Below are 57,240 nucleotides of genomic sequence, written 5' to 3'. Positions count from 1 at the left end.
GCAGTAGAGAAATTTGAACAAGACTGGCAGGGTGCGTTTGGAACAAACTTGTTGAACTGAGCTGTGTGAAACAAGCAAAGAAAAGGGCGCCATAGCGCCCTGATTATCACAATATACTTTCAACCATTCTCACGAAGAACTATCGGTGACTCCTGCGCTGTAGGCTGATTTGCATTCAGTGCACGGCGTATCACAAAGAAGGCTGAGACCAGCATGGTTACCGCCACCAGCATAAAGAAAGCACAGAGCGCGGCGTTAATCTGGTTGCTGAAAACGATGGTTTCCATATCCTTTAATGTCTTGGCCGGTGCAATCAGTGTCCCTTGTTCAATGCCGTTAGAGAATTTCTTCGCCTGCGCCAGGAAGCCGATACTCGGTTTTTCATGGAAGATCTTCTGCCAGCCGGCGGTCATTGAGGTGATAAACAACCAGACGGTGGGCAGGATAGTCACCCAGGCGTAACGCTGTTTTTTCATTTTGAACAGCACCACAGTACCGAGGATCAAGGCCATTGATGCCAGCATCTGGTTGCCGATGCCGAACAAAGGCCACAGCGTGTTGATGCCACCGAGTGGATCGACCACACCCTGATACACAAAGAACCCCCAGCCAGCGACGGCTACCGTGGTGCCGGCAAGGTTGCCGAACCACGAACGGTTGTTGGCCAGCCTTGGGATCGCAACACCCACCAGATCTTGCACCATGAAACGGCAGGCACGGGTACCGGCATCGACGGCGGTCAGAATAAACAGGGCTTCGAACAGAATGGCGAAGTGGTACCAGAACGCCATCATTGCGCGGCTGTTAAACACTTCCGTAATGATGTGTGCCATCCCCACGGCAAAAGTCGGTGCACCCCCGGCGCGAGACAGGATCGAATGCTCCCCGACGTCTTTGGCAATCAGCGTCAGTGTTTCTGGGGTAATCATAAAGCCCCAGCTATTAATTACCTGTGAGGCATTCTCCACTGTGGTGCCGATCAGCGCAGCTGGGGAGTTCATAGCGAAGTAAACGCCCGGGTCGATTACCGAGGCACAGATCAGTGCCATGATAGCCACGAACGATTCCATCAGCATTGCGCCGTAGCCGATAAAGCGAATATGACTTTCACGCTCAACCAGTTTTGGTGTCGTGCCGCTGGACACCAACGCATGGAACCCAGAGATAGAGCCGCAGGCGATGGTGATAAACAGGAATGGGAACAGTGAACCGGCGAACACAGGGCCACTACCGTCGATAAAGCGCGATACTGCAGGCATTTTCATTTCCGGCATGGCAAAGACGATGCCAATCGCCAGCCCGATAATGACGCCAATTTTCATAAAGGTGGACAAGTAATCACGCGGTGCCAACAGCAACCATACCGGCAGTACCGAGGCGACAAAGCCATAGACCACCAGAACCCAGGTCAGTGTAGTGCCGTGCAGCGTGAAGAACGGACCCCAGTAGGGATCTTGTGCCACATTGCCACCGTAAATAATCGCCAGTAGCATCAGGGCAAAGCCCACCACCGAAATTTCGGCGATTTTACCCGGCCGGATAAAACGCATATACACGCCCATAAACAGCGCGATAGGAATGGTGGCGGCGATAGTGAACAGGCCCCATGGGCTATCGGCCAACGCTTTTACCACCACCAGCGCCAGCGCCGACAGGATAATAATCATTACCCCCAGTGCACCGAGCATGGTGATCACCCCCGCGAAAGCCCCCAATTCCTGTTTGGCCATTTCTCCTAACGAACGGCCATCGCGACGGGTAGAGATAAACAGAACCAGGAAGTCTTGCACGGCACCGGCCAACATTACCCCAACCAGGATCCAGATGGTGCCGGGCAGAAAACCCATTTGCGCTGCCAAAATCGGCCCCACCAAAGGTCCGGCCCCGGCGATAGCAGCAAAGTGGTGACCAAATAACACCCACTTGTTGGTGGGCACGTAGTCCAACCCGTCGTTACGACGTTCCGCCGGCGTCATGCGGCGATCGTCGAGCTCAAATACTTTCTTGGCAATGAACAGGCTGTAGAAGCGGTAAGCGATGCTGTAACAGGCAACCGCCGCTACCACGAGCCAAACCGCATTGACATGTTCCCCACGGCTTAGCGCCAGCATGGCGAAGGCAAATGCACCCACCAACGCCACCGCCAGCCAGATGATCCCGGACTTGACGTTTTTCATGTTCAACAACTCCTTGGTGCGCAGAAACAAAAAGACGTGTTCTTATGGAAAATGCGTACAAATTAAAAGTAGGAGTTTTGCGCGTGAAAAGAAGCAGGTCGGATGAGAAATGTGAAGCAGGTTGAGTAATGGCGTAAAAACAATGTGATGAAGTTGTTGCGTGCATTGACTCTGAAATAAAAAAGGCGACGCCGTAGCATCGCCTGGTAGCTATGCTTGAATTGCCCAATAACTGACACCCAGCACGATGCCATTCATGGCAATATGCAGACTGATGGGCATTAACAGGCCGTTTGACCTGACTCTGGCGGCTATCAGCGTCAATGATATGCAAAACAGAATGAGTAACATGCGCGCATCCGCATATTGTGTATGCAGTATGGCAAAAAGAATCGATGTCACTATCGCCGCCCCGATTTTACCGCCGGCAAACCAGGTTTGAAATGCGCCGTAAAGGCAGCCTCTAAAGACGATTTCTTCATAAATGGGCGCGAGGATAATCAGGGTAAGTTGCACCAGGAAAAACACGTTTCCTTGAAGCGAAACCTGCCCGATGACCCAGCTTTCCGTTTTGGTTATACCAAGTAAAGCCGGGGCGATAAATTGCAATGCTAAAATGATTAACAAGAAACCAAAGAATGTCGCGGGTTTAAAATTACCGGCGCCAAAAGAAGGGCGGTTTTTATAAAATTTCAGGTATAGCGGAACGATAACGACAAATTCAATCACCAATAAGATAGGGACCAGCCATCCCTCTGCCTCTAATTTTTCCCTGTTGGGGAAAAGCAGTGGCAGGAATGTCAGCGCCACCATCAGCAAAAACGTGGAAAAGAACCCTTTGGTCTCCTTGTGACGTGCGATTTCCTTATCCCAGTCGGTCATTTTTATAATCCTTATATTTTAAATAATCATTGCTGTTGTCCATGTGATCTCAGGCACTGTCCGTGCTGGCGGATCTCTTCGATGCCTGTATTCAAATGGTGAAAAAAAACACCGGAGGTTTACCCGCCGGTGTTTGTCTTGTGTGAGGGTCATCTCACGAGGTTATACCGCCGGTCTGGCGATCACGCTGCGGGTTTCCATACGCACTTCGGCGATGGTGACTTGCAGGCTGTCACCTTGTCGATAGACGACTTCACCTTTGATTTGGACCGTGCCGGTTTCCTGGCTGCAGACCATTTCATCACGTACCGCGTGAATAAAGGGTGCTGGGATGAAGGCCACTGCGCCATTGTCCAGCAAACGTACCCGTAGGCCGCCGCGAGTCACGTCGATGATTTCTGCATTGAAGCGTTCATCGGTGCCAGCTTTGTCTTTCAGGTAACGCGCATACAGCCAGTCACCCACGTCACGTTCCGCCATGCGGTTCAGACGACGACGTTCTGCCAATTGGACTGTCACTTCGTCTTGCGGTTTTTCGGCTGCCTGGCCGGTGATAACTGCTTTGAGCAGACGGTGGTTGACCATGTCGCCGTATTTACGGATCGGAGAAGTCCAGGTCGCGTAGGCTTCCAGTCCCAGGCCGAAATGCGGCCCCGGCGTCGTGCTGATTTCGGCATACGTCTGAGAACGGCGGATACGGCTGTCGAGGAATTGGGTCGGCTGTGCATCCAGGTGACGACGCAGTTCACAGAACCCGTCCAGCGTCAGCAGTTTTTCGGCTTCGGCTTCGACCCCGTTGGCCTGCAGTACGGTAACCGCTTGCTCAACCAGCAGCGGATCGAAACCGGTATGCACGTTGTAAATGCCAAAGCCCAAATGGTCGCGCAGCACGATGGCGGCACAGACGTTGGAAGCGATCATGCACTCTTCAACGATACGGTTGGCGCTACGGCGTTGTTCAGTGATGATCTCCAACACTTCGCCTTTCTCGCCCAACACAAAGCGGTAGTCAGGGCGATCTTTAAACACCAGCGCATGCTGGTGGCGCCATGCGTTACGGGCATCGCACACACGCTTGAGCAGAGTGATTTGTTGTGCAATATCGTCACTCGGTGGCTGCCAACCGGCAATGCCTTCCAGCCAGTCAGAGACTTCGTCATAAACCAGCTTGGCTTTAGATTCGATCTCAGCGGCAAAGAAGCGCATGTCAGCCGCCAATGCGCCGTCGGTACCGATGGTAACGCGGCAAGCCAGCACGTGGCGGCGCTGGTTAGGGCGCAGTGAACACAGGTTGTCTGACAGGTCGCGCGGCAACATAGGGATGTTGAAGCCCGGCAGATAGTTGGTGAAGGCGCGCTTGCGGGCGATTTCATCCAGTTCGCTGCCTTGTTCGACGTATGCCGTCGGATCGGCAATGGCGATGGTCAACTGCAGTGTACCGTCACCGTTGTCCTGCACAAACAACGCATCGTCCATATCTTCGGTGCTGGCGCTGTCAATAGTGACAAAATTCAACGCGGTCAGATCTTCACGTGGCAAAGAGGCATCCGGCTCGCTGATAGCGATCATTTCCGGGGCTTCTTTTTCCAGATTGTGGCGGGCGAGAGTAACCCACCACGGCGCCAGGTGATCTTCGCCATCAGTAATGAAACGGGTCAGATCGGCGTTGAAGCCGCGATCGCCTTTCAGCGGGTGGCGGCACATTTCTGCGACAGCCCAATCGCCAGCCTGGAAGTTGTGGTTCAAACCACGCACTGGGCGACACTGAATTGCGTCTTTCAGCAACGGATGATCAGGCACGATGGACAAACGGTCATCGCGCTTTTGCACACGACCGACAAAGCGCGTCAGGAATGGCTCGATCAGGGTTTCTGGCTCGGCGATTTCGCGTTCTTTTTCGGTATGCAGCGTTGCGGTCACTCGGTCACCGTGCATAACTTTTTTCATGTACGGTGGTGGAATGAAATAGCTTTTTTGACCGTCTACTTCAAGAAAGCCAAAGCCTTTCTCAGTCCCTTTTACTACGCCTTCAACACGCGGGGTCTGAGAGTGAAGTTGCTGTTTAAGCTGCGCCAGCAGCGGGTTATCTTGAAACATATCGTCCAGTGAATGGGTTGTGAGTGGCAAGATTTGCGGCTGACAGTTTTACGCGAATCACCCGCTGCGGGCAAGCCTAACGTCACGGTTTTACCGCGTTAGCGCGTGAATTTAGAGAATATCGGGCGTTCACTCGTCGGGAAGAAAAACCCCGGCTCAGAAGGCCGGGGATAAGTGAGGGGAAATCAGTCCTGCAGCGGCGTTGGTTGCAGTATTTCAATCCAGTAGTCATCAGGGTCCTTAATAAAGGCCACGTAATTCATTCGGCCTTCATGCAGACGCTTCTGAAAATTCACACCAAGCTGTTCAAAACGTTCACAGGCGGCGCGTACGTCCGGCACCGTGACACACAGGTGGCCAAAGCCACGCGGCTCGCTGTTGCCGTTGTGGTAGTGGAAATCATCCTGTTGTTCGCTGCCGTGATTATGGGTCAGTTCCAGAATGCCGGGTTGGCCCAGAACCCAGCGTTTGCGCTCGGCGTCATCCTGAGGTATCTGGTCGCGTGGGCTGCGGGTCAGGTAGCAAATGGTAAACGCGGCTTCTTTGAACTCTTCCAGATACACCGGGGTAAAGCCCAGTATGCGAGTATAAAAGTCCAGCGCTTTGGTCAGGTCTTTAACGCGGATCATGGTGTGATTGAACACGTAGCCGTCGGTGACCGTTTCAGGTTGGGCAGTAACGCCTGGCAAAGTCAGTAAATCATTCAGTGGCATAGGGATCCCTCTTAGGTTGTTGGTACGACACTAGGGCATAACAATGCTAATCTAAAGTGATTGTTTTTAACTAAAACACTAATTAAAAGTGAATGCTTTATGAAACTGAGTCAGCTAAGGTTTTTCTGTGCCGTGGTTGAGTATAAGACTATTGCCGCTGCTGCGCGGGAGTTACATTGCGTGCCTTCCAACGTGACCTTGCGTATCAAAGAACTAGAGGACTCACTCGGCGGTGAGTTGTTTTTCCGCGATAAAAACCGACTTTATGTCACGCCCAAAGGACGGCTGTTTTACCAGCAAGCCGGTGAAATCCTGGCGCTGGCGGACCACAGTCAACAGCTGTTCGCAGGTCGGCAGCAACAGGGCTTGCTGAATTTAGGTGCGCTGGATTTTTCACTGGTCAGCCACCTGCCAGCCCGCATTGCTCAATTGCGCCGAAGCCAGCCGCAGATGCAGGTCAATGTACTGAGCCGCGATTCACTGGTACTGGAACGGATGCTGATAGACAGTGAGCTCGATCTGGCGGTAACCGATGGGCCGATTGAACATCCTTTGCTGGCCAGCCGAGCGGCGTTTGATGAGCGTTTGGTGTTGCTGATGCCGGCTTCGGTGCCGCAGTTGGACGCGACAACCCTTGCGCAATTAGAGTTTTATACTTTCAGCCGCGAATGTTCTTTTCGTCTGAAGATCGATCACTGGTTAGCTTCACGCCAGTTAAAACCGCGTATGACGCTAGAGATGGAATCGTACACGGCGATGGCGGCCTGCGTGAAAGCCGGCTGTGGCGTGGCCTGTATTCCAGGGTCATTGTTGCCACTGATCCTGCCGGTATCGGAATTGAAAGTGGTGGAAATGGGGGAGGAAGGGATAAGCAATTTATACTTCGTGTGGCGTCGCCATCAACTCTCTGATGAGTTGCAGACGGCGATCGATATATTAGCGCGCCCGGCGTAAACCGGGCGCAACAGATCAGGCAATACGTAACGTTGGTTGCGCAACGCAACGGCGGATCTCTACAGGTATCGACTTGGAGGTCGGCGTGCCGGTTCCGTCACCAAAACTGGCCAGCGGTACCAGCGGGTTGGTTTCGGGATAGTAGGCGGCCAAATTGCCCCGAGGGATATCGTAGCTCACCAGCTTGAAGCCGCTGACCTTGCGGGTGATGCCGTCATTCCACAGAGTTTCGATCTCCACCAACTCGCCGTCTTGCATATCCAGCGCGGCCAGATCTTCAGGATGAATAAACAACACTTCTCGTTGACCATACACGCCACGGTAGCGGTCATCCAACCCATAGATGGTGGTGTTGTATTGATCGTGTGAGCGCAGAGTTTGCAGCGTGAAGGGCGCCTGACGACCGTCCAGTTGCGGGAACAGGCTGTCTGGTAACGGTGCCGAGCCAAATTCCGCCTTACCACTTGGGGTGGCAAAGCGCAGCTCCGCAGCAGCGTTACCCAGATAGAAACCGCCGGGCTGATCACAGCGACGGTTGAAATCCTCAAAACCAGGAATAGTGGCGGCGATATGATTGCGGATCAACGAATAGTCATCGGCCAGCTCCAGCCAGTCGAGCTGTTGGTTGCCTAATACGGCATCGGCAATACCACAGACTATGGCGGTTTCAGAGCGTTGAGTTTCCGCGAGCGGTTTGCCGACGCCTTCCGATGCATGCACCATGCTGAAGGAGTCCTCTACCGTGATGTATTGCGGGCCGCTGGCCTGCAGGTCCTGTTCGGTACGGCCCAGCGTAGGCAGGATCAGCGCATCTTTACCGGTCACCAGATGACTACGGTTGAGTTTGGTGCTGATATGCACCGTCAGATCACAGCAGCGTAAGGCACGGGCGGTGCGTTCAGTGTCGGGTGCCGCCGCGGCCAGATTGCCGCCTAATGCCAGCAATACCTTCACTTCGCCGCGCAGCATCGCTTCGATAGCTTCAACTGTGTTATGGCCCTGTTCACGTCGTGGCGAGAAGTTAAAGTGTTTTTCCAGACTGTCTAGCAGTGCTTTGGGGGATTTTTCATCGATGCCCATTGTCCGGTTGCCTTGCACATTACTGTGACCGCGCACTGGACACAGGCCCGCGCCAGGTTTGCCCAATTGACCAAACAGCAGTTGCAGGTTGGTGATTTCACGTACCGTTGGTACTGAGTGTTTATGCTGTGTGACGCCCATTGCCCAGGTGCAGATTACGCGCTCTGCACCCTGATAAATGGCTGCTGCCTGACGCAATTGCGCTTCACTGAGGCCGGACTGATGGGTTATTTGATCCCAAGACGTGGCATCCACCTGTGCCAAATAGCGTTCCACACCCACGCTGTGCTGTTCGATAAAGGCCAGATCAAACAAGCCCGGCTCTCCGGCGGCCAGACGTTGGCGGTGGCCTTCCAGCAGGGCTTTCACAATGCCGCGTACCGCCGCCATATCCCCACCGAGGTTAGGCTGGAAGTAGGCTGAACTGATCGGTGATGACTTGGGTGTCAGCATTTGAATCGGGCTTTGTGGGTCAGCAAAGCGTTCCAACCCACGCTCGCGCAGTGTGTTAAAGCTGACGATACGGGCTCCGCGACTGGCGGCGTTTTTCAGACTGTGCAGCATGCGTGGGTGATTGGTGCCGGGGTTCTGACCAAATACGAAAATGGCATCGGCCTTTTCAAAGTCATCCATACGGATGGTGCCTTTACCGACACCGATACTCTGTTTCAGCCCCACGCCGCTGGCTTCGTGGCACATATTGGAGCAGTCAGGGAAATTACTGGTGCCGAGCATGCGACCAAACAATTGATACAGGTACGATGCTTCATTACTGGCACGGCCCGACGTATACAGTTCGATCTGGTTCGGGTTATCCATGCTGTTAATGTGCTGGGCAATGAGCGCCAGCGCATCCGGCCACGAGATTGGCTGATAATGATCGGTTTCGGCGTTATAACGCATCGGGTGGGTGAGTCGGCCCTGATACTCCAGAAAATAGTCACTTTGCTGTAGTAAGGTACTGACGCTATGGGCCGCGAAAAATTCAGGTTCGACCGCATTACGCGTGGCTTCCCAACTGACGGCCTTGGCGCCGTTTTCGCAGAAACTGAAGGTGCTGTGATTGTCGTCGCCCCAAGCGCAGCCTGGACAGTCGAAACCGCGCGCTTTATTCACTCGCATCAGGTTGCGTAGGTTTTTTAACGTTTGTTTGCTGTCGAGCACATAGCGAGTGGTGGCTTCGAGTGAACCCCAGCCGCCCGCCGCGCCGGTATAAGGCTTTATTGACGGTTTGAATTTCATATTGGTCTTCGCAGGTGGTTGTAGCTAAAAAGTGAACGCTTTTTTAAGCGTTTTCAGTGTTTATGTCACAAGTTTAGGAGGGTGAGGCACGGGCGTCTAATCGAATAGGGCTATGGCGGCATAGAGCAAGTCTATCGCGTGAAAATGATTAACATACAAATCGTTGCATAATGACACCCGCTGAAAAAGAGTAATGATTCCGCTTTATCCACAATTAATGCAGTCTATGCCTCAGATTATATTGGTATTTTATTTTGTCCATAGGGCCTGAGGAACAGTGATTGAAGCATTTAACATTGACGGTGATAGCCGGAATTTTACTGCCGTTGACAGCACAGGCGGCAGATGCGCCACTCAACTTTCCCCTTAATACACCGCCAGCGATAGACGCCGCCTCTTATGTATTGATGGATTATACCACGGGTCAAGTGCTGGCAGAGGCAAACGCGAATGAGCGCCGCAATCCGGCCAGTCTGACCAAGCTGATGACTGGGCTGGTGATTGATCATGCACTCGATCAACACAAAATCGGTCTCGACGATGTGGTGACTGTGGGCAAAGATGCCTGGGCGGCGGGGAATCCGGTATTCAAAGGTTCATCATTGATGTTCCTGAAGCCAGGTGACAGGGTCACGGTTCGTGATCTGAGTCGTGGCATTATCATTGACTCTGGCAACGATGCCTGCGTAGCGATGGCGGATTATGTGGCTGGCAGTCAGGCCGCGTTTGTTAAACTGATGAATGAAAAGAGCGCCCAGCTTGGTCTGCAAAATACCCATTTCGAAACCGTCCATGGCTTGGACGCGCCAGGTCAGTTCACTACGGCAGGCGATTTGGCCGTAATTTCACGTGCCATCATCATGAGTGAGCCAGCGGAATACCATATGTACAGCGAGAAATCGCTGACCTGGAACGGTATCACCCAGCAGAACCGCAACGGATTGTTGTGGGACAAAAAACTGCAGGTAGACGGGCTGAAAACCGGCCATACCGAATCTGCCGGGTTTAATATTATTGCTTCAGCGACTGAGGGTGACCGACGGCTGATCGCGGTGGTGATGGGCGGTAAAAGCTCGAAAGGGCGCGAAGAACAGGCGCGCAAATTGCTGACCTGGGGCCTGCGTGACTTTGCCACTGTACATCTTTTCAGCGCGGGACAACGCTTGGGGCAGGAAAAGGTATGGTACGGCGATCACCATGAGGTTGCGGTGGGTAGCGCACAGGATCAATACATCAGTCTGCCGAAAACGGAGGCGGACAAACTGAAGGCGCAATATGTGGTGACTGCGCCGCGCCTGGATGCCCCGCTGGAACAAGGGCAGCCTGTTGGTGAAATTCGTATCAGTAACAATGGTAAGGTGTTAAAGACGTTACCGCTGGTGGCATTGCAACCGGTTAAGCAAGGCGGCGTGTTCTCACGACTGATGGATGCGGTAAAACTGAAGTTCTGACGTATTGGGCGCAGGGTGCTGCGCCCGAAATTCGGTAGCGATGATATACTCAAGCCAGTCGTGATTTACTGAGTCGTTTTATGGATATTAAGCAACTGATCTACCTGTGTAATCTTGAGCGTGAACGCCACTTTGGCCGTGCGGCGGAGGCCAGCTTTGTCAGTCAACCGACGTTATCTATGCGGCTGAAAAATCTGGAAAAAGAGCTGGGTGTGTCGTTGATCAACCGCGGGAACAACTTCGAAGGTTTTACTGCCGAAGGTGAACGCGTCTTGTCCTGGGCGCGTGAGATTGTATCGGTATATCAGGGCTTGAAACTGGAGGTGGAGTCGCTTAAGCATGGCCTTAACGGCACGCTGCGTATCGGCGCTGTACCCCAATGCAGTATTTCGTTGGCGCAAATGCTAAAAGCAGTCAGTGAGCGGTTTCCCCAGTTGGACTACCGGATATCGGTGTTGAGCGCCGATCAGTTACTGGAAGCGCTGACGGCGCATACTGTCGATATCGGTATTGGTTTCTTTGAACTATCCACATTGCAAGAGCTGCATTTTCAGTCGCAACCATTGGCGGACGCAGGCGTGGAGTTGGTTTTCCACCCTGAACACTTTCCCGAATTGGTGGGAGACGCACCACTGACGCTGGAGGACGTTGCTGCATTGCCACTGTGCTTGGCAGAACCGACGCGTTACTTCCGCCGTTACCTCGATCAAAACTTCCGTGAAGCCGGTTTGACGTTGCATGTACGTATGGAAACTACGTCGATATTTCAGTTGCTGCAGGGGATTTTTGTCGGGTTGGGTTGTGGATTATTCCCGCCTGGCAACCTGTTGCCGACCATGATGCCTGGGTTACACCACCGGCAGATCGCCATCGCCGCAATGCCGCGTCATGCTGCCGTGGTTGTTGCTGAACCTGGGCGCGCATCGCCTTTGGCGCAGCACTTTTTTGATGCTGCGCGCGGCTGGTTGTTACGATAACTATTCCATCAGGCTTTCGCCGACACCTTGTGTGTCACCAAGGGTTTGGCGTAAACGGTTTTCCCAGGCGTAGAGTGCGCCAGTCAGGATCACGTCCAACGCCTGCGCCTGGTTCAGGCCGCTGTTAAACAATGGCTGTACGCTGCGCGGAGTGAATTTTTCCGGTGTGCGAGTCAGGTCTGTGACAACAGTGATCACCGCATGAGATACCGGATTATTCGCACTTTCCAGTCCGTGGTGAATATTGGCAAATAGCGCGCTTGTTAGCGTGTCATTCTGAATATCCTGTGCCACGGTTGATGCGCAGTAACGACTGCCGTTAATACGGGAAACTACCAGTGTTGCCAACGCTTTCAACCGCGCGGATAAGCCGTAGCCATCAGCATTGATGCTGTTGAAGACGCCATTGCGCTCACGTAGCGCTGGGGCATCATGGGCCAGCAACAGATAATATGTTTCGCTACGGGCATCGGGGTGGCTCTGATCAAGCACGTCGAGTTGTTCCGCGCGCGCGCCTTCCAACGCCACAACCGATAACCGGGATTGCCAGATCAATTCTTCTTCCGTGAATTCTATTCCTGCCGCATCGTCTATCTTCGGGAAACCCGGTACCACGCCCGCAGGCCGCCCGGCTAATGCCGCTACGCCAGCGACCACTCTTGCCTGGTAACTGACAAAACCGATGATTTGCGAAAATGTCACTATGTCCGCCGGACTCAGTCCCACATCGTTCAACTGTTGCAATGCTTTACGGCAAATCAAAGTGGGTTGGCTGGCTAGTTGGCGCGCATATTGGGTGATTTGTGCGAGGCGGATATTGCTTTCACGTGAGGCGTCGGGGCTGTATAGCGGGGCGAGGCGGGCAGCGTAATGACTACAAAGTGACTGCACACCGGTGACCTGGGCTACGGTCAACGCGGTACTGAGGCGATCGTATGGTGACAGTGTCACTGTCCGTGTTAACTCGACCCTATCTGGAAACAATACGTGGTAGCTGGCAAGCGAGGCGTTAAATACACCGGCGCGGGCAGTGAGTGCGGTGTTCAGCGCTTCGTCGGCAAAGGCACCCAGCCCGAGTAAGAACCGATCACGAATACCTGCCGCCTGTGGCTCCAGCGGCTGATCACCGCGTACGCTGCTTTGTGTTTCGTGATACCACTGGGCATTATGTTGTCGACGTAGTAGTTCCATAGGGGATAATCCTTAATCAAGAGCAACAGCCACCGGTGCGCTAAGCAACGGCGGCAGGACAAAAGGCAACATGCCCGCAGGCGGGCATGAAATAACAGGATTAGCACTGACCATCGCAACACAGTGCGTGACCATAAACAGAGAAACCTGCGGCTAAAGCGAGCATAAACTGCGCGAGTTGGCGATGGCGGGGGCTGTTCATCAGTGCGATATCCTGTCGTTTAATAAGCTCAACGTAGGGGATATCCTCACCGATTCGATTGGCGAGATAAAATAATGTTACGTGCTAATCAATAACTGAATGGAATAAAATATAATGATATATAACAAAATTGTAATTTGTATTTGAGGATTTTGGCTAAACCACCGTGAGATTCTGGTAATAAAAAATCGATCGGGAGTTAATGCCGTTAAGTTAAAGTCCTTTTGGCGAGTTCAAGGTTATTTCGGTCGATAAACGAGCGAAGCACCCTGAGGCTCTTAGGCTCCGACCGAGCAAGGGGCCGTAAGCGCGGCCCCTTGCAACCCGCGCCTTTGCCCTATCAGACGGTTGGCTGCGCCAACGGCTTTCACTTATTCACGTCGCATCACGGCCGGCTATGACAGGCGTCCCTGCCTGTCTCGCCTGAAACCGCCGTCCATGGCGGTTTCGCCTATGCGTCGTTCCTGCGTTCGACGTCTTCAAGGGCGCCCAACACCGCGCTCATCTCATCATTTTCACTGTCTTTCATTACGCAACGTCAAACTGAGGGCATATGTTGCCCGGTGGTAGCCAATGTGGGTGTTGACCTTGGCGCGCATCACCGGCTGCCGAGCAAGGCGGCGTTGTCAGGGGCAACAGGCCAGGGAAGGCCGGTTGAGGCGAGACAAACAGGGACGTTTGTCGTAGCCGACCCGCCCGACAACGCAGGTGCAGCGAGGGTATCCGCGCAGCGGACAGAAGGTGTTAAGCGAAGGCGCGGGTGGAGGGGCCGCGCCTTCGGCCCCTTCAATTGCCGGGCATTGTGGATACATAGAAATGGAGGATATTTATGGCAATTCCCACTGCTCTGAGTCTACAGGGATCGAAAAAAAAAGCAGCCAGGCTTAACTGACAGGCATTCCGCTTGGGAGCAGATTTCCTTCATAACTTGATGATCAGAACCTGCCGCCATCACGCCGCCAGGCGTCAGCAGTAAGTGCTTCCCCGAAGTGACTGGCAATCAAACGTTTAGTCAGATCATGTAACGGTGAAGCCAATACCTCGGCAGTACTGCCGCGTTCAACGATTTCTCCTTCATGCATCACCATGACCTGATCGCTGATGTGTTTCATCATCCCCAGATGCTGAGTCACATAGATATAAGAGATGCCATGCTTCTCTTGTAGCTCAAGCATCAGATTGATGATTTGCGAGCGCATCGACATATCCAATGAGGCCAATGCCTCATCAGCCACAATCACTTTCGGCTGTAAGATCAGCGCACGGGCCAGCGCTACCCGCTGTTTTTGACCGGAGGCCAGCATGTGCGGGTAATAATTGGCGTGATCCGGCAGCATCCCCACTTGGCGCAACGTCTGGTTGATGTGCTGTTCACGCTCGGAAGCTGCCATGTCCGTATTCAGACGCAGCGGGGCATCCAGCAGTTGGCCGATACGCTGACGCGGATTGAGCGATGTGCTCGGATCCTGAAATATCATGCGGATACGCTGGCTACGATAGCGGTAATCGCCATAATTGAGTCGATGGTCATCGATCAGCAGCTCGCCGGACGAAGGCTCAACCATGCCGGACAACATCTTGGCTAACGTCGATTTACCTGAACCGTTCTCACCGATGATTGCCAGTGTTTGCCGTTCGCGCAGGGTAAAGCTAACTGATTTCACCGCTTCAACATGCTGACGGCGAAATAGCCCGGTGCGGTAACGGTAGGTTTTGCTCAAATTACGCACTTCCAACAGCGTTTCCATGTTATTGCTCCTCCATGTTCAGCGGGAAGTGGCAGGCGAACAGGTGGTTTTTAACCGGACGCAGACGCGGTGTTTCAATGCACTTTTTCTGCGCATAAGGGCAGCGAGGCCCCAAACGGCAGCCGATCGGCAAATGCTCGAGCGATGGTATGGCGCCCGGTAGCGTATTGAGTCGGCTTTTATGCGGCAATGCACGGCCAAAGTCCGGCATTGAGCGGATCAGCGCCTGTGTATAAGGGTGGTGTGGCACAGCCAACAAATCTTCACACTGGGCGCTTTCCACGGTTTGACCGCAGTACAGCACGTTAACCCGATCGGCCCATTTGCTCATCATTTGCAAATCGTGACTGATCAGCAAAATGGTGGTGTTGTTGTTTTGATTCAGGCGCGCCAGCAAGCGGAAAATCTGCGCCTGGGTAGTGGGTTCCATCGCGTTGGTGGGCTCATCGGCAATCAGCAGACGCGGCTGATTAGCCAGAGCGATGGCGATCATCACTTTCTGGCATTCGCCGTCGGTCAGCTCGTAGGGGAAGCTGCCCATAATGTCCTTGTGATCTTTGATACCCACGCGGTGCAGTAGCTCAATCGCGCGGCGTTTACGCCAGTTAAAACGTTGCCACCAACGGCCCTTATAGGTCCAGCCAGGGATCGCCTGCGCCAACTGGCGACCAATGCTTTCAGATGGGTCCAGACAAGACTGCGGCTCCTGGAAAATCATCGAGACGTTGTGGCCAACCAACTTGCGGCGCTCACGCGGAGTTAGCTGCAACAGGTCAATATCATCAAAGCGGAAGCGGTCGGCGGTGACGCGCCAGTTGTCCTTAGTGACGCCGCAGATGGCTTTGGCGATCAGGCTTTTGCCTGAGCCGGACTCGCCCACCAAACCACGGACTTCACCTTCGCTCAGCGTCATGCTGACACGATCAACCGCTTTGACCGGCCCTTCGGCAGTCATAAATTCAATCGTCAGGTTGCGGATATCAAGTAATGGCATTATTCCACCCCTGTATTGATTGCACGGCGCATACCATCGCCCAACAGGTTAACCAGCAACACACTGATCAGGATTGCTGCACCTGGCAGCATCACCGTCCAGGGGGCTACGTACACCAATTCCAACGAATCACCGAGCATGGCTCCCCATTCCGGAGACGGAAGCTGTGCGCCAAGATCGAGGAAGCCGAGGGCGGCAATGTCCAGAATGGCCATCGATAATGCACGAGTGAACTCCGTTACCAGCACCGCGACAATATTCGGCATTACGGCGTACCACAGGATTTGCAATGTAGAGGCACCGTCGAGACGTACTGCCACCACATATTCTTTTTCCAACTCATCGTGCACTGCGCTGTAGATAGTACGCACCATACGTGGCAACAACGCCAGCCAGACGGCCAACATTGCATGCTCAAGCTTTGGCCCAAGGAAGGCGACGACTACAATCGCCAGCAGCAATGAAGGAATGGAGAGCAGGGTGTCGAGGATATGATTCAGCACCGCAGAGCGCAGGCCACGCGTTACACCGGCAAATACCCCGAGGATCACCCCGACGACGGCAGCGGCCACGGTCACCAACAACGCCGCGCCGTAAGTGGCGGCAGTGCCGGTCAGCAGGCGGCTAAGGATGTCGCGACCGAGATCATCAGTGCCAAGGAAGAAGGATACGTTGCCGTACCGTGACCAGGATGGCGGCAATAACTGATAGCCGAGGAATTGTTGATCAAGCGCATAAGGCGCCAGCAGACTGCCGAACAGGGAAAGCAGCAATAGCGCTATCACGCCATAGAAGCCAATCATTGCCAATGCATCACCGTAGAAAATCCGCCAGGTATAGAGTAGCGGGCTCGGCATTTTCTTTTCGCGGTATACGTTATCTAAGGGCATACCATTCCTTATGCTTCAGTGGGTTGGTGGCAGCACCTAAAATATCAGCCAATACGTTAATGGTGATCACCAGCGTACCGACCACCATGACGCCGGCGGAGATCGCCGCATAATCTTGTTGGCGGATAGCGTTAATCATCCAGCGCCCGAGGCCTGGCCAACTGAACACCACTTCGGTGATCATCGCCAGCGTCAGCATCGTGGAGAACTGTAGCCCCAGTTTGGGAATGATCGGTGGCAGGGCATTATGCAGCACGTGGCGGCGAATAATGGTGAACCGGGATAATCCCCGAGTGGCCGCGGCCTTGATGTAGTTTTGGCTGAGCACATCGTCGGTGCTGATACGCATAAGGCGCACCACCTCGGTGGTTGGTGCTACCGCCAGCGCGGCAATCGGCAAGATCATATGGCGCAGCGCGCTGCCGATCATTTCAGTGCGATAAGGTGAGTCGGACAGCCAGGCGTCAATCAGGGCGAAACCGGTGATTGGTTTAACCTGATACAGCAGATCAAAGCGGCCGGAAACCGGCAACCAGCCAAGGTGCAATGAGAAAAACAGCATCAACAGCAGCGCCAGCCAAAACACGGGCATCGAAAAGCCGAGCAGTGCAAAGGTGCTGATGGCGGTGTCTTGCCATTTGCCACGCATCACGCCGGCAATAATGCCAAGGGGAATACCGATAAACAGCGCCAGGGTGAAAGCGAGAAGGCACAGTTCCATGGTTGCCGGGAACACCTCTCGCAACTGTTCACTGATCGCCTGGCCGTTAATACTGGAAACGCCAAAATCCCAATGCAGCAGGCTGACAAAGTAAAACTGATAGGCATCCAGTAGCGCGGCGCCGTTCAGTGGTGCGCGTGGTGTGAAATAGCTCAGGCTAAAGCTGACCAACGTCAGGAAAAACAGCGTGATAAGCAGCAGCAAGAAACGGCGTAAGGTAAATATAATCACTTTTTCGGCCCCTCCGCAGATTCACGGTACACCCCGGCGAATGACGCATTGCCGAACGGGCTCAATACCAGTCCTTTGATGTCGTAACGGTAGGCCTGCAGACGCAATGAAGACGCCAGCGGCAGCACCGGCAGTTGCTGTTCAAGTATTTTCTGCGCCTTCTGATAGTTTTCGATTCGTTGTGCCAATTGCTGCGACAGCAGGGCATTTTGCAGCACTTCATCAAACCCTGGATCACACCAGTGAGCATAGTTGGTTTGCGAGCGGATTGCTGCGCAGCTCAACAGTGGTCGGAAGAAACTGTCCGGGTCGTTACTGTCAGTGGCCCAGCCGGTGAGGGTCAGATCGTGGTTCATTTCCATTAACCGCGCTTCCTGGAAACGGCCTTCGACAGGCACGATGGTGACTTTAATACCGACCTGAGCTAAATCCGCCTGGATCAATTCTGCGGTCTTTAACGGGCTGGGGTTATAGGATTGCGATGCCGTTGGCACCCACAAGCGCAGGTTCAGCGACTCAATACCCGCCTGTTTCAGTATTTCACGTGATTTGGCTGGGTCAAATTCGGTGACATGCGCTTCGTTATCGTAGGCCCACGAGGCGCGCGGCAGAATTGAGGCGGCGGTTTCCGCCGTGCCGTAGTAAATCGACTGCATCAGGCGTTGGTTGTTTATCGCCAGTGAAATTGCCTGACGGACTTTCAAATCATTAAGCGGTGGTTTACGGGTGTTGAAAGCCAGATAGGCGATATTCATGCCCGGTCTTAGCGTCAGTCGCAGACGCGGATCATCGCGCAGAATCGAAAGCTGACTGGCTGCAGGATAGGCCAACACATCACATTCGCCGGTCAACAACTTGGACAGCCGACCGGTGCCGCCGGCACCCAGATCGATAACCACCTGTGGCATGCGTGGTTTGCCTTTCCAGTAAACATCGTTGCGCGCCAGACGAATATATTGTCCGGAACGGTATTCATTTAACAGGAACGGCCCGGTGCCAACCGGTTCACGGTCGATCATTTCTTGGTGACCTACACGCGTCAGGTCATCAGCGTATTCTGCCGACAGTACCGGCGCATAATGGGTAGCGATATGCCACAAGAAGGAGGCGTCGGGCGCTTGCAGGCGGATCTCTACCGTGTAGTCGTCGAGCTTCTTCACGCTTTGTACCGAATCACCAAACTGCAAGCTATCGAAGTACGGATATTCGCCGCCATTGACGTCGTGATACGGGTGTTTCTGATTAAACACGCGCTCAAAGCTGAACACAACATCGTCAGCATTCAGTTTACGCGTTGGTGTGAACCAGGCTGTCGTCTGGAATGGCACATCTTTGCGCAAGTGGAAACGGTAAGTGGCGCCGTTATCCAGGACTTCCCAGCTTTGTGCCAGTTCGGGGATCAACCGATAGGTGTACGGGTCGACATCCAACAGGCGATCGTACAGCTGCGCAGCCAAAGTATCGACTGTCAGGCCACTACTGGCCATCTGCGGGTTAAAAGTATTGAGTATACCGCTGACACAATAGACAAAACCGCTCTGGCGGATATCCGGCAACGGCTGCGCCGCAGCGGGCGAAGGGGGTGTCGACGCCAGAGCAGAGCTCGTAAGGCACAACGACAAGATCCAAAGGGGTAAACCACGCATAGAGGCTTCATGGGTTAATAAGCAATAGCATTAGTGTATCGCACTCTGGCGAACAGCCCAATCCATTGAGCAAAATGGCTGAGTTTTCTGCTACTTGATTGGACAATTCATGGTCGCCGACAAAAAAGTTATATTTGTTATGTTATAACATAACAAATTCATGTTACCGTTCCCTGGCAATGTACCAATAATCGCAAGGGGATGTATGAACAAGGTTGCACTTCCACCATGCCAGCCGCTGCCGGATGCTCAGGCATGGCAGGGCGCAATGAGTGATGTCGGGCTCGATTGGGTCGGGATGCAAGGGATTGCACTGCCGCTGGAATTGGCAGGTAAGCCGCTGATGGCAAAAGTGAATGCTGGGATCAATCTGCGAGCCAGTCGCCAAGGTGCACGTGGGATACATATGTCGCGCCTGTATCTGGCGTTGGATGAATTAACTCAAGGTGAACTGACGCCGCAACGCATTGCCGACCAGCTACGGGCTTTTTTGGCGTCACAGCCGGAGAACAGCGACCGCGCAAATCTGAGTATCAGCGGCGAACTGTTGTTGTCACGTCCGGCGTTGTTGTCACCACACCGTGGCTGGAAAGCCTATCCGTTGAAAATTGACGCCACGCTGACAAGCGCGCTGACGCTGTCGTTGACGGTCGGTGTGCCATATTCATCTACTTGCCCAAGTTCGGCAGCGCTGAGTCGCCAACTGGCACAGCAGCAGTTTCAGTTTGATTTCGAACACGCGCCGGACGTGGTTGACCAACAGCAGGTTATCGACTGGCTGGGAGAACAGGGCATGCCTGCCACACCTCACAGCCAGCGCAGTTGGGCTTGGGTGACGATCACATTGAATGACAGCGAAACGACCTTGCCGGTAGTCAATTTAATTGATCGTATCGAGCATGCGTTGGGGACACCGTTGCAGACAATGGTGAAACGCCGGGATGAGCAGGCATTTGCCCTGGCCAACGGGCAGAACCTGATGTTCTGTGAGGACGCCGCGCGCCGTTTGTACCGAACATTGCGCAGTCAGTGCAGTCACCGCGCCTTTTCGCTACGTGTGGAGCATCAAGAGAGCCTGCACGCACACAATGCGGTGGCGGAATTGAGCTGGGGAGAGAATCAGGATGTTACGTAAAAACCCCAGTGGTCATCTGCCGCAGGTTTCGCCGAAAGCCTATATCGACCCTACCGCCATTATCTGCGGTCGGGTGATTGTCGAAGATTTTGTCTACGTTGGGCCGTACGCGGTGATCCGCGCGGATGAACTGAACGCAGCTGGCGATATGGATCCGATCATTATCGGTTCCCATTCCAATATACAGGACGGCGTGGTGATCCATTCGAAAAGTGGTGCCGCGGTCACTATCGGCAGTTTTAGCTCTATCGCCCATCGCGCCATCGTTCACGGCCCGTGCCGTATCGACGATCGGGTGTTTATCGGTTTTAACAGCGTGCTGTTCAATTGCCATATCGGCTCCGGTTGTGTGGTGCGTTACAACGCGGTGGTGGACGGCGTGACGTTACCGGAAAACCTGTATATCCCATCAACCGAACGTGTCGGCGCTGACAGCGATCTGTCGTTGTATCCGCAGGTTGACCGCAACGCACTGCAATTTTCTGAAGAGGTAGCTGCCACCAACGTCGAATTGGTTCGCGGCTACCAGGCATTACGCAACGAGTTTTGAGTGAGGAATCCCATGAATCCATTACCCGTAACTGTGCTTTCCGGCTTTCTCGGCGCCGGTAAGACCACAGTATTGAACCATATCCTTAATAATCGACAGGGCATGCGTGTGGCGGTGATCGTCAACGACATGAGCGAAGTGAACATCGATGCCGCATTGGTAGAGAATGAAGTTCAGCTTGATCGCCAACAGGAAAAATTGGTGGAGATGAGCAATGGGTGTATCTGCTGCACATTGCGTGAAGATTTGCTGATTTCGGTGCGTGATCTGGCACAGGCTGGTCGCTTTGATTATCTGTTGATCGAATCCAGTGGCATTTCCGAACCCTTACCTGTGGCAGAAACCTTCACCTTTGAGGACGAACAAGGGGAAAGTCTGTCGCAATTCGCCAGGCTGGACACGTTGGTCACCGTGGTGGACGGGGTGAATTTTATCCAGCAGTACCAGCAGGCTCAAACGCTGCAAGAGGCGGGCCAAAGCCTGGGAGAGGACGATTTACGCAGCGTGGCGGATCTGCTGATAGAACAAATTGAGTTCTGCGATGTGATGCTGGTCAGTAAGACCGATCTGCTGACGCCAGAACAGCAGGGTGAAGTGATGGCGTTGCTCGCCAGCCTGAACCCGGATGCCACCATTATCGCCATCTCTCCCGGCAAGGTGCCATTGGAAGCGGTATTGAACACGGGCAGCTTCAGCTTTGATAAAGCACAGCAAGCGCCGGGCTGGCTTAAAGAGTTGCGTGGTGAGCACCTGCCTGAAACTGAAAACTATGGCATCAGCAGTTTTGTCTACCGCGCTAGACGGCCCTTTGCGCCGGATAAGTTTTACCGAGTGATCAATGGCGATTGGGGCGGTGGCAAGCTGCTACGTTCCAAAGGGTTCTACTGGTTGGCGACACGCCCGCGCCAGGCTGGGCAGTGGAGTCAGGCCGGGGGCATCGCTCATTATGGGCTGGCAGGCACTTTCTGGCGCGCCATTGCTCAAGAGAACTGGCCACAGGATGAAGAGACACGGGCGCATATTATGGATAAATGGGTGGAGCCCTTTGGCGATATGCGCCAGGAATTGGTGTTTATTGGGCAGAACCTGCAGGAGGCTGAAATAACGCGTTTACTTGACGCCTGCCTGCTGAGTGATGAGGAAATGGCAGCGGGGATAGATTATTGGCATGAGATGGCCGATCCCTTCCCTGAGTGGTAATTGCACAATGACAGTGTGGTAATGAGAAAAATTCTCAACAAAGTACTTTACAGATGATACTGATAACTATTATCATAATTTGGCAGTTCACGGAAGGCCACGCACACGGTGGTTCAGCTGTGAAAGGCACGACATTGCTCACATTGCTTCCAGTGTTTTTTAAGCCAGCTCGGGTGCTGGCTTTTTTTTTGCCTGTTATTCTTCGTCCGCCTCACCATTTTGCAATAACGCGTGCTTTTTAAGCATACCGCGTAACTGGTGATAGGTCAGACCCAGCAGTTCAGCCGCCTTGCGTTGGTTAAATCTTCCCTGCTGGAGCGCCGCTTCGATTAACGCCTTTTCCTGTGCCAACTGCCATGTTTTTAAATCCATCGGTAAGGAGGGGCGATCGTCACGTGTTTCGTGCGCGGAAGGCAATGGGATACTTGCCCTTTGGGCAAAAGGATTGATCACTATCTCGTCCAGTTCGCTGGCGCTGGTACCGTGTCGGTACACTGACCGTTCCACCACGTTCTTCAACTCACGCACGTTGCCAGGCCAGTGATAGCCAAGCAAGGTGTCTTTGGCTCGTTCGGTAAAGCCAGGAAATAACGACAGCGACAGCTCGCGGCACATTTGAATCGCAAAATGTTCGGCCAGCAACATGATGTCTTGTTGTCGCTGACGCAACGGTGGCAACTGGACTACGTCGAATGCCAGCCGGTCTAGCAAATCGGCGCGGAATTTGCCCGCCGCTGCCAGTGCAGGCAGATCATCATTAGTCGCGCACACCAGCCGCACATCAACCTGCAACGGTTGGCTGCCGCCGACGCGCTCAAGATGACCGTATTCAATCACTCTCAACAGTTTTTCTTGTACCAACATGGGGGCTGTGGCCAGTTCGTCAAGAAACAGGGTACCGCCGTCGGCACGTTCAAAGCGACCCAGATGGCGTTTCTGCGCACCGGTAAAGGCTCCCGCCTCGTGGCCGAACAGCTCTGAATCCAGTAGGTTTTCATTCAATGCTGCGCAATTAAGTGAAATAAATGGCCCCTGCCAACGGTTGGAAAGGTAATGTAATCGGTGGGCAATCAACTCTTTACCGGTCCCGCGCTCACCGATCACCAACACCGGTTTGTTCAGCTTTGCCAGTTTCGAGACTTGCTCCAATACTTCGACAAAGGCGTTTGCCTCGCCCAGCAGGTTTTCTAACTGTTCGCTCATGATGAGATTCGCCAATGTTTGGTGAAAATAATCACTCTACAGTATGTGAGTAGAGAGTCAAAAATAAATAATCGTTGTTATTCAATTGGATAAAAGTTGGCACGGGTTTTGATTAGGTATTAGGGAAATCTGTATGACCTAACGCGGCGCTTCAGACGCCATCAGAACCAAGAGGAAGTGAATTATGGGTATTTTTTCTCGTTTTGCCGACATCGTGAACGCCAACATCAATACGCTGCTGGATAAGGCGGAAGATCCGCAAAAGCTCGTGCGCTTGATGATCCAAGAGATGGAAGACACGCTGGTTGAAGTTCGCTCTACCTCAGCGCGCGCGCTGGCGGAGAAAAAACAATTGCTGCGTCGCATTGAGCAGGGTGAGAACCAGCTTAGTGACTGGCAGGACAAAGCTGAACTGGCACTGCGTAAAGATAAAGAAGATCTGGCGCGTGCGGCACTGATCGAAAAACAAAAAGTGGCTGACCTGATCGCTACGTTGACTCATGAAGTCTCTACCGTAGAAGAAACGTTGGCTCGTATGAAAAGCGAAATCGGCGAGCTGGAAAACAAGCTAACCGAAACGCGTGCTCGTCAGCAGGCGTTGACCTTGCGCCATCAGGCAGCCTCGTCTTCTCGCGACGTACGTCGCCAACTCGACAGCGGCAAGCTGGATGAAGCAATGGCGCGTTTCGAACAGTTCGAACGCCGTATTGATCACATGGAAGCCGAAGCTGAAAGCGTCATCATCGGTAAAAAGAAGTCTCTGGATCAAGAATTTGCCGAGTTAAAAGCTGATGACGCGATCAGTGAACAACTGGCGGCGTTGAAAGCTAAAATGAACCGCTCTGAGTAAGGCGGCAGCGGCCACGGTGGTGTGGCCGCCAACCCAAGACGCATTAAGAAGGAAAAGAAATGAGTGCTCTATTACTTGCCATTCCGTTGACAATCTTTGTGTTGTTTGTCGCACCGATTTGGCTTTGGCTGCATTACAGCAATCGGCAACAAAACGGTATTCAACTGAGCCATCAGGAAATGCAGCGTCTGGCGCAGTTGGCTGAAGATGCCAAGCGTATGCGTGAACGTATCCAGGCTCTGGAAGAGATCCTTGATGCAGAACACCCGAACTGGAGACAGTCTTGATGAACAATACTCTGGGCAGCAAAAAGCTTTATCGCGTTCCCGAAGAAGGGATGCTGAAAGGGGTCTGCGCCGGTTTAGCCCATTATTTTGACGTGCCGGTGCGATTGATCCGCGTGATCGTGGTGTTATCGATGTTCTTCGGGCTGTTTTTCTTTACCTTGATCGCGTATTTCGCTTTGGTGTTTGTGTTGGACGAAGCACCGGCCAGCCGCTTTGAAGGCGAACAGCAAAAATCACCGCGCCAGTTGCTTGACCAGCTTGAATATGAATTGGGCAGTGGCGAACAGCAATTGCGGCAGGTTGAACGCTATGTGACGTCAGATACTTTTGGCGTGCAGAGCCGTTTCCGCAAGTTATAACCCCACCTTGCGTGCGAAGGCCTGCGCTTGGCGCAGGTCAGGCATTGCACCCGTTACATCCTTTTGAACCCAATTGTGCCGGAGGGCATTGATAATGAACAAAACCTATGCCGCAAACACGGTTAAATCCGGTGGATTTAAACAAGGAGCAGGTGCAATGTTGAAGACATTGTCTAAAGTCATCATCATAGCGTTACTGAATTACGGTCCTGCGGGCGCGGCCGGCTGGCTGTTGCGGACCGTCGGCCGCAAACCGATTCGCTTTGTCCTGGCGCTGGTGCTGGAACCGCTGTTCCGCAAAGGCCTGAACAAAGTATTTGGGCGTTATGCCAAGGAGAACAATGAAACGACTGCAAAATGAGTTAACGTCGCTGGTCAACCGCGGAATGGATCGTCATCTGCGTCTGGCGGTAACCGGCCTAAGCCGCAGCGGGAAAACCGCCTTTATTACTGCTTTCGTCAACCAATTGCTGCACGTTCACAGTGGCGCACGTATGCCGCTGTTTTCGCCTGTGCGCGAAGAGCGGCTGCTGGGCGTGAAGCGCATTCCACAGCGCGATCTCGGTATCCAGCGTTTTACCTATGATGAAGGGTTGGCACAGCTTTATGGCACACCGCCGAGTTGGCCAACCCCGACCCGTGGCGTCAGCGAAATTCGTCTGGCGCTGCGTTACCGTTCCAATGATTCACTGCTGCGTCATTTCAAAGACACCTCAACGCTGTATCTGGAGATCGTTGATTATCCAGGAGAGTGGTTGTTGGACTTGCCGATGCTGGAACAGGACTATCTGGCTTGGTCGCGGCAAATGGCTGGTTTGCTGCAGGGCGATCGCGCCGAGTGGGCCAAACCTTGGCTGGACCTGTGTAAAAGTTGTGATCCGTTAGCCCCTGCTGATGAAAACAAGCTTGCGGCGATAGCTCAGGCCTATACCGACTACCTATTGCGCTGCAAAAGCGAAGGGCTGCATTTTATTCAGCCGGGCCGCTTTGTACTGCCGGGTGATCTGGCAGGTGCACCGGCATTGCAGTTCTTCCCGTGGCCGAATGTGGACAGTCTCGGCGAATCGAAACTTGCACAGGCAGATAAACACAGCAATATCGGCATGCTGCGAGCGCGTTTCAACTATTACTGTCAGACCATCGTCAAAAACTTTTATAAAGAACATTTTGTCCGTTTTGATCGTCAGATTGTGCTGGTGGACTGTCTGCAACCGCTCAACAGCGGCCCACAGGCATTCAACGATATGCGGCTGGCTCTGACCCAATTGATGCAGAGCTTTCACTATGGGAAGCGCACGCTGTTCCGCCGGTTATTTTCACCAACCATCGATAAACTGATGTTCGCAGCTACTAAAGCCGATCATATCACCGCCGACCAGCACGCCAATTTGGTGTCGTTGTTGCAACAGTTGGTGCAAGAGGCATGGCAGAATGCCGCGTTTGAGGGCATCAGTATGGATTGCGTCGGGCTAGCCTCGGTGCAGGCCACTGAGAGTGGCATTGTTGACCATCAAGGACAGCGGATCCCGGCGCTAAAGGGCAACCGTCTGAACGACGGCGCACCGCTGACGGTATTCCCCGGCGAAGTTCCCGCGCGTTTGCCGGGGCCAGCATTTTGGCAGAATCAGGGCTTCCATTTCGATGAGTTTCGTCCACGTGCTATGAGTGTGGACAGCCCATTGCCACATATTCGTCTGGACGCGGTGATGGAATTTCTACTGGGAGATAAATTGCGATGAGTGAGCCGATAAAACCGCGTATCGATTTTGAAGAACCGTTACAAGCGCCGCAGGAACCGGTGTTGCGCGCCAATGTGGCCTTTGATGAGCAACAGGCTGAGCACTTTTTCCCTGCCGCGCCGGAGTTACAGCAAGAAGAGGAAGAAGGGCGCGCCGAAGGCATTATCAACGCGGCACTAAAACCCAAACGCAGCCTGTGGCGCAAAATGGTTACCGCTGGGCTGGGGTTGTTCGGCATTAGCGTGGTGGCTCAGGGTATCCAGTGGGTGCATACCGCCTGGGTCCAGCAAGATTGGATCGCCATGGGGGGGGGTGTGGCGGGCGGCTTGATCGTCTTTGCTGGCGTGGGGTCGGTCGTAACCGAATGGCGCCGTTTATACCGTTTGCGCCAGCGTGCAGAAGAGCGAGATGTTGCGCGTGAGCTGTTACATAGCCACGGGTTGGGTAAAGGCCGTGAGTTTTGTGAAAAACTGGCACGCCAGGCAGGTCTTGATCAGGGGCACCCCGCGCTGCAACGTTGGCAGGCGTCGCTGCATGAAACTCAAAACGATCGAGAAGTGGTCGCGCTATACGCCAAGTTAGTGCAGCCGGTATTGGATAATCAGGCGCGGCGTGAAATTAGCCGCTCGGCCGCCGAGTCTACATTAATGATCGCTGTCAGTCCGCTGGCTGTGGTGGATATGGCATTTATCGCGTGGCGTAATATTCGTCTTATAAATCGTATTGCGGCGTTGTATGGCATTGAACTGGGTTACTTCAGTCGTTTGCGGTTGTTCCGTTTAGTGTTGTTGAATATTGCCTTTGCCGGCGCGTCTGAACTGGTGCGTGAGGTGGGTATGGACTGGATGTCGCAAGATTTGGCCGCCCGACTGTCAGCCCGTGCAGCGCAGGGTATCGGTGCCGGTTTACTGACTGCCAGACTCGGTATTAAGGCGATGGAGTTGTGCCGTCCGTTGCCTTGGCTGGAAGGGGAAAAACCAAAACTGGGTGATTTCCGCAGCCAATTGGTTGGTCAATTGAAAGACACCCTGAAAAAAAGCGACAACAAAGCCAAATAATCGGCCAACGGCGTCCATTTGGGCGCCGTTACTTTATTCTGCCCTCGAGCCTTCTTCTATAACACCAATACGTAACCCTCGCTTGACGAAAGACGATCTCCCTGCAAATGCATTATATTTATCTGAAAATTTATTGATGATTGTGATAACACTCTACATATAAGCTAAAATGACGCCGATGGTGTTATTCACTTGCGTTTAAAATCATCAACAACAGCGATAAATCAGAGTTCTGTCAACTTTTGCTGACAGATTGCTTCTACCGCTTGGGGTGAGAGAGTATCATCATCGCCAGTCATCCCCGCACCTGCAGAGATAAGGCCAATACTGATGCGTTTGGAAGTTTTTTGCGAAGACCGTCTCGGTCTGACTCGAGAGTTACTCGATCTTTTGGTATTGCGCAGCATCGATTTACGTGGCATCGAAATCGATCCCATCGGCCGCATTTACCTCAATTTTTCCCAGTTGGATTTTGACACCTTCCGTGCGCTGATGGCGGAGATCCGCCGCATTGCCGGCGTGACAGATGTTCGTACTGTGAATTTCATGCCATCTGAGCGTGAACACCGTGCGTTGCGTGCACTGTTGGAGTCAATGCCGGAACCGGTATTTTCAATTGATATGAAAGGCAAGGTTGAACTGGCTAACCCGGCAGCGCAGGCACTGTTTGGTTTCAGCGAAGACAAGATCCGTAATCAGACGGCCACCGCATTGATTGGTGGTTATAACTTCAACCGCTGGTTGGAGAGCGAGCAGACGACGCCGCAATCTGAACGTGTTGTGATTCGCAGCCAGGATTTCCTGATGGATATCACTCCAATCTATCTGGAAGACGAAAACCAGCAAAATGCCGCCGTAGGCGCGGTTGTGATGCTGAAATCCACGGCACGTATGGGACGTCAGCTACAGAATTTGTCGGTGAATGACGATACCGAGTTTGATCATATTGTCGCCGCCAGCCCCAAAATGCGTCACGTGCTGGACCAGGCCCGCAAGTTAGCGATGCTGGATGCGCCGCTGCTGATTGTGGGCGACACCGGTACCGGTAAAGACATTTTGGCCCGTGCTTGCCACTTGCGTAGCCCGCGGGGCAAACAACCCTTCCTGGCACTGAACTGTGCTGCACTGCCGGATGATGTCGCGGAAAGTGAGCTGTTCGGCCATGCAGCTGGCGCGTATCCAAACGCGCTTGAAGGCAAAAAAGGTTTCTTCGAGCAGGCGCACGGCGGTTCGGTGTTGCTGGATGAAATCGGTGAAATGTCTCCGCGCATGCAGACAAAACTCCTGCGTTTTATTAACGATGGTACTTTCCGCCGGGTAGGTGAAGAACACGAAGTGCATGTGGATGTGCGCGTGATCTGCGCGACGCAGAAAAACCTGACTGAGTTAGTGCAGCGTGGTGAGTTCCGTGAAGATCTCTATTATCGTCTTAACGTACTGACCATCACTATTCCGCCGTTACGTGAACGCCCGCAGGACATTATGCCGCTGACCGAGCTGTTTGTTGCACGCTTTGCCGATGAGCAGGGTGTGGCACGACCAAAGCTGGCGAACGATCTGGGTAGTTTCCTCAGTAAATACGGCTGGCCGGGCAACGTACGGCAGTTAAAAAACGCTATCTACCGTGCGCTGACACAAACGGAAGGCTTCGAATTACGTCCACAAGATATTGTATTGCCTGAGTTTGAGGTTGAGATGTCACTGGGTGACGAAGTGCTGGACGGCTCACTTGACGACATCAGCAAACGGTTTGAACGCTCAGTGCTGACACGGTTGTACCGTACTTACCCCAGTACGCGAAAACTGGCGAAGCGTTTAGGGGTTTCGCATACCGCGATCGCTAATAAACTGCGGGAATATGGCTTAAGTAGCCGTAAGCCGACAGGGGAAAGCGAAGAATAAAAAAAACGGGCGCCATAAGCGCCCGTTTCAATGTAAAAAGGCCGGCATTCGCCGGCCTTTTCTATTAGTTCAGCGCGGCCAGCGCTGCATCGTAGTCCGGCTCGTTGGTGATTTCATTCACCAGTTCGCTGTACAGTACGTTGTCCTGGCCATCCAACACCACAACCGCGCGTGCAGTCAGACCCGCCAATGGACCTTCAGCGATTTCAACACCGTAAGCCTGTTTGAACTCTGCACCACGCAGGGTAGACAAAGTAACAACGTTGCTCAGGCCTTCTGCGCCACAGAAACGTGATTGTGCAAATGGCAGATCAGACGAAATGCACAGCACAACGGTATTATCCAGACCGCTGGCCAGTTGGTTGAATTTGCGTACTGACGCCGCGCAAACGCCGGTATCAATACTTGGGAAAATGTTCAGGACTTTACGTTGCCCTGCGAAGCTGCTCAGCGCTACGTCTGACAGGTCTTTGGCAACCAGTGAGAAGGCTTTGGCTTGTTCGCCTGATTGTGGCAGGTGGCCTGCAACGCTTACCGGGTTACCTTGAAAATGTACTGTCTGAGTCATTAGCTTGATTCCTTTATTTTGGGTACGTACAAAGGGCATGAGCCTAATAGACGTGCCTTCCGGCCCGTGTTTAACATTAGGTTCACACCCTGGCCTCAGTTTATGTCAACAATTGTGGGTTGGATATATAAAGTTTGCTAAATAGTTGTATATATTAGAGTGTGTCGAAAAAACCGCCCGCGCATCTGTCCGACTTTATGCGCTATTTCCGCCCAGGAGCCGCTATGAGAAGCATGCGTTTTTACCCAGAAGCCTGGCCGTTGCATACTGCCTTTGTTATTGCCCGCGGCAGCCGTACTGAAGCCAAAGTGGTGGTGGTCGAAATTGAACAGCAGGGCGTGCGTGGCATTGGTGAATGTACGCCATATCCCCGTTACGGTGAAAGTGAAACTTCGGTGATGGCACAGCTTGCTGAAGTGGCAGTGGCTGTCGAACAAGGTGTGACACGTGAGCACTTGCAGGCCCTAATGCCGGCTGGTGCTGCGCGTAATGCAGTCGACTCCGCATTGTGGGATTTGGAATGCCGATTGAATGGTCAGAACCTTTGGCAACGCAGTGGTATTACAGAACCGGAGCGCATTTTGATGGCGCAAACCGTCAGTATCGGTTCGCCGGAAGCGATGGCTTTTGCCGCACGTGAACTCGAGCAGCAAGGTGCTCGATTGCTGAAGATCAAACTAGACAACCATTTGATCAGCGAACGATTGGTGGCGATCCGTGCGGCGGTGCCAGATGTGACATTGATTGTCGACGCCAATGAGTCGTGGCAAGTGGAAGGTCTGGCGTCCCGTTGCCAACTGCTGGCGGATTTGGGTGTGGCGATGCTGGAACAACCGCTGCCGGCGACGGATGACAGCGCGCTAGAAAACTTTATTCATCCGTTGCCTATTTGTGCTGATGAGAGCTGCCATACCCGCAGTGATCTAGCCAAATTGGCTGGCCGCTATCAAATGGTCAATATCAAGCTGGACAAAACCGGTGGCTTGACGGAAGGGTTGGCGCTGGCCGAGCAAGCGCGGGAAGAGGGCTTTGCCATTATGCTGGGCTGCATGCTGTGCACCTCGCGGGCGATCAAGGCTGCGTTGCCGCTGGCCCCGGGGGCACGTTTTGTCGATTTGGACGGGCCGACCTGGTTGGCGAAGGATGTTGAACCTGGGCTGGATTTTGAATGTGGGGCGATTAATCTCGCCCCATAGCCGGTATTAGCCCGGGTAAGTCAGCAATTCAACCATGGCGTCGAGATATTTCTCACTGGCGGCATCGGCTGATATTGGCGGGAACTCTGCGGTAATACAGGGCAGTGACAGGTCGGCGCACCAACTGCCGAATGATCCTGGCGTCTCGTAGCCAACGCTGGTTACCAGCGGTAAGGCAAACTTATGCGAAAGCCAAACGCCAAGCCGCGAGCTGGCTGGGTCTTCAATACAGGCTAAAGGTTCGTGGAACGACACTACCCAGTGTGGCTTCAGCCGATGGATCAGATGGCAGAGTGCCTGAGTTTCCGGTTCGGAGCCTGGGCGCCCTCCGGTAGAGAGTTTGACATCCCGCGCTTCTGCCGCGCTGTTCCAGCGATAAACCGTATCGCCGGAACGCCAGTTGGCCGCGGGGAAATTACGGTTGAGATCCACTCCGTTGGCATTGGCGCGTAGCCCAAGTTGACAACCGTCGGGATTGACCGCCAGCACAACATGATGGCGCAATTGATTTGGCGCGATGCTGCGTAGTGCACACGACAACGTAACAATAGCGGCACCTTCATCACCGTGGGTGCCCGCGATAATCAGCCCGGTTTCCGGGCCGCTGACGGCCGCCGGGAAATAGAGGAGCGGCGCGCCCAACAACGAACTGCCGTAATTCTCTCCTGCAACGGCCAATTGGCCACGTTCACTGCGCGGTCGATGCTGGATCATGGTGTGGTCCCTGATTTAAAGGTCGAGAGTGATTATCATTTTATTCAGTGTATTACGCTTTAGCTTAACTTTCCCAGAGCAATTTCTCACCAGTGATAAAAATCAATTGTCCTAAATACTCGAACAGTGAATCTGATTATTGCTGACTGTTGGACGACATTGTCTTCGCTACACTGGTTCTATCGTGAATAGATAAACGGGAGTACATCATGAAAGCCATTGCAGTTAAGCAGCTCGGCACTTCGCCAGAACAGGTAGAGATCGCCAAACCGGTACCACAACCCGGGCAGATACTGGTCAAGTTGGCCGCTGCCGGGTTGAATCCGTTTGATTGGCGAGTCGCTGAAGGTATTTTGCAGGGGAAATTACCGCACGTTTTCCCTCTGGTACTCGGTACCGATGGTGCTGGCGTGGTTGAGGCGATCGCTGATGATGTCACTCGATTCAGCGTGAATGACCGGGTGGCCGGGAAATTTTTGTTTGGCATTGTGGGGGCCGGTAGCTATGCACAATATGCGGTTATCGATCAGCGTGCGGTACTGGCGCGGGTACCCGATGACGTGAGCTTGACCCAAGCCGCAGCACTGCCTACTGCGGCCGGAACAGCATTAAAACTGGTTGAAAAACTGCAATTGGCGGCCGGTGCGATATTGCTGGTGGTGGGCGCGACCGGTGGCGTTGGGCGTTTTGTCATTCAACTGGCTAAACGACAGGGACTGAAAGTTATCGCTACTGGTGGCGCTGATGCCGAAGCCGCGTTACGTGAATTGGGGGCCGAAGAGGTAATTGATCATCACCGAGCACCGTTGCAGCAGCAGTTACACCAACAGTATCCACTGGGAGTAGACGGTTTGATTGATCTGGTCAGCAATGCCGAGGCTTTCAGCGCCTTGCTGGTTATTTTGAAAAAAGGCGGCGTGGCTTTAAGCACCATTTGGTCGACTGCGCCTGAACAACTGCATCAACAGGGCCTGCGGGGCGGTAACATTGAGGCACAGATCAACGCGGATGAACTGGAACAGCTGTTACAAAGTGTCGCGCGTGGTGAGTTGCAGGTGCCGGTTGAGCGTTTGGTCTCTATTCAACAGGCGCCGGAAATGCTGGCGCAAAGCAAAGCAGGTGGCTCTCGTGGTAAAACTGTGTTGAATATTGATTGGTGATGCCATAAAGCACGCCCGCTATTTCTCCCGCTGTTGTTATACTATCGGCAAAGCTAACCCAATAACCAAACAGGGGATTTAACATGCCAGTAGCCAGAATAGTAGCCAGCTATAGCGAAAATGATAAGGATACCATTACGCTGCTGTGCGGCGTGGACGAGGAAAACCAAATCCGTCAGGGGGAATGGTTTGGCGTGGTGAAGAACGACGACGGGCGTGGCGATGAGTCAAACTATCCGTTTACCCTGCACGTCGACTACCAGAAAAACAGCTTCTATCTCGATTATGGCTATGACGATGCCGAATCGCGCCAGATGCAGAAAACCGATATTTATGCCAAGCCTTTGGCTGAAAAAGGTTTCTTCACCATTTTTGATGAAGAAGAAGGTGAAGAGTTCAGCTACCGTATCAACAGCATTCATCTTTACGAATAAAAACGGCTGAAACAAAAATGCCCGTATCGACATTGTCGTGCGGGCATTTTTTATTGCCTGGCCCCCAGTTTTTGCATCTTGTCCGTCTTGAACTCTAGGTGAGTCTAATCTTGTGCTATAAGATAAAAAATTCAGATGGTTAACTGGGGATGAATCAGAATGACGAGAAAAAAAATTCAACAGGGTTTTCGTTTGGCATTGTGTGCAGTGGCGATTGGCGCAGGATTGAACAGCGCAATGGCCGCGCAGGTTCCCCCAGGTACCCTTCTGGCGGAAAAGCAGGAAATTGTTCGTCATATTAAAGATGAACCCGCCTCACTGGATCCGATCAAAGCGGTAGGGTTGCCGGAAGCGCAGCTAGCGCGCGATTTGTTCGAAGGATTGGTGAATCAGGACGCCAACGGTAAGGTGATCCCTGGTGTGGCTACGCGTTGGCAAACAACGGATAACCAAACCTATATCTTCACGCTGCGCAAAGATGCACGCTGGTCCAATGGTGACCCTGTCACGGCAAAGGATTTCGTTTATAGCTGGCAACGGCTGGTCGAGCCAAAAAACCTGTCCCCCTTTGCCTGGTTTGCTCAACTGGCGGGTATCCAGAATGCGGATGAGATCATTGCCGGTAAATTACCTGCCGACAAACTGGGCGTAACGGCGCTGGATGATTACACCTTTAAAGTGCAGTTGAACAAGCCGGTGCCTTATTTTGTCAGCCTGACCGCCAACTTCAGTTTATTCCCGGTGAACAAGACCGTTGTGGAGAAATTTGGCAACGATTGGACCAAGGTCGGTAATCTGGTGGGGAACGGTGCGTTTAAACTGCAAGAGCGGGTGGTCAACGAGAAGCTGGTGTTAGCGCCAAATGAACACTATTGGGATCACGCGCATACCGTATTGACCAAAGTGACTTTTGTGCCGATCAACCAGGAATCCAACGCCACCAAACGTTATCTGGCCGGCGATATCGATATCACCGAGTCTTTCCCGAAGAATATGTATCAAAAGCTACTGAAAGACATTCCGGACCAGGTCTATACCCCGGATCAGCTCGGCACCTACTATTATGCTTTTAACACCCAACGTGCGCCGACTAACGATGTGCGGGTGCGTAAGGCATTGTCTTACGCTATCGATCGCAAAATTATCGCCGAGAAAGTGTTGGGTACCGGTGAGAAACCGGCTTATCACTTCACACCGGACGTCACCGCCGGCTTTAAACCGGAAGTGAGCCTGTTACAGCAACAACCGCAGGCGGAGCTGGATGCCCAAGCCAAGGCATTGATGCAGGCGGCCGGTTATGGCCCGAACAATCCGCTGAAGCTGACGCTGTTGTATAACACGTCGGAAAGCCACCAGAAGATAGCGATAGCTGTAGCGTCAATGTGGAAGAAAACACTGGGTATTGACGTCAAGTTGCAAAACCAGGAATGGAAAACCTATATCGATAGTCGCAATACCGGTAATTTCGACGTAGTGCGTGCTTCTTGGGTGGGGGATTACAACGAGGCATCGACATTCCTGTCGCTGTTGAGTTCTACTCACAGTGGCAATATCGCCAAATTTAAAAGTGCGGATTACGACAAACTGTTGGCGCAGGCCAGCCGTGAAACGAACCCTGCGGCCCTGACCACAGATTACAACAAATTGGAGCAGATCATCGCTGAACAAGCACCGATTGCGCCGATTTACCAGTACACCAATGGCCGGTTAATTAAACCTTGGGTGAAAGGTTACCCGATCACCAATCCGGAAGACGTGGCCTATAGCCAGACGATGTATATTACCAAGCACTGATCATATTTAATCCGGCCCCGTTAATCGGGGTCGGATTATGTTTATTTGCCGAAGGATGAAATAAGTTCCCTGGGATTTATGTTAACCATGGCAACGACCCCTGTAAAAGTAAACAGGTGATGTCTTTATTTGGGTAATTAATAGTTGTACGGCGCTTGGCGTTATTTATAGGTTATAAGCTGTCTCGCATGGCATCGACCAGTACGCGACCTGCCATATCTGTTTGGGTAATGCGATAGCTGGTTGGATAGGAGCGACGAGTGCTCAGATGGTCATGGACTGAGACGTTGCCAACCTGTGCCCCATGGGCGTTCTTGACGATAAACTCACTGATTTCTTCTTGGCCCTGATTTTGCAAACTGACACTGCGGATTTTTTCCAGCGTATCGCTGTCATCTAATTTTAAATGGTCACGTAACATAACTACCTCCTCGTAGTTAGGGAAGTATATGCCTCTGAAATTTGAGCTGGAACAGCTTTGTGTTAATTTTTTATTGTTAATTTGAATTAAAATTGCTGTGAATATGTTAAGTCATAATAATGACGTCTTAGCCAGCGCTTTATTCACTATATTCGCTGAGATTGGCACTGGTTTTATTTCATCACGGTTATTATTAGTCTGCATCTTGCTTAAATAATGCCTTGCGACCAAGAGAAGATGGAAACACACAGGCCACGTCATGCGCACAACCAGGAATAATCAGCAAATCACGTTTGGCGTGCGGGGCAATAAATCGCCGATCGTAAGCGGCATAGGCAATACCGCGTTGTAGTCGATAGGGGCCTTGGGCCTCTGCTGCGCAGGACTTGTCGAGTATTTTGTAGAACGAACCTGGGGCATTACCGGTATCTTTCTCGCCTTCCATATAGATGATCTCCGCTGCTGCATAGCGCTGACGCACGGACTCAGGGTTTTGATCGAGGAAGGGAGGCGTAGAATCAATGCCGTATTTCCATCGATTGACGTTCGGGCAGGTGTCCGTATTACCTTCAACCCACTCAAAGCTACAGCGTCCTTTTTGGTTACAGTCCTGCCAGTCGATAGGGTGTGCGTTTTTAATCGGTTGCGGTCGATGACGATCAAAATAGAGCCAACTGCCCGGATCGGATATGACATAACGCAGGGTCACGCCGGCAGGTGGTTTGGCGAACCCAACATAGTGCTGCACAAACTGCGCACCAGCAGAAAACCCAGCGACAGTGACCGATTGTATTTGCGGCCATTTTATTTTCAGTTCTGTAACCAGACGATCTAGTGCAGCAAATGAGTTGGTTTGACCGAGAGAGTCCAGGCCACCCTCAATCCAGGAATTGCAGCTCCACAGCGCATCACCTGCCTGTGCGGGGGGGACACCCGGTGAATGGCAGTGCGCGGCCTGGCTGTCGCTGACGGGGAACAGTGGGGCGACCAGCAATGTGTCATCAGTTCTGGCAGACAGTTGGGCGGCCTTAATTGCGGCCTGTAGGGTTTTACCGGCATCTCGCGGGTGGCCATGAATGACGACCAACGCCGAGTGTGGTGAGCTAGCCTGCGGTTTAGCCACAAAGTACGGCAGTTGGCCTGATCCCGCCAGTTGTAGTTGGTAAGTGTCGGCATAGTGGTTCAGGGGCGGGCTGGCGTGCAGGTAGAAAGCGCACAAGAGCCCAACCAGGCTCAGCGGACGGCAGAGTAACGTAATTGCTTTCATTGTCATCATCCTGCCGCGGTACCTAAAAATTCGCGTAATTGCTTCAGCAACTCACGGGCCTTACTTGCTTCCAGCGCTTGTTGATAATAGCGAAAGAAGCGCGTTTCGGCACCGGTGTTACCGGCTTGCGATAGCTGCTTGAACGTCATGTATAACAACCATCCCATGGTCATAAGGAATAACAAGACCGGGAAGAGCAATTGCCCGTAGTTGGCTATTTTAGCCCCTGGCAAGAATGAAACCGATGATGGCGTAATGATCACGCCCAACCGCTGCATACCTAACTGTGCCAGAGCAGGTAACAGGACCAGCAGGCTAACAAAAAATAGATACTGCACGAAATATCGGCATGACAGCAAAAAACGTTTAAAGCCATTATCTGCCCGCGCGCTCAACATGAAGCCATTAGGCGTCACCCGCAGTATCTGTTGTTGAGAGTGGGTAAAGCGATACAGTTCCAGCGCCCGAATAGCATCTGGCAGCGCCAGCAGTTGTTGGAGCTCAAGCAGGCTGGCGTTTTTGCTACGCATATAATCCCTGAACAGTAGCAGTTGGATACGTTCACCTTTGTTAGATTCCACTGCTTCGATCAAGGCGCGTAATTTGCCGTGGTTTTCTTGCCTGATGCGAAACGGCGTTTTGACGATGGCGATGAACAGGGTAATGAGAGGGAGAAATACGCCCTTCAAAATATCCGCAGCACTAATATCAAACATGATTTTCTCCTGTTGGGTATTCAGTCACTCCTTTGCATGCACAAGTATAGTGAGTTCTGGCCCGAGCGAGAAACCAACCCTTACAGCTTGGTCTTTGATCTGCATACCAATAACGCTAGACTCTCGGATAACTGAAAAGCAGAGGGGATGAGGAATGGAAGTCATTGAGGGGCGCGAGTTACAGGTTCCTGACGCAGTGTATGCTTACCAGCTTGACGGCAAGGGCGGCGTAACACCGATTGATTACGAAGATAAAGTCACCTGCGACGAACCTTGCTGGTTGCATCTCGATTATGCACACTCAGCCAGCGCCGAGTGGCTGACCACCACGCCACTGTTGCCGGATGCGGTAAGAGAGGCGTTATCTGGAGAAAGTTCACGACCGCGTGTCAGTCGGGTTGGCGACGGCACTATGATCACGCTGCGCAGTATCAATTTTAACACCAACTCGCGGCCGGATCAGTTGGTGACTATCCGTGTTTATATGACTGACAAACTGATCGTGTCTACCCGTCACCGTAAGGTGTACTCCATTGATCAGGTAGTGAACGATCTGCAAAATGGCAGCGGGCCGACAAACAGCGGTAATTGGCTGGTGGAAATATCCGATGCGCTGACAGACCATGCCAGTGAATTTATCGAAGACTTGCACGATAAGATCATCGATCTGGAAGATTCGTTGTTAGAGCAGCAAATCCCTGAACGTGGGCAACTGGCGTTGATCCGCAAACAATTGATTGTACTGCGTCGCTATATGGCGCCGCAGCGTGACGTATTTTCCCGCTTGGCAAGCGATCGCTTGCCCTGGATGAACGATGATGATCGTCGCCGTATGCAGGATATCGCCGACCGGTTGGGGCGAGGCCTGGATGACCTTGACGGCAGCATTGCACGTACCGCGATCCTGTCCGACGAAATCACCACCGTAATGGCCGACGCCATGAATCGTCGTACCTACACGATGTCTTTGTTGGCGATGGTGTTTTTACCAACCACCTTTTTGACCGGACTGTTTGGCGTCAACCTTGGTGGTATCCCTGGCAATACAGCCCCCTTTGGTTTTGGGACGTTTTGCCTGATGCTGCTCGCATTGGTGTTCGGTGTGGGCTGGTGGCTGAAGCGACGTCGTTGGCTGTAGCCAAAAAGCCCTGAAAACCCGGCTAACATTGAGCGATATCAACTTTTCCGGGGGGGAAATGGGGCATGATCTCTCTCGCAGGTGAATGCAACGTCAAGCGATGGGCGTTGTGCTCCATAATTGTCTTACTTTCTTATATTTAGAATTACTGCATAGCACATTGATTCATACGATGCCGGTTTAATCACCGGCATTTTTTTGTCTGCAATTTGCTCCGTCAGGCGGCGCTCTCATCCCAAAAACTGGCCTCGATCTTATGCCCGTCCAGATCGCGCACAAAGCAGCCATAATAGGCTTCACCATAATGTGGTCGTGAGCCGGGAGCCCCTTCATCTTTCGCACCAGCCTGCAGTGCCTGACGGTAGAAATCATCAACCTGTTGTTTACTGGTAGCGAAAAACCCTACATGTAGACCGTTACCGGTTGTAGCCGGTTTTCCGTCGATAGGGATCTGCAACCAGAATTCCGGGTAATCGCGTCCATAGCCAATAGCGCCAGGATGTTCTAACACCCGCCGGCAGCCTAATGCGGCAAGTGTGCGATCGTAAAAATCAGCTGCGGCGTCAAAATTATTGCTGCCAAGAGAAACGTGGGATAAGCAGGGGGTGATGTTCATCGGTAATCTCCAGGTGACTGTATAAAAACACAGTATAGGATAAAAACGGCACTGTCCGATGAATTCTGCTGAAATTGCGAGCGGGATCGACAACTGGAGAAGGAAAATAGCCGCCCGCAGCATGCGGGCGGAATACGGGCTTACTTGATTTCGAGAACGTCTAAACGCACCGGGACGGCGTCATCCGCATCTTCCGGTTGCCAGCCGATCGGCTGCATGGGGATGTCTTCGCGGTCGAAGGCCAGATCGCCACCGTCAACAACGTCACTACCGTGATGGATGCCTTTGAAATCAAACAGGTTAAAGTCACTTAAGTGCGAGGTGACCACGTTCTGCGTTGCGCTGAACATGGTTTCCAGACGCCCAGGGTAACGTTTATCCCAGTCACGCAACATATCGCCAATCACCTGGCGTTGCAGGTTAGGCTGCGAACCGCACAGGTTGCACGGGATAATCGGGAAACCTTTGGCAACCGAGAAACGCTCAATGTCTTTTTCACGGCAATAAGCCAGCGGGCGAATGACTACGTGCTTGCCATCGTCGCTCATCAGTTTAGGTGGCATGCCTTTCAGCTTACCGCCATAGAACATGTTGAGGAACAGCGTTTGCAGAATGTCGTCACGGTGGTGGCCAAGGGCAATTTTGGTCGCACCCAGTTCGGTAGCGGTACGGTAAAGGATCCCGCGACGCAGGCGTGAGCACAGTGAACAGGTGGTTTTGCCTTCAGGAATTTTGTCTTTGACGATGCTGTAGGTATTTTCCTCAACAATCTTGTATTCCACCCCCAGGCTTTCCAGATAGGCCGGCAGAATATGCTCGGGGAAGCCTGGCTGCTTCTGATCGAGGTTGACCGCAATCAGCGAAAAGTTGACCGGTGCGCTCTGCTGCAGATTACGCAGGATCTCCAGCATGGTGTAGCTGTCTTTGCCGCCGGACAGGCAGACCATGATACGGTCACCTTCTTCAATCATGTTGAAATCGGCGATCGCTTGGCCCACGTTACGACGCAGACGCTTTTGCAATTTGTTCAGATTGTACTGTTCTTTTTGACTAACTGTTTGTTGTTCTGACATTTAAATCGTGCTCGTTCTCAATTGGGGGCACTATGGGCATAAAGTTTTAGGCAGCGAGTTTAGCATTCTATGGGCTGCTTGGGTATTTCATCCATACACCCCGCTGATTGCCGATTCTCAATACACGCGAGCACGCGGCAAATCGGCCACCCGTGTGGTGTAAGCGGGAGAGAGAAACTCACGCTTCATCGACCATGTCTGTTGGTTTCCTTGTCCAGCAAACCAGATCCCGGCATGGCCGGACTGATTGATTTTATCCAAAGCGGCCATCAAGCGTTCGCTGTTGGGGCGCGGCTGATATTCATCGAACAGGTCTAACTGAGCAACGCCTTGCGAGTAAAAGTCCTGTAGCATAACGCCGGCTTTTAGATAGCGGTGGCCGGGTTGCCAGATCTTGTCAAGGCATCGAATCGCGGCGGCGATGATGTCGCGTGTATCCTGCGTTGGCGTATTGAGCCTGATGCTCGCGGTGTTGCCGTAATACTTTTCATTGGTCGAGAAGGGGCTGGTTTTAACCCATGCATTGATATTCCGGCAATATTGGTGTTCTGCGCGCAGTTTCTCTGCCGCGCGGGAAGCGTGCATACAGATCGCCTGATGCATATCCTGGTATTCAGTGACGCGTTCGCCAAATGATCTGCTGCAAATGATCTGCTGTTTGGTTGGGGCAAACTCCTCGAGTGACAAACAGGGTTCACCGCGCAGTTCACGCACCGTGCGTTCAACCACCACGCTGAAATGCTTGCGGATCATTGTGGTGCTTGCATCCGCCAGCTGCAGGGCGGTTTTGATCCCCATATTTTGCAGCTCTTTGGTTAAGCGGCGTCCGATCCCCCAGACTTCCGCAACCGGTACCTGTACCATCAATTTTCGTTGTCGTTCCAGGTTGGAAAGATCAACCACGCCTTGGGTCTGACTCCATTTTTTCGCCGCGTAGTTCGCCAGTTTTGCCAGCGTCTTGGTCTGGGCAATACCGACGCCGACGGTGAGGCCGGTGCATTGCAGAACGCGGGTGCGTACCTGGTGTCCAAACGTGGCCAAATCGACACAATGTTGTACTCCGGCAAGATCAAGGAAGCTTTCGTCGATAGAGTACATTTCGGTCCGCGGCGCCATTTCTTCGAGCACGGCCATCACTCGCATCGACATATCGGCGTACAGCTCGTAGTTGCTGCTGAATGCGATGCCGCCGGCACGCTCAAAATCATGCTTTATCTTGAAATAGGGCGCGCCTGTTTTCAGGCCCAGGAGCTTTGCCTCTTTGCTCTGTGCCACCACGCAGCCGTCGTTGTTCGACAGCACAACAATCGGTCGGCCACGCAAGTCTGGACGCCACAGCGTTTCACAACTCGCATAGAAGTTGTTTACATCGGCCAGGGCGTACATTATTTCAGCCTGGTGATGGTTGAAACCACCACGCCGACGATGCTCAAATCGTCGCTGTCCTCGCGCAGCGGTATTGGCCGGAATTTCGAATTCATTGGCTCAAGCTGTTTAACAGGATGCAGGCACAGACGCTTAACCGTAAACTCACCTGCGATACTGGCGATCACGATATCGCCGTGGCAGGCACTAATGCTTCGATCGACAACCAACATGGATCCGTCGGTGATCCCGGCTTCGATCATGCTTTCTCCTGAGGCGATCAGAAAGTAAGTCGCCGAAGGGTGGCTAATACAGTACTCGTTGAGGTCAATCCGCGCGTGTATGTAGTCTTGCGCGGGGCTAGGAAAGCCCGCAGGGACCTTATCGGCGTAAAGCGGAATGAACTGTTTCTCTGGGGTTGGTGTGGGGAAAAAGTGTTTCATAATGCATTTCTCTATACTGTTTTTATATACAGTATAAGCGTATTTTAGCCATTACAACCATAAAGAAAGTCAGGGGCGAGACAATCCTCAGCTATCCCCTTGTTGGGCAAGATGATCCTCTCGGAAAATTTTTAGAGTGTGGATCACTGGGCCGAATATCAAAGAGGCTTACGCTTGGAAAGGTTGGTCTGGCAGAGTACCTTGCTGGGGTTAATCTAATTCGCATCGTGAAAAATAATGCCCATGGAATATCGCTCCCCCCGAGAGATCCGGCAGACACCATGCCGCAGATTCACCCGATAATACCCCCTGGATGAACGAACCGGGCGATGATTTACGGCCAGCACGATGGCATCCCCCAGTTGTAGAGGGACAACCTCTGCCTGGCCGGGTTTTTTGGGGTTACTTTCAGTCAGTAAAAGTTCTCCCCCGTCAAAATCCTGTCCGGGCTGGCTCAATAACACGATCACCTGGAAGGGGAAAACATGTTCACCATACAAATCCTGATGCAGGCAGCAGTAATCATCAGCCTCATACCGCAACAATAACGGAGTAGGGCGGCGCTGACCCGCATCATGGCATCGTTGCTGAAAGTCCTGATAATTGACTGGAAACCGGGCGGGTATGCGCATTGCCGCATGCCAACGATTCGCGACAGGTGCCAGAACAGGATACAAAGATTGTCGTAACTCTCCGACGAGATCGGGAAGCGGATTACTGAAATATTTATAATCCCCTTTCCCAAACGCATAGCGTTCCATAACGATATGACTCCGGAATCGCTCGTCACTGAAAAAAAGTCCTGCCATCTGTTGGCATTCTGCTGGCGTCAATAATGAAGGCAATACGGCGTATCCGTCCTGACCCAGTGATGTTTCGACGGCCAGCCAGTCATATCGCTGGTATCGGTTTTTATTCATATCCGTCGTGACCCTAAGCAGTGAGGTGTTGGCAGAAACCGGAAATAAGCTGTTCATAGGGATACCTTCTGCTGATTTTTTTTGGTTTCAGGCGCTAGCGCTGACTTCCAGGCTGCATACTCTTCTGGCATGCAGACGGCACAGGGACGGTATCCTGCCGCAATCGCCGTGGCCTTATTGGCAAAGAATACTCTGTGACGGACATATCCCCCGCGTGCGATAGCTTGCAGAGCAGCCCGACAATCCAGCCTGCCATATAGCCTATTTCGCCTATGTCCGCCCAGCGTGCCTGGAAGGGGACTTTCCTGCACATGTCCTGTTTCATCCGTCAGAAGATATCTTTTGTTGTCACTGGCCATCGGTTGTGGCCTCCAGTCAAGCCTTGCAGTGGAAAGACATTTCCAGCCCGACCCGCAATCCGGAACGCACACGGCTGATGGCATGCCGGCTGGTTACCCGGTAATAACCTTTCGTTCCGCGAAAGGGCCTTTCAGCCGTCGCGATAATGGCCATGTCTCCGGGTCTGAGTGGGACTACCAGGGGCCGTGACTGCATCCGGGGGCGTTGTTCTGTCATGACAAACTCGCCGCCAGTAAATTCATTGTCGGGCTCCGGCAGTACGGCCACAATCTGGAGAGGGAACAGGTACTCCCCCTCGTTCTGCTGGGTAAGACAGGCATAATCCCCTGCATTCAGCAGGTTCAGATGGGTCAGTTCGTGGACTTGCCCGGCATCCTGATTGATTTTCCGAAACGTTTCCCACTTTCCGGGATAACGAAACCCGACATCGAGGACCTCATTCCAGCGGTTAGCCGTGGGTACCAGATAGCGATACAGGCTTTCCCGCCACGCCGCGAGCGAGGAAGGCAAACCAGAAGAATAGCAATGCAGTGTCCCGCAACCTGAATCACGTTGCTCCAGTGTTTCGACCCTATGGTCAGCAGCGGTCAACTCGTGATAGTTGCTGGCATCCAGCATCCCGGACAGCAGAGCATATCCTTCAGCATCCAATTGATTGTTAATGTTGTTCCAGTCAATCTCTTTCAGCCGGGTCAACGTATTCAGCATGGTGAGGCTCTCCATCAGATATCTGTAGCCGTTTCCCGGCGCAGCAATTCACGTTTGCGCTCAATACCCCAGCGGTATCCAGCCAGATCACCGTTCTGCCTTACGACACGGTGACAGGGAATGGCAACCGCAATGTGGTTAGTGGCACAGGCACGAGCAACGGCCCGAACCGCTTTGGGCGAACCGATCTGTCGGGCAATGTCTGCATAGCTGACGGTGGTGCCGGGTGGAATATCCCGCAGGGCTAGCCAGACACGCTCCTGGAACGCGGTCCCCTGAACATCCAGAGGAAGTTGCAGCCCAAGAGACGGGGCTTCAATGAAGCCCACCACCTGTGCAATAAGTGATTCAAACTCACTGTCACAGCCAATGAGCTCAGCCTTCGGAAATTGATCCTGAAGATCACGAAGTAATGTTTCCGGGTCATCGCCCAGCAGAATGGCGCAAATTCCCCGTTGGCTTTGCGCGACCAGAATGGCGCCCAGCGAGCATTGCCCAACGGCGAACCGGATAATCGCTCCGATCCCTCCTGCCCGATAATCACGAGCGCGCATGCCAAGTAACTTATCCGATTCTTCATAGAAACGGCTGTTTGAGTTATACCCTGCATCATAGATGGCATCGGTAATTGAAGCGCCCGGCTGGGTCAGCTCCTCACGCAGCTTACGGGCCCGGTAAGCTGAACTGTATTCTTTGGGGGTCAGTCCGGTTTCAGACTTGAATAGTCGGTGAAAATGGAACGGGCTCATTCCGATTTCTTGCGCAATATCTTCCAGACGCGGAGGTGTCTCGGCAGCTTCGACCATGCGGCATGCTTGGGCGATCAATTTTGCACGACCTTCTGCTGCACTGGTTTTGTCCGCAACCGCCCGGCGGCTGCTCCGGTAACCTGCAGCCACGGCGTCTTCCTGTGTGCGGAAAAAGACTACATTCTCACGTTTTGGCAGGCGGGCGGTCGAGCTGGGGTGACAATAAACACCGGTGGTACGCACAGCGTACACAAAATGTCCGTCCGCACCTGCATCACGCAACTGAACGGCCATCCAGCGTTCGTCATCGGTCTGATATGCCGTGGTTTTGCTCATAATAAATGTCCCATCATTAGAGTAACGGAGACAGGGTAGAATTTAATTCGACCGCAAACACTCCGATTCTTGCTGGCATTATTCCGATTTTGGTAAACGCCAGAGATACCATGCTGCCACGGTTCTGAAAGGCCTCCAGGCCAGTCCAATATCCCGCATCTGACGTGGCGTTGGTGAGCTTTCCAATTTTTTTAATCTCCGAAAACCGTCCCTGACCCCCAGGTCGTCTACGGGCAAAATGTCAGCACGCTCCAGGGAGTAAATCAGGAACATTTCTACCGTCCAGCGTCCTACTCCACGTAAGGAGGTAAGCCTGTTGATAAGCTCGTCATCGGGCATAGCAAGCGCAGTAGAAAGGTCAGGTACGATCCCTTCCTGTTGTGCATGGGCAATCCCCAGAATGCTGGTGAGTTTGGCGGCAGAGAAGCCACATTGACGCAAACATTCCGGGTCGCAGGCCAGCAGTTGTTCTGACGTAGGAAAGCGCTGTGATGGAAACAGTGACAGCATGCGTCCCAGAATGGCATCACCGGCTTTTGCATGCAGCTGCTGATAAGCAATTGCCCTGATTAGCGCTTCATAAGGCTCTCTTTCCGGTCGGGTCTCATGCCGGCAATGCCCAGTCTTTCTGATATGCTCTGCCCAGTCACTGTCGAGTGATGACAAAAACAATTCAGCATCACGGCAGACGTCCCGGGTCAGAACCGTGGCGGTGGTTGTATTATTCACTGTTGTATCCTGAAATCGTCTGGCAAGTTGTCGTAAGGGCCTTATTCAGGCCAGGCAGGTTACGCCGCTTTGTTCCAACAGGTATACCCCGCCATCATTGAGATGTAATTCCCGCAACCCTTCATGAGTAATCGCCCAGCGGGCCTGGTCAGCGGCGACCAGACTGTCAAAATAAGCGATGACAAGCTGCCTGGCGAGGTCCTTTGGGGGGAGATCATGATAGGGGGGCTGGAGGTTCATTTTCAGTATTGTTCCCGTCTGTTATCTGGAGGGGCAGCATTTTATGGTTCCCGGCTTACCGTCAGTCACCATCAATCATCCTGCCCTGCGGAAGGTGAAATTAATCCGTCGCGATCCTAATAAAGGGTGCGGATTATCTTTGAGTGGCATGACGCCGTGGTAACGAAGCCGGTCAACGCCTCCCCACACCATGACATCACCGTGCTGAAGGAACACTCTTTGTGTTGGATCGCTGCGGGCATTCCCTCCGAACAAAAATATTGCAGGCATGCCGAGAGAGACCGAAACGATAGGAAAACGAAAATCGCGTTCGTTTTTGTCCTGATGCAATGACAGTTTACTGCCAGGCAGATACTGATTTATCAAACAGGCATCCGGAATAAACGCATTGAAGCCCGCCTCTCTGGCCGCTTCAGTCGCAAGTCGGGTAAAAACCAGAGGCATCGGCGGCCAGGCGTTACCGGAGTCCGGATCCTGTGTGGTGTATTGATATCCTCGCCGATGGGTGGTCCAGCCCAGGGCACCACAGTTTGTCAGGCCGACTGACATGGCATACCCGCCGGGAGTCACCATGTTTCGGAAGGGAGAGAGCTTGCACACCTGTTCTATCTCCGGGATCAACTGAGAGATATAAGGCAATGCGAAACCTCCCAGTAAATATGCCTGCTCTCCCAGTAGGATCCGGCGAGGAGGTGCTGTTTCTTCAAGCATTTCAGGAAACTGCATCTTCACCTCGCATCATGAAATATAATACCCATCGTATACCGGTGGCCCCGGGTGATCCGGCTGACACCGTGTCGCATCGCGACTTTCCCCGGCTTGCGTCCGCCAAATACTGGCCTCTGGTTAACCGTAAACACAACGGCATCACCTTTGTTCAGCGCTACAACTTCAGCCCGCCGACTGCGCGATGCCTGTTCTGTCATCACAAACTCGCCTCCGTCAAAATCAATACCCGGCTCAGACAATAAAATAGCAACCTGTATCGGGAAGACATGCTCGCCGTACAAATCTTGATGCAGGCAGTTGTAATCACCAACACCGTACTGCAAAAGTAGCGGGGTGGGTCGGGTTTGCCCGGCTGAATGACAGTGTCGAATATAGTCATCCAGTTCCGCAGGATATGCGTTCTCGATGCCCAGATAGCGGTTCCATCGGTTTGCCAGTGGTGCAATACAGGCATACAGGGAATGGCGTAGTTCATCGAGCAGGCTCGGTAAAGGGTAAGAAAAATACTGGTATTCGCCACGACCAAAGCCGTGACGGGACATAATGATCCGGGCCCGGAAACCTTCTTTCTGTCCGTATAACGCAGAAAGTGCATCACACTGTTCGGGGGATAACAGCGTCGGTAACACCGCGTTGCCGAAGTCGTCAAGTGAACGGGCTGCCGCCTCCCAGTTATAGCGTTGTGCCAGAGATGTGCAGGGAGAATGATTGATGTTCATTGCCGCGCCCCCGGGGCGCTGTGAGCAGCCTCAAATGCCAGCAGCGCGCGTTTTCGCTCCACGCCCCAACGGTATCCAGACAGGGAACCGTCCTGCCGGACCACACGGTGACAGGGGATCGCTACCGCCAAAATGTTTGCCGCACAGGCTCCGGCAACCGCGCGGGCGGCATCAGGCGAGCCTATAATGGCAGCAATCCGGCTGTAGCTCCGGGTCGCGCCGACAGGAATGTCACAGAGTGCTTTCCAGACCTGCTGTTCAAACACCGCTCCACCAATATCGAGGGTCATTTCTCCCTCGACTACGTTATTTTCAATCAGATCCTTAACCTGTTGAACCTGACGAGTCAGCGTTGCAGGAGATTCCGCCGTCTCCGCGCCTGGGAACGCCTGTCTGAGTTGCGTAATGAGATTAGATTTGTCATCGGCCAGAAAAATGGCACAAATCCCGCGTGTAGTACATCCGACCAGAACCAAACCAAACAGACTGGTTGTCACGGCATAAAGTATGGGCTCGCTAATGACGTCGTTTTTGGCTCGGAACAGATACTGTATTGTGGTATTCGCTTCAGGTTTCATTTTTCACCTCAATGTCTGATTGACACTTTCAGCATAACGATGGCCCCTGGTGTTAAATATCCGCTTATTGCGATCAAATTTTTTACTATCAAAAAGCGGTAAGGAACTCGATGAAGCCAGACCAGCCACGACCAGACAATGGTCGTACAATGCCCTGTTGATGAAAAAAGCCCGCTATGCGGGCTTTTTTCATCAACAGGGTAACGACTCAGGAAATATCGCGTGTTGGAACAATTAAACTGAGCTGAGTCAGGGCTGCAACCCCGTCGTCCAGTCCCCGTTCTTCAACAATTTTGCCATCGATGATTTTCAGAATAGTGATCCCGGTAAAATGCATTTTACGACCGGTCGCTGGAGGTAACCCGCCCACAAGAAAATCATTATGTGCCGGTCCGGTGTGGGTACCGCCGCCTTCCCATTGGCCCACTACGTAGTCACCTTCAGCGATAAGATCTGCTGTTCCCCAAAAGTTCAGATCGGGAAATGCTTTGCGAAAATCCGTCATGAACGCTTTGATATCGGCATGACCGTGTCGTGGCTCATGCAATGAGTAGTGCAGTACCATATCAGGAGAAGCTAATTCATCCACCACAGACAGGTCCGGGGTTTCTCCCCAGAATTCAGTAAACCAACGCCCGACGATAGCTTTGTTTTGCTCTTGTTTCGAACTCATTTTGGATCCCTCTGTTAATGTTTTGATTCATCACCGGTGTATTTAACCGGCTTATTTATAAATTAATGCTCAGGCTATTAAATAAAACTCTGTTTCTTGCTTCTTAATTGATTAAGTTACGCACAAGCCGGGTGAGCCTTTCTAGATGACTATCACGAATGCCATTAGCCTGAAGCCCTTCATGGGTCCTGAAAAGATAATCTGCGGCGCTTCCAAGTCCACCTGAAGCTACAGATAAATGTTGCGCAATCGCGTTTTCAACAAGATCTCCAACGTACCTTGGGTGTTCAGAGTCAATGGTGAAAGCCAGCGCCCAGCCAAAGGGTATGTCATTGTGATCCGTTATCTGTACCCAGCGCGGTATATAACCGCTACATATCATTTCTCTGCGCCAGAGCAGCGATAACTCCTGATAAATATTGCCTTCTGAGATCCGGTATGCGGTACCATCACAAAATCCGGCCTTATCAAGGGCCAGCATTAATCCCGGCTGCTGGGCCGTTGCCCGTAGTGCAGTAATTGACAGGCAAAATTTGCGATGCCATCCATTAATTCTGGCAAACTTCCTTTCTGCATACTGAATCGCTGGATTCCAGACCAGAGAGCCATAGCCAAAAATCCATAAATCACCATCGGGCCTGGACTTCATCAGCTCGTCAATGGACTGCTGTTGTTTTGCTTCTGGTATCAACTCCTGTTCTGGGTCGTCTTTTATTACCAGCTCATTGATAAGGCTGAACTGTAAAACCTCTCTTTTCAGTACGGGGTCTGAAACGCGGGTATTGCTAAATTTTTTCTCGCGGAGCTGAAGGGTATTGAAAATCATATTAACCTCATCGTCACTCATATCCTGATAAGGTTAATAATGGTCGTTAATAATAATAAAATATCTCCGTTCCTTGCTAGAAAACTAAATTATGAGCATTCAGATATAAGCAGAAGATAACCATGAAAACGTTAAGATCAGGAAGGGGTGACGGTAATTCCTGAGTGGAATTCATCTCATTGCTAAATTATTCCGCCAATAAATACATTTGAATATATGCCCAGGTTCCGGCCTGAAACATCGAACATAGATACTGAACCGACTCACATCAATGCGCTGTTTTTAAATACAACACAAGCGCATTTTAGTCATCACAACCATGAAGAAAGTCCGGGGTGAGACGTTCCTTCCGGAAAATTTTTAGGGTGTGGATGATGACGTCAGATGTTCGCAGGTTTTTACGCCCAGAAACGTTTTTTATCTGCCGGGACACACAAAACCGGGCAGGATACTCACTGTCGCATCTGCTCATAACGGAGAACCTGCCTGATGATACGTACCTGCCTGCGGGCAGCTCTCTTGCTTTGCCTGACGCCGTTTGCCGCCAACGCCACTGAGTGCTGTATTTTCTTGCAGCAGCCACAGTTGTCACAGGTAAAAACACAGACTCAGGGGGATGCCAACTATCAACGTTTGATACGTGATGCCGACAGTGCATTGCAAAAGCCGTTGCTCAGCGTCACTGATAAAGGCCTGACGCCGCCGAGCGGAGACAAGCATGACTATCTGAGTCTGGGGGCTTATTGGTGGCCAGATGCGAATAAACCGAACGGGTTACCCTGGGTTCGTCGCGATGGGCAGGTGAACCCGGCCAGTAAAAATGCGCAAAGTGATGGGGTACGCTTAGCAGAGTTCACGCAGCGCGTACAGACGCTAGCACTGGCGGGGTATTTCTCCGGCCAACAACGTTACAGCGATCGGGCGATTGCCCTGATTCGTACCTGGTTCATCGATCCATCAACACGGATGAACCCAAATCTCAATTATGCCCAGGGTATTCCGGGCCGTGACAGTGGGCGCGGTAATGGCATTCTCGATGGGCGCTATTTTGCCACCCGCATTATCGACAGCCTGTTATTACTGCAACAGACGCCGGGGTGGACGGCGCAAGATGAAAGCCAGATGCAACAATGGTTTGATCGTTACCTCGATTGGTTGTTACACAGCCCTGCCGGTAAGCAGGAGGCTGCCGCAAAGAATAATCACGGCAGTTGGTATACCGTACAGGTAGCAGGCATTGCTGCCTGGCTCGGGCGTGATGATGTCGTGCGTGATATGACCGAGTTGATGCAGCATAAGTTGGATTTGCAGCTTGCCGTCAATGGTTCCCAGCCTCAGGAGTTGCTGCGCACTCGCTCTTTCCATTACAGCTATTTTAACCTACAGGCGTTGGTGTTGATGGCGGTGGTGGCACAGCGGCAAGGCATTGATCTCTGGCATTACCGTACGGAACAGGGCAGTTCATTATTAGCCGCTCTGGATTTTATGGCTCCGTATGTTGACGCGGCGCATCCGTGGCCTTACCCGAGTCTGGATCGAGTCGGGGTTCGTATCGTTCCGTTGCTGATCCAAACCGACAGCATGCTGAAAACTACGCGCTATCAAGCGGTGATTGAAAAGGCGCAATTTGATGCTGCGCAATGGCAAGGGAAAGAAAGCTACGTGCGGGGGGCGGTGAAAGAAGCGATGCAACAAAGCTGGTTGGAAGCGGGGCGCGAACCGGTCGCGCCCCAATAGTTTACTCGGTGGAGGATGTTTCCCCCTTGCCAGCCAGTAGACTGAGGAAGTCGTACTTTTCCTTCAACTCTTTCTCTGCGGCCTGATACAGCGCACTGGCGACCTCCGGCTGTTGTGAGTTCAGGCGACGGAAGCGCTGCTCTTTTAGCAGGGTTTCGGTCAGGTTGCTGTTTGGCGGCCGGGAGTCCAGCGCCAGCGCAGGTTTGCCCTCATCGGCGCGGCGCGGGTCGAAGCGATACAGTGGCCAGAAACCGGTGGCGGTCAGTTGTTTCATCTGATCGTGGCTGAGTGCCAGATCGTAACCGTGCTCTTCACAGGGGCTGTAGGCGATAATCAGTGACGGGCCTGGATAGGCCTCAGCTTCCTGAATCGCCTTCACCGTTTGGTTGAGCTGTGCACCCAACGAGATTTGTGCCACATACACATGACCGTACATCATCATGCTGACACCTAAGTCCTTACGTGCCTTGCGCTTGCCGTGCTCACCGAATTTGGTGACTGCGCCCAACGGAGTGGCTTTCGACTGTTGGCCACCGGTGTTGGAATAGCATTGGGTATCCAGCACCAGTACGTTGATGTTCTCGGTCAGGCTGAGGACGTGATCCAACCCCCCAAACCCAATGTCATAAGCCCAGCCATCGCCGCCAATCAGCCAGATAGACTTATCCACCAGATAATCGGCGTCGGTTGCCAGTTGGCGTGCGTCGTTACCTTCGATTTTCGCCAACAGGCCGCGCAGTTCAGCGATCTGTTTACGACGTGGTTCTGGTGCGATATCCACCATTTGCAAGGCATTAACCAACTGTGTCGGCAACTGCGGCGCCAGTGTGTTCAACAGGCGCAACACGCGGCTGCGGTGCTGGTCGACGGTCAGGCGGAAGCCCAGACCAAATTCTGCGTTATCCTCGAACAACGAGTTGGCCCAGGCTGGTCCACGGCCTTCGGCATTGGTGGTGTAAGGCGTGGTGGGCAGGTTACCGCCGTAAATAGATGAGCAGCCGGTGGCGTTGGCAATCAATAGCCGATCGCCATAAAGTTGGGTCAAAAGCTTGATGTACGGTGTTTCGCCACAGCCGGAACAGGCACCTGAATATTCGAACAGCGGAGAGATCAGCTGCGACGTGCGAATGTCGATCCGTTCGAGCTGCGCAGGATCGATCTCTGGCAGTTGCAAGAAGAAGTCGTAATGTGCTTTTTCCTCAGCCAGATGCTCCAGGCGTGGCGCCATGTTGATCGCTTTAATGTCCGGATTCTGGCGATCTTTCGCCGGACAGACTTCAACGCACAGGTTGCAACCGGTACAGTCTTCCGGTGCCACCTGCAGCACGTATTTCTGGCCGCGCATATCACGTGCTTTCACATCCAATGATTGCAGTGAGGCAGGGGCATGTTCCATCGCTTCCGGTTGAACCACTTTAGCGCGAATCGCGGAGTGCGGGCAGGCGGCCACGCAGTGGTTACATTGGGTGCACAGATCCGGCTGCCAAATGGGGATATCTTCGGCGATGTTGCGTTTTTCCCACTGAGTGGTGCCAACCGGCCAGGTACCGTCAGGCGGGAAGGCCGATACCGGCAGTGCATCACCGAGTCCGGCCAGCATCGCAGCAGTCACGGTTTTGACAAAGTCAGGTGCAGCGTCGGAGACCACCGGAGGGCGCATTGGGCTGTTGTCGTTAACCGGCTGCAATGGGATCTCAACCAGAGCGTCGAGTGTGGCGGCCAGCGCCTGCCAGTTACGTTCGACAATGTCCTGACCTTTGCTGCTGTAACTGCGGGCGATAGCGTCCTGCAATTGCTGCAACGCGACGTCGCTCGGCAGGATCTGGGTCAGGTGGAAGAACGCCATCTGCATCACGGTATTGATACGTGCCCCGAGCCGGCATTCACGTGCCAGTTTCGCCGCATTGATGATGTAAAAACGCGCCTGACGTTGCAGCAGCACTGCCTGCACTTCCTGCGGTAGACGTGACCATGCTTCTTCGGCACCGTACGGGGTATTGAGCAGGAAGATACCGCCTGGCTTCAAGCGTTCCGCCATCTGGTAGGTGTCGATAAATTGCAACTGGTGGCAGCCCACAAAGTCGGCGCGGTTGACCAGATAGGCCGAGTTGATCGGCCGCTCGCTGACGCGCAGGTGTGACACTGTCAGGCCGCCGGCCTTTTTCGAGTCGTAAACAAAGTAACCCTGTGCGTACATCGGTGTGCTGTTACCGATGATTTTGATGTTGTTCTTGGTGGCGGATACGGAACCATCGCTGCCCAAACCGTAGAACAGCGCCTCCAGCGAAGCACGCTGCGGTAGGGTGTCTTCACTGAGAGGTAAAGAAAGGCCGGTTACATCATCGAAAATGCCGACGGTAAAGCGCGGGCGCGGTTTATCCAATGCCAGTTCGTTAAATACTGCCAATGCGCAGTCTGGTCCGAACTCTTTTGAGGACAACCCGTAACGGCCGCCGATCACCACCGGCATACTGGCACGCTCACCACGGCTGAATGCTTCGGCCAGCGCGGTCATCACGTCCAGATATAGCGGTTCCGCCAACGCCCCCGGTTCTTTGGTGCGGTCCAGTACGGCAATTTTTTTTGCAGTCTCCGGCAGAACGCTGAGCAGGTGTTGTGCGGAAAATGGCCGGAACAGCCGGACTTTCAGCACACCAACTTTTTCACCGCGGGTCAGCAGGGCGTCGATCGCTTCTTCACAGGTACCGATAGCGGACCCCATCAGAATCACCACGCGTTCAGCCTGCGGATGGCCATAATACTCAAAAGGCTGGTATGTCCGACCGGTAATTTGGGCGAATTTATCCATGGCATCAATCACATGCTGGCAAGCTGCGTTGTACCACGGGTTGGTGGCCTCACGTGACTGAAAATAAGTGTCCGGATTGGCAGAGGTACCGCGCACCACGGGGTGGTCTGGCGACAGCGCGCGGCTGCGATGTGCATCAATCGCATCCTGCGGCAGCATTTGGCGCAGAACGTCGTCATTCAGCGGTATGATCTTGTTGATTTCATGCGAGGTACGGAAACCATCAAAAAAGTGAATAAATGGCAGGCGACTGTTGAGGGTCGCGGTTTGAGAAATTAACGCAAAGTCTTGCGCTTCCTGCACATTGCTGGCGCACAGCATAGCGCAGCCCGTCTGGCGTACGGCCATGACGTCGGAATGGTCACCGAAAATTGACAGCGCGTGAGTCGCGATGGTCCGGGCGGCGACATGCAGTACAAACGGCGTCAGTTCACCGGCCAATTTGTACAGCGTCGGGATCATCAACAGCAGGCCCTGTGATGAGGTAAATGAGGTCGACAGCGCCCCGGTTTGTAACGCTCCGTGTACCGTCGCGATCGCACCGCCTTCGGACTGCATTTCCACCACTCGTGGTACGTCTCCCCAGATATTCTGGCGACCGTCACCGGACCAGGCATCCGCTTGCTCTGCCATGGTCGAACTGGGGGTGATGGGGTAGATGGCAATCACTTCGCTGGTGCGATAGGCGACGGAAGCGACTGCATTATTACCATCTGTAGTAATCATCGACTTTACCTTTCATTGCTCAAAAAGCTGCAAAAGTCACCTCTTGCAGTAATTAACAAAGTCTAGCAGAGGGATATATTGGCTCTTTATCGCGTTTGTGTGGCGGATGATAAATCGACAAAAATCGCTGTAAACGGATATTTCTTGAATTAAGATCATGCTGTGATGGAGAATTGTCATCGTTGTTTAACGACAATTTATTTCCGGCACGTCATACTGGTAAACAGGCAAACTTACAGAAGAAAAAACGATGAGTGGATTTATGTATTTGGCCATGGCAATTGTTGCGGAAGTGATCGCGACAACCATGCTGAAAGCCTCTGAGGGCTTTACTCGCCTGTGGCCGTCACTGGTAGTCGTGGTTGGCTACGGTGTGGCTTTCTGGGGGCTGTCGATGGTGGTGAAAACCATGCCTCTGGGTATTGTCTACGCTATCTGGTCTGGTATGGGCATTGTTCTGGTGTCGATTGCTGCAGTATTTGTTTATCAGCAAAAACTGGATCTACCGGCAGTTTTCGGGATGGGATTAATTATTGCCGGTGTACTGGTGATTAATTTACTGTCGAAAACGGCGGCGCACTAATTGTTATTTTAAAGTGAAACACGCCAGCGTGACATTCAGTGACGCTGGCTGAAAGCTTCAGTAATAATAACTGAAAATAACGTATTGATTATACTCACTGCCTTTCACACGGCAGGGTTGTTATTGCAATTTTTATCCTCTGCCTGGCAGCCAACATAAGCACTGTTTTCCTGTCTATGCCCCGAGCCACTCGGCACACCTCAGATCGCCTGTATGCCATCAATCGCCCCTGAATTCGGCTAAGGCCAACCTGCTCTCGGGCCGCGCCCTGGCTGTTCGATATCTGTGCTGCCGACAAGATGGAAAAACCCGGTAACCATAATAATCACTGCGCTGTTCAAATAAACGCCAAATAATTGCAGGAATATATTTTCATTATTTATATATCAGGCTAGATTAAATAGGTTTGCATCAAAGATAACAAAACGCGTCCGCAATAGTGATGCGAGTTATCAGCAATGGCGATTTTACACAGCGAAGTTCCGGGTTCAGGAGTGGAATAATGACAACATCTAAATGGGTGCTGGCCGGCGCCGTACTGCTTTTGGCCGCCTGTAGCAGCAAGAATGAAGAACCAGTCCAGCAGGGCAACAGCGCAAGAATCAATAGCTTACAGACAAGCGCAAACTGCGCCATCGTGGGTGGCGTCACTACCGTGACCCATAATTTGAACGGCGAGGCGATCAGAATGTGCCAGATGCCGAATGGCAAACAGTGCGAAGAATCCACGTTGGGCCAGGGCGCCTGCGCGAGCGCCGGCTAACGGAAAAGAACACCAGGCCGCCGGGCAGCCTGGTGAACAGGGATCACTGCACCCAATCACGCAGTTTATAAACCAGGGTATGGTCACTGCCGCTCAGCGTTAACTGCTGTGCGCTGAGGGTAACTTTTGCCCCATTACCCAGCACATCGCCGATCATGGCATCCCACTGATTGAGCTGCGCATCGGGACACAACATGCGGGTAGAGGCCAGGCCTTTCACCGTCAGTATGCCGTCTCGCAATTGGCCATTGCCGAAGAAGCGGTTACACATGGCACCGGAAACATGCATTGTTTCACCGAACTCAATGTTGGGTCCGTTGCCGCGGTGTGGCTTTACCGCCTCGCCGTCGACGCTCTGCAGCGCAAAATTATGATGTAACAGATCACTTTCTGTGACTGGTTTACCGTTTTTGCTCATTCCACATCCTGCTAACAAGAGCGTTGTTAACGCCACAGCAATGGGCTTCATCATCATCTGTCTTCCTTGCTAAAAACATCAGGCATTGAGCAGATTAGGGCAGTTCTCGCCGCGATCCAGTTGGTTCACGTTTTGCAGCGTGGTTTCCGATATGCTGGTTAGCGCCTCTTCCGTCAGGAAAGCCTGATGACCGGTGAACAACACGTTGTGGCAAGCTGACAGGCGACGGAAAATATCGTCCTGAATCACGTCA

56 protein-coding genes (2 of these 56 cut by a window edge) are annotated in these 57,240 nt (G+C 52.8%); 22 read left to right on the top strand and 34 right to left on the bottom strand.

The window, feature by feature from the left end; all coding sequences use genetic code 11:
- Window positions 1–60, top strand: partial view of a fructose-6-phosphate aldolase gene (gene fsa / locus SGR01S_RS01990; RefSeq protein WP_037415767.1) — the end only. 606 nt of this gene lie to the left of the window's left edge; 60 of the gene's 666 nt are visible here — the last part of the coding sequence; its start codon lies off the left edge, out of view; the stop codon is at window positions 58–60.
- A 59-nt stretch (window positions 61–119) separates the two neighbouring features.
- On the opposite strand, the gene SGR01S_RS01985 is transcribed toward fsa, so the two are convergent.
- From SGR01S_RS01985 to gloA, 4 genes are all read right to left on the bottom strand, one after another.
- Window positions 120–2,177, bottom strand: coding sequence for a carbon starvation CstA family protein (locus tag SGR01S_RS01985; RefSeq protein WP_037415765.1), 2,058 nt, complete (start codon window positions 2,175–2,177; stop codon window positions 120–122).
- 210 nt (window positions 2,178–2,387) lie between these two features.
- Complete coding sequence (locus tag SGR01S_RS01980; RefSeq protein WP_061806376.1) at window positions 2,388–3,059, bottom strand: CPBP family intramembrane glutamic endopeptidase; 672 nt, start codon at window positions 3,057–3,059, stop codon at window positions 2,388–2,390.
- 162 nt (window positions 3,060–3,221) lie between these two features.
- Window positions 3,222–5,156 carry an exoribonuclease II gene (locus tag SGR01S_RS01975; RefSeq protein WP_061806375.1) on the bottom strand — a complete coding sequence of 645 codons (1,935 nt, stop codon included), beginning with the start codon at window positions 5,154–5,156 and terminating at the stop codon, window positions 3,222–3,224.
- A 185-nt stretch (window positions 5,157–5,341) separates the two neighbouring features.
- The gene (gloA, locus tag SGR01S_RS01970; protein WP_037415761.1) at window positions 5,342–5,869 is read right to left on the bottom strand and encodes a lactoylglutathione lyase; all 528 of its coding nucleotides are present in this window, start codon (window positions 5,867–5,869) and stop codon (window positions 5,342–5,344) included.
- A 99-nt stretch (window positions 5,870–5,968) separates the two neighbouring features.
- Between gloA and SGR01S_RS01965 the strand changes: the two genes are divergently transcribed.
- A complete protein-coding gene (locus SGR01S_RS01965) occupies window positions 5,969–6,823 on the top strand; it encodes a LysR family transcriptional regulator (RefSeq protein ID WP_061806374.1) in 855 nt (284 codons plus the stop codon).
- Window positions 6,824–6,838: 15 nt separating this feature from the next.
- Here SGR01S_RS01965 and SGR01S_RS01960 read toward each other — a convergent pair whose 3' ends face one another.
- Entirely contained in the window at window positions 6,839–9,145 is a 2,307-nt protein-coding gene (locus SGR01S_RS01960; protein ID WP_061806373.1) for an FdhF/YdeP family oxidoreductase, read from the bottom strand.
- 281 nt (window positions 9,146–9,426) lie between these two features.
- On the opposite strand from SGR01S_RS01960, the gene dacD reads away from it, so the two are divergent.
- Window positions 9,427–10,596, top strand: a complete 1,170-nt coding sequence (dacD, locus tag SGR01S_RS01955; protein WP_061806372.1) for a serine-type D-Ala-D-Ala carboxypeptidase DacD — start codon at window positions 9,427–9,429, stop codon at window positions 10,594–10,596.
- Window positions 10,597–10,676: 80 nt separating this feature from the next.
- Entirely contained in the window at window positions 10,677–11,573 is an 897-nt protein-coding gene (locus SGR01S_RS01950) for a LysR family transcriptional regulator (protein ID WP_061806371.1), read from the top strand.
- On the opposite strand, the gene SGR01S_RS01945 is transcribed toward SGR01S_RS01950, so the two are convergent.
- The 6 genes from SGR01S_RS01945 to sapA form a co-directional block, all read right to left on the bottom strand.
- Window positions 11,574–12,764: a CMD domain-containing protein gene (locus SGR01S_RS01945; protein ID WP_061806370.1), complete on the bottom strand. Its 1,191-nt coding sequence runs from the start codon at window positions 12,762–12,764 to the stop codon at window positions 11,574–11,576.
- Between the two features lie 1,137 nt (window positions 12,765–13,901).
- Window positions 13,902–14,714 (bottom strand): putrescine export ABC transporter ATP-binding protein SapF, encoded by an 813-nt coding sequence (sapF, locus tag SGR01S_RS01940; protein ID WP_037415744.1) that lies wholly within the window; start codon window positions 14,712–14,714, stop codon window positions 13,902–13,904.
- Between the two features lies 1 nt (window position 14,715).
- Window positions 14,716–15,708: a putrescine export ABC transporter ATP-binding protein SapD gene (sapD, locus tag SGR01S_RS01935; protein ID WP_061806369.1), complete on the bottom strand. Its 993-nt coding sequence runs from the start codon at window positions 15,706–15,708 to the stop codon at window positions 14,716–14,718.
- A complete protein-coding gene (sapC, locus tag SGR01S_RS01930; RefSeq protein ID WP_037415741.1) occupies window positions 15,708–16,598 on the bottom strand; it encodes a putrescine export ABC transporter permease SapC in 891 nt (296 codons plus the stop codon). Before sapC ends, sapD begins: the two co-directional genes overlap by 1 nt.
- Window positions 16,585–17,550, bottom strand: coding sequence for a putrescine export ABC transporter permease SapB (gene sapB / locus SGR01S_RS01925; protein WP_037415737.1), 966 nt, complete (start codon window positions 17,548–17,550; stop codon window positions 16,585–16,587). The genes sapC and sapB overlap by 14 nt, the downstream gene beginning before the upstream one ends.
- Window positions 17,547–19,196: an ABC transporter substrate-binding protein SapA gene (sapA, locus tag SGR01S_RS01920; RefSeq protein ID WP_037415734.1), complete on the bottom strand. Its 1,650-nt coding sequence runs from the start codon at window positions 19,194–19,196 to the stop codon at window positions 17,547–17,549. The genes sapB and sapA overlap by 4 nt, the downstream gene beginning before the upstream one ends.
- A 205-nt stretch (window positions 19,197–19,401) precedes the next feature.
- On the opposite strand from sapA, the gene folE2 reads away from it, so the two are divergent.
- The 3 genes from folE2 to zigA are packed head-to-tail and all read left to right on the top strand — an operon-like array spanning window position 19,402 to window position 22,081.
- On the top strand, window positions 19,402–20,331 hold the full coding sequence (folE2, locus tag SGR01S_RS01915) for a GTP cyclohydrolase FolE2 (RefSeq protein ID WP_061806368.1): 930 nt from the start codon (window positions 19,402–19,404) through the stop codon (window positions 20,329–20,331).
- Window positions 20,321–20,881, top strand: coding sequence for an LbetaH domain-containing protein (locus SGR01S_RS01910; RefSeq protein ID WP_037415730.1), 561 nt, complete (start codon window positions 20,321–20,323; stop codon window positions 20,879–20,881). The genes folE2 and SGR01S_RS01910 overlap by 11 nt, the downstream gene beginning before the upstream one ends.
- Before the next feature lie 12 nt (window positions 20,882–20,893).
- A complete protein-coding gene (gene zigA / locus SGR01S_RS01905) occupies window positions 20,894–22,081 on the top strand; it encodes a zinc metallochaperone GTPase ZigA (protein WP_061806367.1) in 1,188 nt (395 codons plus the stop codon).
- Between the two features lie 195 nt (window positions 22,082–22,276).
- On the opposite strand, the gene pspF is transcribed toward zigA, so the two are convergent.
- Window positions 22,277–23,284 carry a phage shock protein operon transcriptional activator gene (gene pspF / locus SGR01S_RS01900; protein ID WP_061806366.1) on the bottom strand — a complete coding sequence of 336 codons (1,008 nt, stop codon included), beginning with the start codon at window positions 23,282–23,284 and terminating at the stop codon, window positions 22,277–22,279.
- 184 nt (window positions 23,285–23,468) lie between these two features.
- On the opposite strand from pspF, the gene pspA reads away from it, so the two are divergent.
- The 7 genes from pspA (at window position 23,469) to tyrR (ending at window position 29,479) form a co-directional block, all read left to right on the top strand.
- The gene (pspA, locus tag SGR01S_RS01895) at window positions 23,469–24,134 is read left to right on the top strand and encodes a phage shock protein PspA (protein ID WP_037415723.1); all 666 of its coding nucleotides are present in this window, start codon (window positions 23,469–23,471) and stop codon (window positions 24,132–24,134) included.
- A 59-nt stretch (window positions 24,135–24,193) separates the two neighbouring features.
- Window positions 24,194–24,421 carry an envelope stress response membrane protein PspB gene (gene pspB / locus SGR01S_RS01890; RefSeq protein ID WP_012145351.1) on the top strand — a complete coding sequence of 76 codons (228 nt, stop codon included), beginning with the start codon at window positions 24,194–24,196 and terminating at the stop codon, window positions 24,419–24,421.
- Entirely contained in the window at window positions 24,421–24,780 is a 360-nt protein-coding gene (gene pspC, locus SGR01S_RS01885; protein ID WP_037415720.1) for an envelope stress response membrane protein PspC, read from the top strand. Before pspB ends, pspC begins: the two co-directional genes overlap by 1 nt.
- Before the next feature lie 94 nt (window positions 24,781–24,874).
- The gene (gene pspD, locus SGR01S_RS01880; RefSeq protein ID WP_061806365.1) at window positions 24,875–25,141 is read left to right on the top strand and encodes a phage shock protein PspD; all 267 of its coding nucleotides are present in this window, start codon (window positions 24,875–24,877) and stop codon (window positions 25,139–25,141) included.
- Window positions 25,122–26,519 carry a YcjX family GTP-binding protein gene (locus SGR01S_RS01875; protein ID WP_061806364.1) on the top strand — a complete coding sequence of 466 codons (1,398 nt, stop codon included), beginning with the start codon at window positions 25,122–25,124 and terminating at the stop codon, window positions 26,517–26,519. The genes pspD and SGR01S_RS01875 overlap by 20 nt, the downstream gene beginning before the upstream one ends.
- Window positions 26,516–27,577 carry a YcjF family protein gene (locus SGR01S_RS01870; RefSeq protein ID WP_037415708.1) on the top strand — a complete coding sequence of 354 codons (1,062 nt, stop codon included), beginning with the start codon at window positions 26,516–26,518 and terminating at the stop codon, window positions 27,575–27,577. The genes SGR01S_RS01875 and SGR01S_RS01870 overlap by 4 nt, the downstream gene beginning before the upstream one ends.
- Window positions 27,578–27,907: 330 nt before the next feature.
- Window positions 27,908–29,479: a transcriptional regulator TyrR gene (tyrR, locus tag SGR01S_RS01865; protein ID WP_037415707.1), complete on the top strand. Its 1,572-nt coding sequence runs from the start codon at window positions 27,908–27,910 to the stop codon at window positions 29,477–29,479.
- A gap of 64 nt (window positions 29,480–29,543) precedes the next feature.
- On the opposite strand, the gene tpx is transcribed toward tyrR, so the two are convergent.
- Entirely contained in the window at window positions 29,544–30,047 is a 504-nt protein-coding gene (gene tpx / locus SGR01S_RS01860) for a thiol peroxidase (RefSeq protein WP_037415704.1), read from the bottom strand.
- 224 nt (window positions 30,048–30,271) lie between these two features.
- Here tpx and ycjG point away from each other — a divergent pair, with 224 nt between their 5' ends.
- Window positions 30,272–31,243, top strand: a complete 972-nt coding sequence (ycjG, locus tag SGR01S_RS01855; RefSeq protein WP_061806363.1) for an L-Ala-D/L-Glu epimerase — start codon at window positions 30,272–30,274, stop codon at window positions 31,241–31,243.
- A gap of 6 nt (window positions 31,244–31,249) precedes the next feature.
- Here ycjG and mpaA read toward each other — a convergent pair whose 3' ends face one another.
- Complete coding sequence (gene mpaA, locus SGR01S_RS01850) at window positions 31,250–31,957, bottom strand: murein tripeptide amidase MpaA (RefSeq protein ID WP_037415699.1); 708 nt, start codon at window positions 31,955–31,957, stop codon at window positions 31,250–31,252.
- A 209-nt stretch (window positions 31,958–32,166) separates the two neighbouring features.
- On the opposite strand from mpaA, the gene SGR01S_RS01845 reads away from it, so the two are divergent.
- The 3 genes from SGR01S_RS01845 (at window position 32,167) to SGR01S_RS01835 (ending at window position 35,345) form a co-directional block, all read left to right on the top strand.
- A complete protein-coding gene (locus SGR01S_RS01845; protein ID WP_061806362.1) occupies window positions 32,167–33,117 on the top strand; it encodes an NADP-dependent oxidoreductase in 951 nt (316 codons plus the stop codon).
- An 83-nt stretch (window positions 33,118–33,200) separates the two neighbouring features.
- On the top strand, window positions 33,201–33,551 hold the full coding sequence (locus tag SGR01S_RS01840) for a hypothetical protein (protein ID WP_037415697.1): 351 nt from the start codon (window positions 33,201–33,203) through the stop codon (window positions 33,549–33,551).
- 159 nt (window positions 33,552–33,710) lie between these two features.
- Window positions 33,711–35,345, top strand: coding sequence for a peptide ABC transporter substrate-binding protein (locus SGR01S_RS01835; protein ID WP_061806361.1), 1,635 nt, complete (start codon window positions 33,711–33,713; stop codon window positions 35,343–35,345).
- A 172-nt stretch (window positions 35,346–35,517) separates the two neighbouring features.
- On the opposite strand, the gene SGR01S_RS01830 is transcribed toward SGR01S_RS01835, so the two are convergent.
- The 3 genes from SGR01S_RS01830 to SGR01S_RS01820 all read right to left on the bottom strand — a co-directional run bounded on the left by SGR01S_RS01830 (window position 35,518) and on the right by SGR01S_RS01820 (window position 37,749).
- Window positions 35,518–35,766 (bottom strand): hypothetical protein, encoded by a 249-nt coding sequence (locus SGR01S_RS01830; RefSeq protein WP_061806360.1) that lies wholly within the window; start codon window positions 35,764–35,766, stop codon window positions 35,518–35,520.
- A 193-nt stretch (window positions 35,767–35,959) separates the two neighbouring features.
- Entirely contained in the window at window positions 35,960–37,033 is a 1,074-nt protein-coding gene (locus tag SGR01S_RS01825; protein WP_238320968.1) for a hypothetical protein, read from the bottom strand.
- 5 nt (window positions 37,034–37,038) lie between these two features.
- A complete protein-coding gene (locus SGR01S_RS01820) occupies window positions 37,039–37,749 on the bottom strand; it encodes a hypothetical protein (protein WP_037415694.1) in 711 nt (236 codons plus the stop codon).
- Window positions 37,750–37,903: 154 nt separating this feature from the next.
- Here SGR01S_RS01820 and zntB point away from each other — a divergent pair, with 154 nt between their 5' ends.
- A complete protein-coding gene (gene zntB, locus SGR01S_RS01815) occupies window positions 37,904–38,887 on the top strand; it encodes a zinc transporter ZntB (RefSeq protein WP_037415693.1) in 984 nt (327 codons plus the stop codon).
- 217 nt (window positions 38,888–39,104) lie between these two features.
- Here the strand turns inward: zntB and SGR01S_RS01810 are convergent, their stop codons facing one another.
- The 14 genes from SGR01S_RS01810 to SGR01S_RS01740 form a co-directional block, all read right to left on the bottom strand.
- Complete coding sequence (locus tag SGR01S_RS01810) at window positions 39,105–39,503, bottom strand: VOC family protein (protein WP_061806359.1); 399 nt, start codon at window positions 39,501–39,503, stop codon at window positions 39,105–39,107.
- 140 nt (window positions 39,504–39,643) lie between these two features.
- On the bottom strand, window positions 39,644–40,576 hold the full coding sequence (ttcA, locus tag SGR01S_RS01805; protein ID WP_037415690.1) for a tRNA 2-thiocytidine(32) synthetase TtcA: 933 nt from the start codon (window positions 40,574–40,576) through the stop codon (window positions 39,644–39,646).
- A 117-nt stretch (window positions 40,577–40,693) separates the two neighbouring features.
- A complete protein-coding gene (umuC, locus tag SGR01S_RS01800; protein WP_061806358.1) occupies window positions 40,694–41,962 on the bottom strand; it encodes a translesion error-prone DNA polymerase V subunit UmuC in 1,269 nt (422 codons plus the stop codon).
- Complete coding sequence (gene umuD / locus SGR01S_RS01795) at window positions 41,962–42,384, bottom strand: translesion error-prone DNA polymerase V autoproteolytic subunit (RefSeq protein WP_061806357.1); 423 nt, start codon at window positions 42,382–42,384, stop codon at window positions 41,962–41,964. Before umuD ends, umuC begins: the two co-directional genes overlap by 1 nt.
- Window positions 42,385–42,599: 215 nt before the next feature.
- Window positions 42,600–43,361 (bottom strand): 2OG-Fe(II) oxygenase, encoded by a 762-nt coding sequence (locus SGR01S_RS01790; RefSeq protein ID WP_082797591.1) that lies wholly within the window; start codon window positions 43,359–43,361, stop codon window positions 42,600–42,602.
- The gene (locus SGR01S_RS01785; protein WP_037415682.1) at window positions 43,358–43,663 is read right to left on the bottom strand and encodes an Ada metal-binding domain-containing protein; all 306 of its coding nucleotides are present in this window, start codon (window positions 43,661–43,663) and stop codon (window positions 43,358–43,360) included. Before SGR01S_RS01785 ends, SGR01S_RS01790 begins: the two co-directional genes overlap by 4 nt.
- A 16-nt stretch (window positions 43,664–43,679) precedes the next feature.
- The gene (locus tag SGR01S_RS01780; protein ID WP_061806356.1) at window positions 43,680–44,372 is read right to left on the bottom strand and encodes a 2OG-Fe(II) oxygenase; all 693 of its coding nucleotides are present in this window, start codon (window positions 44,370–44,372) and stop codon (window positions 43,680–43,682) included.
- Between the two features lie 14 nt (window positions 44,373–44,386).
- Entirely contained in the window at window positions 44,387–45,457 is a 1,071-nt protein-coding gene (gene ada / locus SGR01S_RS01775) for a bifunctional DNA-binding transcriptional regulator/O6-methylguanine-DNA methyltransferase Ada (protein ID WP_037415677.1), read from the bottom strand.
- A gap of 78 nt (window positions 45,458–45,535) precedes the next feature.
- Window positions 45,536–46,186 carry a DNA-3-methyladenine glycosylase family protein gene (locus tag SGR01S_RS01770; protein WP_051922521.1) on the bottom strand — a complete coding sequence of 217 codons (651 nt, stop codon included), beginning with the start codon at window positions 46,184–46,186 and terminating at the stop codon, window positions 45,536–45,538.
- Between the two features lie 315 nt (window positions 46,187–46,501).
- On the bottom strand, window positions 46,502–47,137 hold the full coding sequence (gene alkB, locus SGR01S_RS01760) for a DNA oxidative demethylase AlkB (RefSeq protein ID WP_037415998.1): 636 nt from the start codon (window positions 47,135–47,137) through the stop codon (window positions 46,502–46,504).
- 17 nt (window positions 47,138–47,154) lie between these two features.
- Window positions 47,155–47,874 (bottom strand): 2OG-Fe(II) oxygenase, encoded by a 720-nt coding sequence (locus SGR01S_RS01755; RefSeq protein WP_061806355.1) that lies wholly within the window; start codon window positions 47,872–47,874, stop codon window positions 47,155–47,157.
- A complete protein-coding gene (locus SGR01S_RS01750) occupies window positions 47,871–48,452 on the bottom strand; it encodes a methylated-DNA--[protein]-cysteine S-methyltransferase (RefSeq protein WP_061806354.1) in 582 nt (193 codons plus the stop codon). Before SGR01S_RS01750 ends, SGR01S_RS01755 begins: the two co-directional genes overlap by 4 nt.
- Before the next feature lie 208 nt (window positions 48,453–48,660).
- Window positions 48,661–49,125: an ester cyclase gene (locus tag SGR01S_RS01745; RefSeq protein WP_037415671.1), complete on the bottom strand. Its 465-nt coding sequence runs from the start codon at window positions 49,123–49,125 to the stop codon at window positions 48,661–48,663.
- Between the two features lie 103 nt (window positions 49,126–49,228).
- Window positions 49,229–49,951, bottom strand: a complete 723-nt coding sequence (locus SGR01S_RS01740; protein WP_082797594.1) for a gamma-glutamylcyclotransferase — start codon at window positions 49,949–49,951, stop codon at window positions 49,229–49,231.
- Window positions 49,952–50,443: 492 nt separating this feature from the next.
- Between SGR01S_RS01740 and SGR01S_RS01735 the strand changes: the two genes are divergently transcribed.
- Entirely contained in the window at window positions 50,444–51,688 is a 1,245-nt protein-coding gene (locus SGR01S_RS01735; RefSeq protein ID WP_061806414.1) for an alginate lyase family protein, read from the top strand.
- Between the two features lies 1 nt (window position 51,689).
- Here SGR01S_RS01735 and nifJ read toward each other — a convergent pair whose 3' ends face one another.
- Window positions 51,690–55,223: a pyruvate:ferredoxin (flavodoxin) oxidoreductase gene (gene nifJ / locus SGR01S_RS01730; protein ID WP_061806353.1), complete on the bottom strand. Its 3,534-nt coding sequence runs from the start codon at window positions 55,221–55,223 to the stop codon at window positions 51,690–51,692.
- 250 nt (window positions 55,224–55,473) lie between these two features.
- Between nifJ and SGR01S_RS01725 the strand changes: the two genes are divergently transcribed.
- Both SGR01S_RS01725 and SGR01S_RS01720 read left to right on the top strand, forming a co-directional pair.
- Window positions 55,474–55,806 carry an SMR family transporter gene (locus SGR01S_RS01725; protein WP_037415669.1) on the top strand — a complete coding sequence of 111 codons (333 nt, stop codon included), beginning with the start codon at window positions 55,474–55,476 and terminating at the stop codon, window positions 55,804–55,806.
- 502 nt (window positions 55,807–56,308) lie between these two features.
- Window positions 56,309–56,569, top strand: a complete 261-nt coding sequence (locus SGR01S_RS01720) for a DUF333 domain-containing protein (protein WP_037415666.1) — start codon at window positions 56,309–56,311, stop codon at window positions 56,567–56,569.
- A 43-nt stretch (window positions 56,570–56,612) separates the two neighbouring features.
- On the opposite strand, the gene hslJ is transcribed toward SGR01S_RS01720, so the two are convergent.
- Window positions 56,613–57,041 carry a heat shock protein HslJ gene (hslJ, locus tag SGR01S_RS01715; protein ID WP_061806413.1) on the bottom strand — a complete coding sequence of 143 codons (429 nt, stop codon included), beginning with the start codon at window positions 57,039–57,041 and terminating at the stop codon, window positions 56,613–56,615.
- 24 nt (window positions 57,042–57,065) lie between these two features.
- Window positions 57,066–57,240: the 3' end of a 2-hydroxyacid dehydrogenase gene (locus tag SGR01S_RS01710; RefSeq protein WP_061806352.1), read on the bottom strand. Its footprint extends 818 nt past the window's final position; 175 of the gene's 993 nt are visible here — the last part of the coding sequence; its start codon lies beyond the right edge, outside the window; it ends in the stop codon at window positions 57,066–57,068.

The organism is Serratia grimesii NBRC 13537, from assembly GCF_001590905.1.
GTDB lineage: Bacteria > Pseudomonadota > Gammaproteobacteria > Enterobacterales > Enterobacteriaceae > Serratia > Serratia grimesii.
This window is presented reverse-complemented; position numbering and strand designations above follow the sequence as displayed.

Bases quoted from the DNA above. Each gene is read 5' to 3' on its own strand.
- SGR01S_RS01985 (WP_037415765.1), bottom strand. From the start codon at position 2,177: ATGAAAAACGTCAAGTCCGGGATCATCTGGCTGGCGGTGGCGTTGGTG.
- SGR01S_RS01980 (WP_061806376.1), bottom strand. From the start codon at position 3,059: ATGACCGACTGGGATAAGGAAATCGCACGTCACAAGGAGACCAAAGGG.
- SGR01S_RS01975 (WP_061806375.1), bottom strand. From the start codon at position 5,156: ATGTTTCAAGATAACCCGCTGCTGGCGCAGCTTAAACAGCAACTTCAC.
- gloA (WP_037415761.1), bottom strand. From the start codon at position 5,869: ATGCCACTGAATGATTTACTGACTTTGCCAGGCGTTACTGCCCAACCT.
- SGR01S_RS01965 (WP_061806374.1), top strand. From the start codon at position 5,969: ATGAAACTGAGTCAGCTAAGGTTTTTCTGTGCCGTGGTTGAGTATAAG.
- SGR01S_RS01960 (WP_061806373.1), bottom strand. From the start codon at position 9,145: ATGAAATTCAAACCGTCAATAAAGCCTTATACCGGCGCGGCGGGCGGC.
- SGR01S_RS01950 (WP_061806371.1), top strand. From the start codon at position 10,677: ATGGATATTAAGCAACTGATCTACCTGTGTAATCTTGAGCGTGAACGC.
- SGR01S_RS01945 (WP_061806370.1), bottom strand. From the start codon at position 12,764: ATGGAACTACTACGTCGACAACATAATGCCCAGTGGTATCACGAAACA.
- sapF (WP_037415744.1), bottom strand. From the start codon at position 14,714: ATGGAAACGCTGTTGGAAGTGCGTAATTTGAGCAAAACCTACCGTTAC.
- sapD (WP_061806369.1), bottom strand. From the start codon at position 15,708: ATGCCATTACTTGATATCCGCAACCTGACGATTGAATTTATGACTGCC.
- sapC (WP_037415741.1), bottom strand. From the start codon at position 16,598: ATGCCCTTAGATAACGTATACCGCGAAAAGAAAATGCCGAGCCCGCTA.
- sapA (WP_037415734.1), bottom strand. From the start codon at position 19,196: ATGCGTGGTTTACCCCTTTGGATCTTGTCGTTGTGCCTTACGAGCTCT.
- folE2 (WP_061806368.1), top strand. From the start codon at position 19,402: ATGAACAAGGTTGCACTTCCACCATGCCAGCCGCTGCCGGATGCTCAG.
- SGR01S_RS01910 (WP_037415730.1), top strand. From the start codon at position 20,321: ATGTTACGTAAAAACCCCAGTGGTCATCTGCCGCAGGTTTCGCCGAAA.
- zigA (WP_061806367.1), top strand. From the start codon at position 20,894: ATGAATCCATTACCCGTAACTGTGCTTTCCGGCTTTCTCGGCGCCGGT.
- pspF (WP_061806366.1), bottom strand. From the start codon at position 23,284: ATGAGCGAACAGTTAGAAAACCTGCTGGGCGAGGCAAACGCCTTTGTC.
- pspA (WP_037415723.1), top strand. From the start codon at position 23,469: ATGGGTATTTTTTCTCGTTTTGCCGACATCGTGAACGCCAACATCAAT.
- pspB (WP_012145351.1), top strand. From the start codon at position 24,194: ATGAGTGCTCTATTACTTGCCATTCCGTTGACAATCTTTGTGTTGTTT.
- pspC (WP_037415720.1), top strand. From the start codon at position 24,421: ATGAACAATACTCTGGGCAGCAAAAAGCTTTATCGCGTTCCCGAAGAA.
- pspD (WP_061806365.1), top strand. From the start codon at position 24,875: ATGAACAAAACCTATGCCGCAAACACGGTTAAATCCGGTGGATTTAAA.
- SGR01S_RS01875 (WP_061806364.1), top strand. From the start codon at position 25,122: ATGAAACGACTGCAAAATGAGTTAACGTCGCTGGTCAACCGCGGAATG.
- SGR01S_RS01870 (WP_037415708.1), top strand. From the start codon at position 26,516: ATGAGTGAGCCGATAAAACCGCGTATCGATTTTGAAGAACCGTTACAA.
- tyrR (WP_037415707.1), top strand. From the start codon at position 27,908: ATGCGTTTGGAAGTTTTTTGCGAAGACCGTCTCGGTCTGACTCGAGAG.
- tpx (WP_037415704.1), bottom strand. From the start codon at position 30,047: ATGACTCAGACAGTACATTTTCAAGGTAACCCGGTAAGCGTTGCAGGC.
- ycjG (WP_061806363.1), top strand. From the start codon at position 30,272: ATGAGAAGCATGCGTTTTTACCCAGAAGCCTGGCCGTTGCATACTGCC.
- mpaA (WP_037415699.1), bottom strand. From the start codon at position 31,957: ATGATCCAGCATCGACCGCGCAGTGAACGTGGCCAATTGGCCGTTGCA.
- SGR01S_RS01845 (WP_061806362.1), top strand. From the start codon at position 32,167: ATGAAAGCCATTGCAGTTAAGCAGCTCGGCACTTCGCCAGAACAGGTA.
- SGR01S_RS01840 (WP_037415697.1), top strand. From the start codon at position 33,201: ATGCCAGTAGCCAGAATAGTAGCCAGCTATAGCGAAAATGATAAGGAT.
- SGR01S_RS01835 (WP_061806361.1), top strand. From the start codon at position 33,711: ATGACGAGAAAAAAAATTCAACAGGGTTTTCGTTTGGCATTGTGTGCA.
- SGR01S_RS01830 (WP_061806360.1), bottom strand. From the start codon at position 35,766: ATGTTACGTGACCATTTAAAATTAGATGACAGCGATACGCTGGAAAAA.
- SGR01S_RS01825 (WP_238320968.1), bottom strand. From the start codon at position 37,033: ATGAAAGCAATTACGTTACTCTGCCGTCCGCTGAGCCTGGTTGGGCTC.
- SGR01S_RS01820 (WP_037415694.1), bottom strand. From the start codon at position 37,749: ATGTTTGATATTAGTGCTGCGGATATTTTGAAGGGCGTATTTCTCCCT.
- zntB (WP_037415693.1), top strand. From the start codon at position 37,904: ATGGAAGTCATTGAGGGGCGCGAGTTACAGGTTCCTGACGCAGTGTAT.
- SGR01S_RS01810 (WP_061806359.1), bottom strand. From the start codon at position 39,503: ATGAACATCACCCCCTGCTTATCCCACGTTTCTCTTGGCAGCAATAAT.
- ttcA (WP_037415690.1), bottom strand. From the start codon at position 40,576: ATGTCAGAACAACAAACAGTTAGTCAAAAAGAACAGTACAATCTGAAC.
- umuC (WP_061806358.1), bottom strand. From the start codon at position 41,962: ATGTACGCCCTGGCCGATGTAAACAACTTCTATGCGAGTTGTGAAACG.
- umuD (WP_061806357.1), bottom strand. From the start codon at position 42,384: ATGAAACACTTTTTCCCCACACCAACCCCAGAGAAACAGTTCATTCCG.
- SGR01S_RS01790 (WP_082797591.1), bottom strand. From the start codon at position 43,361: ATGAACAGCTTATTTCCGGTTTCTGCCAACACCTCACTGCTTAGGGTC.
- SGR01S_RS01785 (WP_037415682.1), bottom strand. From the start codon at position 43,663: ATGGCCAGTGACAACAAAAGATATCTTCTGACGGATGAAACAGGACAT.
- SGR01S_RS01780 (WP_061806356.1), bottom strand. From the start codon at position 44,372: ATGCTGAATACGTTGACCCGGCTGAAAGAGATTGACTGGAACAACATT.
- ada (WP_037415677.1), bottom strand. From the start codon at position 45,457: ATGAGCAAAACCACGGCATATCAGACCGATGACGAACGCTGGATGGCC.
- alkB (WP_037415998.1), bottom strand. From the start codon at position 47,137: ATGCTTGAAGAAACAGCACCTCCTCGCCGGATCCTACTGGGAGAGCAG.
- SGR01S_RS01755 (WP_061806355.1), bottom strand. From the start codon at position 47,874: ATGAACATCAATCATTCTCCCTGCACATCTCTGGCACAACGCTATAAC.
- SGR01S_RS01750 (WP_061806354.1), bottom strand. From the start codon at position 48,452: ATGAAACCTGAAGCGAATACCACAATACAGTATCTGTTCCGAGCCAAA.
- SGR01S_RS01745 (WP_037415671.1), bottom strand. From the start codon at position 49,125: ATGAGTTCGAAACAAGAGCAAAACAAAGCTATCGTCGGGCGTTGGTTT.
- SGR01S_RS01740 (WP_082797594.1), bottom strand. From the start codon at position 49,951: ATGATTTTCAATACCCTTCAGCTCCGCGAGAAAAAATTTAGCAATACC.
- nifJ (WP_061806353.1), bottom strand. From the start codon at position 55,223: ATGATTACTACAGATGGTAATAATGCAGTCGCTTCCGTCGCCTATCGC.
- SGR01S_RS01725 (WP_037415669.1), top strand. From the start codon at position 55,474: ATGAGTGGATTTATGTATTTGGCCATGGCAATTGTTGCGGAAGTGATC.
- SGR01S_RS01720 (WP_037415666.1), top strand. From the start codon at position 56,309: ATGACAACATCTAAATGGGTGCTGGCCGGCGCCGTACTGCTTTTGGCC.
- hslJ (WP_061806413.1), bottom strand. From the start codon at position 57,041: ATGATGAAGCCCATTGCTGTGGCGTTAACAACGCTCTTGTTAGCAGGA.